A 47,411-nucleotide genomic window follows, 5' to 3' on the forward strand; every position below is an offset into this window, starting at 1 on the left:
CAAAGTAGAATTCCCCAGTTGTGCAAGGGAGAAATCCCCAAAGTTGCAAAAGGGCCATTGAAAGCACGACCGAGGCCCCGTTGCCATCAACAACGCCTCATCTTACATTTTCTCGCACGCATCAGACCACGTCCGGTTGCAGTGCTGCTAAAAAGGCCATCCTTGGCCTTTTTACTTCGAAAATGCGGTGATTTCGGCGGCTGATTTAGGCAACTTAGGCCCCGGCTTCCTTCGTTGTTTTGCAGCAAAATTACTTATTGTAGTAGAATCAAGAATCAATTTCAGGAGGTACGCTATGACATCCAAAGAACTGTTCGTGTTGCTTTCAGAAAAAAACTATTCTGTGATCAAGAATACATTTGCGGGTATGCATCCCGCTGATATCGCCGATATCTTGGAACAATTGGACGCAAAAGGCACAATTGTCGCATTCCGCTTGCTTCCAAAGAATCTAGCCGTAGATGTGTTTGCCCATTCAACTTCGGCTAAACAGGCCAGCATTTCCCTGTTGACCAATGAAAACGAACTTGCAGAAATTGTTAACGAATTGTATTTCGATGACAAAATCGACTTCCTTGAGGAAATGCCCGCCAACATTGTAAAGAGGATATTGAAAAACTCAACCGAATCCGAAAGAAAGCTTATTAACCAGTTTTTGAAATATCCTGACTTTTCTGCCGGCAGTCTTATGACTACAGAGTTTGTCGACCTCAAAGAACATATGACTGTGGCACAATCTTTGGAAACTATAAGGACCACCGCACTGAACAAGGAAACAGTGTATACATGTTACTGCATCGATTCACACCGCCAGTTGAAGGGCACAGTTTCACTAAAGGATCTGGTTTTAGCCTCCCCCGATGTAACTGTAGGTGAAATCATGCAAAAGGATGTGCTGTCGGTAGAGACTCAAGACGATCAAGAACAGGTTGCAGCGCTATTCAAGAAATATGATCTGCTTAGCCTCCCCGTAGTTGACCATGAAAAAAGGCTCGTGGGGATCATCACCGTTGACGACGTAATTGATGTGATCGAGAGGGAAAACACCGAGGACTCTTATCTTATGGCAGCCGTAAGCAAGGGTAGCTCGCCTAAGAAAGACAAATTGCTTGAAGTTTCTATTCCTTCTGCTATCCGCCTTCGCCTTCCATGGCTGATTATAACTTTATTGGGCGGAATGCTTGCCGGTGGCGTTATTGAATTCTTCGAGGAGTCTTTGGCGGCAGCTATCGTCCTTGCTGCGTTTATCCCGGTTATCATGGACATGGGAGGAGACGTAGGGATTCAATCATCCACCATCGTCATAAGGGGACTGGCAACAGGCGATATTACGCAGAATAATGTCTGGAAATGCTTGTGGAGAGAGATTCTCATAGGGACATTCATGGGAGTGATATGCGGAGTGGTCGTCGGTGCAGCAGGCCAGATATGGCAGGGTGTACCTAAACTTGGAGTAGCGGTGGGGGGGGCGATGATCACGACTATGACGGTAGCTTCTTTCTTAGGAGCGTTTTTGCCCACTTTGTTTCATCGCATAGGTATAGACCCGGCAGTTGTGTCGGGACCGCTGATTACTACAATAAAAGATATAACCGGATTGGTTATTTATTTCACGATAGCCTCAGTGGTCATGGGTATTTAACAAACTGAAACAAAATAACCGTCAGACTGTGCGAAAACGTTTTTTGCTCGCAGCAATATGTAACTATAGACTATGATTGAAAGAGAAAGGGCCTTTCAGGTGCTTGGTTGAGGGGATTTATGCGATAAGGGGAAGGGGAACTTGAGCCAGGACGACGAATGAAGGGAAACACGCGGTACGCCTTCCGTTACCAAGCGAGCTGACTCCCTTCCAACAGCAGGTCTTTAGCTTGTTGGAGGTGGCCTGCTGATCACCTGTACCCAGCAAGCCTGCATTTCGGAATCGGAAGAAAGCTATCTCCGATAATGGTTGAGCATAGTTTGTCGGTTGAAACTTCGGGATAAATTCCTACCTGTCGAAAAACACCATAAGCGTCTTGATCTCAAAAGGATGAAAGTGAAGGGTAAGCGACCGGTCCCGGACCGGTATTTCCTCCTGTTGCATTTCCAGGAGGGTACAGGACCAGGCCCGAACGGGTGGCTTCCAGAAAGCAATCGAACCGGCTACCCGTTTTCCCCGGCTTTCATAGACGCGTACAATCACGCCCTCTCCGTATTCAGACAGTTTCACTGCCGCCAGAACTATGGCCGGATTATCGAGCGTGATCCAAGAACGCTCCGGTGGCCACGAACCGGCGCCATTACCTTTGACCGCAGGAATAAGCGGTTCATTGAATTCGGCGGCGCGCTCCGTGACTGGCGCATCACCGACAGTGCCCTGATGAGGAAAAAGGGCATAGGCAAATTCGTGCTGTCCCCGGTCGGCATCCGAATCGGGATAGGATGGTGAGCGCAGGCAGGTCAAACCGATCACCCCACGAGTGATATCATGTCCGTACTTGCCATTATTGATAAGAGCAATCCCCCAATCCTTCTCCGACACGTCCACCCACCGCTGGGCACAGACTTCGAATTTGGCTTTTTCCCAGGGGGTATTGGTGTGCGTCGGACGGTATAGGTAGCCGAATTGAATTTCACAGGCGGCCTGGTCGGTGGCCAGATCCACTGGAAACAGCACTTTAAGCATGGTGTTGTTTTCCCACCAAGCGATTTTCGTCACAAAATCGATCCGGTCCATATCCCGGTATATACGGATATGTTGAGTTATGATGGAGCGCCCGAAGGGGCGCTCCATCATCATAGTCCCCCGTAATGGGCCCTCCTCGAGGATCGCGAGGGTGTTCAGCTCGGTGATCGTCCAGTATTTTCCCCGGTAAAAAGGATCAATGTTCCAGGCATCATGGTCGGGTGGGAGATCTTCAAAGGCCTGGAAGCAGTTGGCTCGGGAACCGGCTTTAACGTATTCGCGATCGATACTTTTATGATAGAGGGAAGCGATCAGCCCCCCTTCGTCGAACTCCATCCGGAAAAAGCGGTTCTCCATCACCTGCCGGGAAACTCTAAGAGACGTCTCCGGTTTTCCAGGAACCTCCCGAGCCGGGCCGGCGGAAAGACAAGTATAACCGAAACCGGGTACCCGATGACCGGACACCAGAATCCTCTCCCCCCCGGCGGACTGCCATTCGAGGGGCTGGTCTTGCTGATACAAAATGTGACCGGGGGCTAATCCCCCCGGCAGGGCCACGTCCAGGAGGTCACTGCGTGCGTGCCCCAGCGAGTTGAACACAATTATATCTCCCTTGTTTCCCGGAATTCTCTCTGCAATGTAACGAAGCGCCTCGTCTTTGATCTTTTGTCCGATTTCCGAGGCGGCCTGAAAATCCCGCCGGGCGAAGATAAGCCGGCAGGGTCTGGATCGTAAATCCCCGGCCAAAAGACCCGGCGGCCCGGCGTTTTCCAAATCATCATTCACCCTGGCCACTGGGAAAACCGAGTTGCCAAGACAATGAATCTCATGTCTTTAGGCTGCCGATGTCCGCCATTTCTCCGTCGGTCAACCGAAAATCGAAAATATCGAAATTTTTCTCCTGGTGATCACGACGGGTCGCCTTGGGAATGGCCATAACCCCCTTCTGTTGAATCAGCCAACGGAGGGTGATTTGGGCAGGGGTTTTTCCGTAACGCTCCGCGATCTCCCGCAAGAGGGGGTGGTGCAGGACCCGGCCCCGGGCCAGCGGAGAGTAAGCGGAAACAATAACCTGCGCTTTCCGGCAGTAGTCAAGAAGGGCAGCCGGGGAGTGGAAAGGATGATATTCCACCTGGTTGGTGAGGATCGGTGTCGGTGACAGGCTTTGGGCTGCCTCCAGAAGGTCGATAGAAAAGTTGCTGACCCCGATGGAACGGGTTTTCCCTTGGTGTACAAGGTCGTTCATCGCTCTTAGAGTCTCGGCGAGGGGCACCGCATCGTTCGGCCAGTGTATCAGAAAGAGATCGACATATTCGGTCCCGAGTTGTTTGAGGCTATCCTCCAAAGAACGAATACAGTCTTCCCTGCGTAAATGCGTGTGCCAGACCTTGGTGGTCAAAAACAACTCTTCACGGGAAACGAAGGACTCCCGGATGGCCTGGCCGATCTCTGCTTCATTCATGTAAAAGGCCGCTGTATCGATACTTCGATAACCCACTTCAAGGGCGGTAAGTACCGCCCGGCGACATTCAACCCCCCGCATGTCCCAGGTCCCTAAACCAAGTACCGGTAGACGCGCCCCTTCTCTTTCCAGATAATCCACGATTCCACCTCCTCCTTTTTCTTTTTACATCACCACAACCTGATATCCCTGTTCCGTATATCGACTCATTGCCGGGTGGCCGTTCAACTCGTCGAGGAACGGCAAACCCTCCTGTTTTACCGCGTCCAGGATTCCCATTTTCCGGGAACAGGCCAAACCGGCCCCCTCGATCGATGCCGATTCCTTCGCTTTGCAGTACAGACGATGAAGCGGATGGCTTTCCCCGGCCAACAGGGGAATCAGCCGGGTGGCGGCTCCCTCGAAAACCAGGACGGCTTCCCCTCCCCGCGCCTGAAAATCAAGCACGCTGAGGAGCACATGAACAAAGCAGGTTTCATCGTCACGGAAAGCAAAGAAAGCGATCTTCTGCATCCTCGCGGTGTTAGAGAGGGCGGGCATGGTATCCGGCCTTTTCAACGACCGCAACCAGGATTTCGGTCCGGACAGGGGGGGCAGTTATGAACTCGGCTACTCCCGTTTTCAGGTCAATATTCACCGATACCACACCGTCAACCTGCTCCAGTTCTTTTTTCAAACGCGTGACGCAGTGCTGACAACTCATTCCATCGATTTTTAGTTTCATGAAAAACACCTCCCAGGTAAATCCAGGATTCAAGATATAAAACTGATTTTGCTGCAAAAACTCATTTCAGCAAGGCCCCGTTGCCATCAGCCCCGCCTCATCTGGTGTTTTCTCGCACGCATCAATGACCACGTCTGGTTACGGTGATGCTGAAAAGGCCATCCTTGGCCTTTTTGCTGCGAAAACGCGGTGATTTCGGCGGCTGATTCAGGCAGCTCAGGCCCGGGCTTCCTTCGTTCTTTTGCAGCAAAATTACTTATTACAGTAGAATCAAAACTCATTTTCCTGTTCTCCCCTGATGGCGTTGACAAAGCGATTGGGGGCTTCCGGAGATAAGAGGGATCTTCTTCGGACACGGTTCCACCTCGCTATGACTGGACAGATTATCTCCGAGTTCCCGGGCCCTGAAGGCGATAAGCTATCTTTCATTCTACAACTAATTCCGGACCTCGACCTTCCCCCGGGAAGACACCACCAGTAATGGCAATTCACCGGGAATCGCAGCATTCACTCTTTACTCTTCTTTAATCCAGTGATAGACTCAATGTATACATTCTATTCCGATACTGGGGAGCTCTTGATAAGAGCTGAGATAAGGCTTGAAGCCTTGACCCGCATAACCTGATCAGGATAATGCCTGCGTAGGGAATGCCGCCTCGCTCTCTCGGGCGCACCGTAAAAGTGCGTTTTCCCCTCCTCCCCGGAACGGTTTATAAGGAGATGTGAAATGGCAGCGAAAAGCATTTTCGTCCCCCGGATTCTGGCCGAAGGCGGCGTGGTTTTAGGTCTTGCTACGGCGTTAAGCCTGATAAAACTTTTCGCCGCTCCCTTCGGCGGATCGGTCACCCCGGGAAGCATGGTTCCCATTATTCTCCTGGCCATGATCCGGGGACCGGTGGTCGGCACAACCGTTGGTGTCGTCTACGGCTTTCTCCAGTTCATACTCGGCCCCTGGTTTCTCACCCCGCTCCAGTTTCTGCTCGATTACCCGTTTGCCTTTGGAGCACTGGGCCTGGCCGGCTTTTTCTGGAGACCGGCAATGACCAAAAACACCAGCTGGACAGGCCGCTATTTCTTCTCCATCATTGCCGTCTTCTTCGCTATCGGCGGACGGTTTCTGAGTCACTTCTTCGCCGGTGTTTTTTTCTGGGGGCATTACGCCCCGGAGGGCCAGTCGGTCTGGCTCTACTCGCTGGTCTACAACGGCGGGTACTTGGGGGTAGAATTTCTTATCAGCGCCGCTCTGACTTGGTTCCTGACTCCATCGCTGGGCAGACTGATCAAACCATGAAACACGGTAACAACACCACCAGCAGGAACGCTGGCAGCACCGAAAAAGCAAGTAATCCAAGAAAGGGGCAATGAGGCGACACTAATCGCCGAACTGATCTGTCTTGGCGAGAAACGCGAGGTCCATAGGTATAAGCAGGCCTTGTGGGTTGGCCTATGCCTGGACCTCGCTTCTGGGCCCTTCAGGTATCGGTCTTTTCTATGGACAGGATTTCGACAATTCGTCCCCACATATAGATGCTGGCCCAATCGTCGAGCGGCCGAGCGGTAAAGGCGATACGAAGGCCGTCTTCCCAAAACTCTCTGGGTAGGTTGATTGGTTCATAATGCAATCCGTCGTCCCCAACAATCCCATAAAAACCGCCTGATAGCTCAACGTGCCTGATCGTTCCGGTACCGGAGACGGTCGTCTGACATCCCGTCAAAACCGTGAGCACGGCCATTATGACCACCAGGGCGGCTCCCAGACGCATGGTTTTCATCACTTCTCCCCCTTTCTGTGTATTGTCAGCGGTTACAACCTTTCACAGGCCGGCTTTAGAAAACGTAACATCACCGGGATCTTTATAAGTGTATTATACTTCAACTGGTTTTAAGCTATAATGAAAACTATTATAAGGCACAATGCACGGACATATTGCGGAAAGCGGGGATGATTCGATGAACGATACAGAATCCCTGGCCCCTCTCTTTGCCCGCGTAATTGAAGAGTTGGGCGAAGACCTGAAGCGGGATGGCCTAGCCGATACCCCGCAACGGGCCGCCCGGGCGTTCCGTTACCTGACTTCCGGTTACGGACAGGATTTGACCACGGTCATCAATGGAGCCGTTTACCGTGCCCACGGAGAAGACCTGGTAATCGTGCAGGATATTGCTTTTTACTCTCTGTGCGAACACCACCTTCTTCCGTTTTTTGGAAAATGTCATGTCGGTTATGTCCCGGACGGACTTGTTCTCGGGGTCTCGAAGGTAGCCCGGATCACCGACGTCTTCGCCCGCCGTTTGCAACTCCAGGAAAGGCTGACCAGGCAAATCGCCGAAGCGCTCCATATGCACACTGGAGCCCACGGCGTAGGCGTTGTCATCGAAGCCCAACACCTGTGTATGATGATGCGAGGCGTGGAAAAAGAAAATTCCCGCATGAAGACATCCTGCATGCTGGGATCGTTCCTGGATAACGAGGCCGTCCGATCCGAGTTCTTGAGGTCGATTCGGTGAATTCCCTGGCCGCGCTGATCACCGGCGGGGGGAGGCGGCTGGGTAAGGCGATGACCTTAGCCTTGGCCCACAAGGGATACGGAATCGCCCTCCACTACCACCAAAGGGAAGAAGAAGCAAAAGACACCGCTACTGGTGTCCATGCTCTGAGTGTGGATTGCCGACTTTACCGGGGAGATCTCACGAACGATCAGGAATCCGGAGAGCTCATGGACCAGGTGATGAACGACTTTCCCGGGCTCTCGCTGGTCGTGAACAACGCTTCCCTATTTGAGCCCGCCTCATTCCTTGAAACAGACTCCCGCCTGTTTGACCGGCAATTCGCCATCCACCTCAAAGCCCCCTTTATCTTGACCAGGAATTTTGCCCGGCGCGCCCGGGGAGGCTGTATCATCAATATCCTGGACGCAAAAATCAAAGGGCACCGGCCCACCCACATGGCTTATATCCTGGCCAAAAAAGCCTTGGCGGAGTTCACTCTGATCGCAGCCCGGGACCTAGCACCCCGTTTCCGGGTGAACGGCGTGGCTCCGGGACCGGTTGAACCTCCGCCGGGGAAAGACACATCATATCTGGACCGGGTTGCGGAAAAGATACCGTTGAAAACCCGCGGGTACCCGGAAGACATCGCCCGAGCTGTGGTGTTTCTTGCGGAAAATCCTTTTATCACCGGAGAAATATTATTCGTCGACGGGGGGGAATCCCTGTCATGAACGCGGTCGTGAAAATCACGAACCTGCGGCTACGTACGATTATCGGAGCCTATGAATGGGAACGCGTGGTCAGACAGGATGTGGTGATCAATATCACCTTGGAATACAATGCATTACGGGCAATCGAATCCGACAATTTAAACGAGGCGCTCGATTATAAAACGCTGACGAAAAAGATCATCGAAGAGGTGGAAAACTCCCGGTTTCACCTGCTCGAATCCCTCGCCGCCCGGGTGCACTCCATCGTGGCCGGCATGCCTGGTTTCCTGAGGGCGAATGTTCGGGTCGATAAGCCCGGGGCGCTTCGCTACGCAGATTCGGTTGCCGTGGAAATCTCCGATGGCTAAACAGCTCAATATCGCCATTGTCGATGTGGGATCGAACATCCAGCCGGAGAAACATCTAAAACTGGCTAAAGCGCTGATTGCCCGGCATCACCGGTTACTGGGCAAGTCGTCGGTAGTCCGAACTGCCCCGCTTGGTGATCCCAATCAGTCGGACTATCTCAACTGTGCCTGGAAAATCGCGACCGTCCTTGACCGGGAATCGTTCAAGGCCTTTCTGAAGGCAACGGAAGAACAACTGGGCCGGGAGAAGTCCTCCCCCCCGCATGCTCCCCGGACCATCGACCTGGACCTTATTGTCTGGAACAACCAAGTCGTACACCGGAATTTCTTGGAGCGGGATTTTGTCCGGCGCTATACCCTGGAGATCGCCCCGGAACTCGCCGATTCGTTACCGGCCCATCCAATACCCCGTTCTTGATGCCTCAGCAAATATCTCCCGGAGATAAACTTTCAGTACCCAAGAAGCCTTCGGTTGGCTGCCAGGTCCATCTCACCGATCCTGATCCGGTCCTGGACCAACTGCTGATAGTCGAGGGTAACAGAAGCGATGTTCTCTGTATTCCCTCCGGTCAAGAGATCGGCAATTTCCGGGGACTGATTCCAAAGTGCGTTCTGCTTGCCTGACAATTCCCGATCGTAGAACAGATCCAGCGCCTTTCTCTCCGCTAACCGGTAGGCCTCCACCGCCAGCTCGACATAATACCGGCGAAGGCTGATTGCATTCTCCGTCCCAGGCGCCGCATCGGTTCGTAACAGGTGGTTGTCGTATTCAATATATCCAGGCCAATCGAGCTTATACAAAACATATAAAATACTGATAAACTCTTTGACTCCGTCCATGCCCGTCAGGGGTGGATTGTCGTTGTCAAACTGGTTGGGTTTTTGATTTCCGACGTGAATGAAAAAGAGCTTACCCAGGGAGGCGACAAAGGCGGTTGCCGCTACGGCGGACAAGCCGGCCATTTGGTCGTGCTGAAGAACCTCGGGATTACATCCCCAGAAATCCGGTTCTTCGAGCGTGGAAATCAGGGCCAGCGCATGACCGGCGGTGGGAAGAAACATTTCCCCCCGCGGCTCGTTGGGCTTATATTCAATGGTACCGCCTCGGTACCCGAGGTTTTTTTCCACGGCATAACGCCGGGCGAAATTGAGGCCTTCCCGGATATACTGGTACGTCCGGTCCCAGGGGACGGCAAACTGCGATTCGAAGCCATCCCGGGCGACCCAATAGGTAAAGTATTCCGCCCCGAGAGTGTGTCCGATTCGCAACGCGCGCATGACCTTGCGGGCAGCCAGAAGCCGGATCCGGGGATCAGGGTTGGCCAACCCCCCATTACGAAACACTGGATCGGCATGTAAATTGCTACTGATCATTTTAAAACGGATTCCAGCCGAGTCCAGCTTGTCACGGATCGTCTTGATGGTGTGAGAGGTTTCGCTTGAAGGATCGAGGTCATCGTCCGGTTCATGCGGGTTCCAGGAGACCAAGTCACAGTCATGAGCAGCGGTATAATCGATAAGGGCCTCTTTTTTCGCTGCGCAGAGAATATCGGTTACCCCCAGGGAACCGATCCGGTCAAGCACTCCCGGACCAAAGGGGTCCCCGATCGGGTTCCCCAGGCACCAGTAGGGCATGGAGATTTTCCTTTTTTCAACTATATTTTCCTCCCATTACTGCGGATTTCCTCTTCCTTCGCCATTGTGACTCGACCTTGTCCCGCCGACATAGCGACTTAACGGAGCAAGCCCAGGCGGGTTAACGGCCAAAAAGTAAAAAACCCTCGGCCCAGAATGGTGTTCCGGGGAACGAAACCCCAAATCCGGCTATCCAGACTGTTAATGCTGTTGTCTCCCAGAACGTAATAAGTGCCTTCCGGTACGATGACTTCTCTCGACCCATAATAACCAACGGCGAGATAAACCCTTTCGGAAAACTCTTCGTTCAATGGCTGGTCATTAATCAATATCTGGCCGTTTTCAATGCGGACCCGTTCGCCAGGGAGGCCAACCACCCTTTTGACCAGCCGCTCCCTCGCCCTCCCCTGGCTGCGCTCGGCTGGTTCCCGAAAGACGATAATATCACCACGCTGCGGATCGGTGAAGCGATACCAGAATTTGGCCGCTAAAATTCTCTGCCCCGGGATAATCGTTGGTTCCATCGACGAGGTCGGGATAAAAAAACTCTGGACCACAAAATTAATCATAAACCAGGCGATCACCGCCGCCCAAAGACCGGTTTTCACCCATTCCCATACAACTTCTTTCCGCTTTGACCGGATTTTGTGCTTCGTCTTTTCTACAGATGAACTTCCCACTGTTTCGCCCCTTTCTCCCAAGATCGTTTCGATACTGAAACGATTGTGTCTGTCCATAATATATTTCGATCGGGCAGGGGAAGATCCCCGGACACCATAAAAAGGAACCCCCCTTTTTTTCCCTTGAAATTCAGAAAGCCATCATCGGTGACTACGATGTAGTCCCGCACTTCTATATCAAGGATTGCCCCGACTTGATCAACTACTCGGTAATCCGGATATCCGCTTCCGAAACGTTCATGGTCAGCGTGGGGCGGTTGCGCACCGAGCTACCCTCAAAACTTGGGTATAGCCAAATAAAAACAGCTAGCCTATCCTCAGGGGAAGTTCCGATCAAGAAATCACCTCGCTCCCCGCAGGGAGGATAGGCCGTGGGAAAAGCAAAGCACGTTACAAAGAAAATGTCAAAGGTAATAAACCCGGAAATGAGTCCAGAAACGCACCAAGCCGATGGCCTCAACCCGAAAACCCGCGCTCTCCGGAGCGAGTTCCTCCGGGAAGGAGTCCGCAGAATACCACCCATAGCCAGCGTAGTGGCAGGGGAGGAGTTGATGGCCCCACACTACGCTACCCGGGTGCGGGACCGGAGAAAGGACGGGATGGCCGGTGGATGGCCCACTGGCCGGAGGAGTTCACCATTTGGCGGAAAAGAGACCTCTCCCGGAAACGCTATGTCTACTGGTGGGGTAGGGGAGTGTCCCTGCCTACCCGCAGGAAGGAGAGAACCGGTATCTTGGTGATCAGCGGAGCCGGCAAGGACGGGATCGAGGAAGTAACATTGATTTTGCTGCAAAAACTCATTTCAGCGAGGCCGCGTTGCCCTCAGCCCCGCCTCATCTGGCATTTTCTGGCACGCATCAATGACCACGTCTGGTTGCAGTGATGCTGAAAAGGCCATCCTTGGCCTTTTTACTTCGAAGATGCGGTGATTTCGGCGGCTGATTTAGGCAACTTAGGCCCGGGCTTCCTTCGTTCTTTTGCAGCAAAATTACTTATGGCAGTAGAATCAAAATTGTGAGTCCGATACTTATGAACTGAGTTTTGGAACGGAGGGAAAATCAGAAGGTCACTTTTCGCTCTGCTGTAAAACAGATTTGGGGTGGACGAGGGGATTCGAACCCCCAGCCCCTGGAGCCACAGTCCAGTGCTCTGACCGTTGAGCTACGCCCACCAAGTTAGAAACAGCAAATATTCTAACCCTAAACCCTGTATCGCGCAAGAGGGCTGGTGACTTACTTCCCGTCAGAAATAGTGTAAATGTACCCAACAAACCTCCCCGCTAATCCTGATGCGGTTGTCGATAGTCAAGTCACTATATTTAAGCCGCTTCGGGCGAGCTTAGCTCATGACACGCCAGCCTGCCAACATCACAGCCAAGAGCAATCTGAACAATAGAGGAATATCCTCACTGATTCATGCCCACCGAAAATGCCGGGATAACACTGTGACAAAAAGATGTTGTGCCGGCATTTTCGGTATGGTCTACCTTCCGGTTTTAGGGGCAGCAGCCACTGTCCTTGCTTTCTTCTTCTTTAACCTTTTCAGTCTTCTCTTCTTCCTGGGGCAGAAAACCGGAGCTTGAACAGCAACACCCTCTGCGTAGCTTGAGGCGTTGATCCGTAGGCTTTTTGTTGTTTTCAGGCATGTGTCTACTCCTTTCTTTCCGTTTCGCGAATCATGTTTTTTGAAGCACCTTTACCTTCATTGTAACGGAAAAACTCCCGGGAGGCAAATAAAATACCCAACCGCTTGATATTATCTTAGCCAACTATATGCTAAACCAGCCGGAACAGGTTATATTCCATCTTCCCATTCCTATCAAGATTCTTTTCAAATGTCCTGTTTTTTTTATTCTGTGATCATGTCCCGCAAAGTCTTTCCGTGAAAATGTCCCCCCGTAGAATGAAGAGATGATCCTGACCATGACTAAATAAGAACGAAACAAACTCTGGTCTACCTGACGAAGATGACCAGCAGGAAGACAGATCTTCCGGGCCTTGGCATACGCCATCTAACCCCCCGGTCGTTGGAACCCCGGGCTCCTTTTGCGGCCTGCGGTCTCCCGGTAGAGGAGATGAGCGCATCTACCTTTTGTGCCGCCAGGAGACCGAAAGTGGATAACGGCTCGCTTCTCTCCTGGTCACTTGACAACTCACTGGCTCACTGGTTGCATAAAAAAGTGTTCTATGGTATAGTGCTTGGTAACATCTTTTCCCTTTTTTCTATGGGGGATCGGTCGGCAAAGACTGTGACGGGGTTCAGTACGCTTGTTTCCCGGTACCAGAGAGCCTGAAGTAATGCTGCAATCAGGCACCCGGAATAAGCGGAAACTCACCCCTGAGTCGAAGGCTGAAAGGATATACCGATTAAGCCTCTCCGGGAACTCCCGTTACAGATGACGGTATTATTATAGTACAAGTACCGGGAATCAAGTGACCCTTTTGACGGGTAAGCAGGGTGGTACCGCGGGGGTGTAAACCCCTCGTCCCTATTTATATGGACGAGGGGTTTTTTTATAACCAAGACCCCTCAACACTGATACGCAAAAATGCCTTAACGGAAAAGAGGTGAGTGACGTAAGCATGAAAGGTGCCCACATAGTGATAGAATGCCTGAAACGGGAAGGCGTGGAATATATTTTCGGTTATCCGGGAGGGACCGTGATCGATCTGTACGACGCCCTATTCGAGAATTCCGATATTACACACGTCTTAGTCCGTCACGAACAAGGCGCCATCCACGCCGCCGATGGGTATGCCCGAACGACAGGAAAGGTGGGTGTGTGCCTGGCCACCTCGGGACCGGGAGCCACTAATCTGGTCACCGGTTTGACCAACGCGTACATGGATTCGATCCCGGTCGTCGCGATCACTGGACAAGTTCCAACGCGTCTGATCGGTAAAGACGCTTTTCAGGAAGCCGATACCACCGGCATTACCATGCCGGTGACCAAACATAACTTTCTGGTGACCGATGTCAAACAGTTGGCGATGACAGTCCGCCAGGCCTTCCACATCGCCCGTACCGGAAGACCTGGGCCGGTACTCATCGATCTTCCCCGGGACATCCAGATGAGTAAAGCGGACTTCGTCTACCCGGAAACCGTTGACATCGCCGGATACAAACCAACATACCGAGGACATATCAACCAGATCAATTTGGCCCTACAAGCCCTCAAGAAATCGGAAAAACCATTGTTCTACGTGGGGGGCGGTATTCTGGCCTCCGGTGCCTCGGAGGAATTGTTGGAATTCGCCGAACGATGCGACATCCCGGTAACCTACACGTTAATGGGGAAGGGGGGGTTCCCGGAAACTCACGCTCTGTCCCTGGGCTGGCTGGGTATGCATGGAACTTATTGTGCCAACAAAGCCATCATGAACTGCGATCTTCTTCTCGCTGTGGGAACCCGCTTCGATGACCGAGTGACCGGCAACACTCAGACTTTTGCCCGTCAGGCGAAAATCATCCACGTAGATATCGACCCGGCCGAAATTGGGAAAAACGTGAAAGTCGATCTTCCCATCGTTGGAGATGCCAGGAATATTCTCCGGGAATTTCTCAAAAAAGCCGAATCGGCTAAACACCCGGCGTGGCATTCCCAGATCGAACAATGGCGAACCGAGTATATCCCCAAATGCAGCCCGTCCGATTTGCTCCTCCCACACCAAGTGGTAAAAACCGTCTATGCTTACGCCGGCAAGGACTCGATCCTGATCACTGATGTTGGACAGCACCAGATGTGGGCCGCTCAGATTTTCAAGGTGGATAAACCCCGGACCTGGGCCAGCTCAGGAGGACTGGGAACCATGGGCTTCGGGCTTCCGGCGGCTATCGGCTCCCAACTCGGTAATCCAGGTAAACGGGTGATCTTGTTCAGTGGAGACGGAAGTATCCTGATGAAAATCCAGGAATTGGTGACTGCGATCAACTACCGTCTTCCTTTGAAAATATTCGTTCTCAACAATTCATACCTCGGTATGGTCCGGCAGTGGCAAGCCTGTTTCTATGAGGGTCGGTATTCCTGTACGCATTTGGAAAACCCGGACCTGGCCAAAGTCGCCCGAGCCTTCGGAGCAGTGGGATTGACCGTCCATAGCGAGGAGGAACTCGCTGATGCGATTACCGAAGCCCTGCAAGTCTCGGACCGGCCGGCGTTGGTTGATTGCCGGGTTTCTCGGGAGGCGTGTGTCTTTCCTTTCGTTCCCCCGGGAAAATCCCTGGACGAAATGATTCTAGAGTGAAAAATGGAAGTCAACAGAAACACAGGTTGTTAGGCGGTAGGTTTTTAAGTAAAACAAAAACTTTATTGGTATTCCTAAAAGCCTAAACTGCTAAACACCTACAGCCTGTTTTTTTAAGGGAGGCGTGGTATGCAACATATCTTGTCTGTCCTGGTGGAAAATAAACCCCGGGTTCTGGCCCGGGTGGCATCATTGTTTGCCCGGCGAGGATATAATATAGAGAGCCTGGCGGTCGGACCAACCCACGATACAAGCATTTCCCGGATCACCCTGGTGGTCAGAGGCGACGAAGACATCCTGGAACAGATCAGTAAACAACTCTATAAACTGATCGACGTGATCAAGGTGGGTGATTTTACGGAGTTAAGTTATGTGGATCGTGAACTGGCGCTGATCAAGGTCAATGCTCCATCGAATCTGCGTGGAGAAATCGTCCAAACCGCGGAAATTTTCCGGGCCCGCATCGTCGACGTCGGTGAACGAAATCTGATGATCGAAGTCACCGGAACACCGGACAAGATCGATGCTTTGGAACAACTCTTGAAAAAGTATGGAATCGTGGAATTGACCCGGACGGGCCGGATTGCCTTGGCCCGCGTTGGACAGCCGCTGTAGAAAGACTTAAATCAGAAACCAGCAGTAAACATTCAGGAGGACGATGGAGGGCAGGTTTTTACCGATTCCCCTCAACTTGAACCACCAGGGAGGTCATCTAAAATGGCGACAATTTACTATGATCAGGATGCCGATATCAGCCTTCTTAAGGGAAAGAGCATAGCCATCATCGGTTTCGGCAGCCAGGGAGCCGCTCAGGCTCAAAACCTGAAAGAGAGCGGGGTGGAGGTGGTCGTGGCCGAGCTTCCAGGCACCCCCGGCTACGAAAAGGCCCGCCGGTTCGGGTTCCAGCCGGTTAGCGCAGCCGAAGCCGCCCAAAAAGGGGATGTGATCCAGATGCTCGCCCCTGACCAAGTTCAGCCGGTTATATATCGTCAGACCGTTGCAGACAGATTGCGTCCCGGAAAAGCCTTGATGTTTTCTCACGGATTTAACATTCATTACCACCAGATCGTTCCGCCGACCGATGTGGACGTGATCATGGTCGCCCCTAAGGGACCCGGGGACCTGGTTCGTAGGATGTATGAAGAGGGAAAAGGGGTGCCCTCGCTCATCGCCGTCTATCAGGATGCCACCGGGAAAGCCAGGAATCTGGCGCTTGCCTACGCCCGCGCTATCGGAGCCACTCGGGCGGGAGTTCTGGAAACGACATTCCAGGAAGAAACGGAAACCGACCTATTCGGCGAACAGGCGGTCCTGTGCGGCGGCCTCACCGCCTTGATCAAATCCGGTTTCGAAACCCTCATCGAAGCCGGATACCAGCCGGAAGTCGCTTATTTCGAGTGCCTGCATGAAATGAAGCTCATTGTCGACCTGGTCTACGAAGGCGGAATCGGGCTCATGCGGGACGTGATCAGCGATACCGCCGAATTCGGAGACCTCACTCGGGGGCCCAGAGTGGTAGGAGAGCAAGCCAAGTGCGAAATGAAAAAAATCCTTACCGAAGTCCAGGACGGAAGCTTCGCCCGGGAATGGATTCTGGAGAATCAGGCCAACCGACCAGTTTATCATGCCCTGAAAGGGAAAGACACCCGCCACCCAATAGAAACAGTGGGAGCCAAGCTGCGGGCTATGATGCCCTGGTTGAAACGGTGAACCATCATTTACGATACGAAGCCTTCTGTCCAATGATCTGGGAGGGTTTCCCATGAAACGTGTACGTATTTTCGATACGACTCTGCGGGATGGAGAGCAGTCGCCGGGGGTATCTCTCAACACGATGGAAAAGCTGGAAATCGCCCGGCAGCTGACCCGCTTGAACGTCGATGCCCTGGAAGCGGGGTTTCCCATCGCTTCTCCCGGTGACGCCGAAGCAGTGAAAACGGTCGCCCAGAACGTACGGGGACCGGCCGTGTGCGCGCTGGCCCGGGCCCGGGACCAGGATATCGATGTCGCCGCTGAGTCGCTACGAGATGCCGAACATCCGATCCTGCACACTTTTATCGCCACCTCCGATCTACATTTGAAACATAAACTCCGCCTCACCAGGGAACAGGCTCTGGAACAGGCGATCCGGGCCGTTCGGCGGGCCCGCCAGTTGGTTGCCGAAGTGGAATTTTCCGCAGAAGACGCCACTCGTTCCGACTGGGAGTTTCTCTCCAAAATCTACGCTGCGGTGATCGAGGCCGGGGCGTCCATTCTCAACGTTCCCGATACCGTCGGATACACCACGCCGGTTGAGATGCAGGAACTGATCAGCTATCTCCTGGAACATACCCGGGGAATCGAAAAGACTATCTTGAGTGTTCACTGCCACAACGATTTGGGCTTAGCTGTAACCAATACTCTGGCGGCTTTAAGCGCCGGAGCTGTCCAGGCCGAATGCACCATCAACGGAATTGGAGAGCGGGCGGGCAATGCTTCTCTCGAAGAAATCGTCATGAATTTATACGTCCGCGCTGACCTCTACCAGGCAGAAACGGGTATCAATTACCAGGAAATCTATCGCACCAGCCGGTTGGTAAGCCAGCTTACCGGAATGTTGGTGCAACCGAACAAGGCCGTCGTCGGTCAAAACGCCTTTGCCCACGAATCGGGGATCCACCAGGACGGAGTGCTAAAAGAAAAACTGACCTATGAAATAATGGATGCCGGATTGATCGGGCGGGAAGAAAAAGTCCTGGTGCTCGGCAAGCATTCCGGACGGCACGCGTTCACCCAGAAACTCAAGAGCCTGGGTTATCAGCTTACCGAGGAAGATCTGAACAAGGCTTTCGACCGTTTCAAGGGTTTAGCCGACTCGAAAAAAGAAATTACCGAAGCGGATTTGGAAACCATCGTTTCGGAAGAAATTTCCAAAACCGAAGAAACTTACCGGCTCGATTTCGTGCATGTCTGCTGTGGAAACAACATACTGCCCACCGCGACCGTCCGCCTGGTCCAGAATGACGGGAAAGTTCTGGAAGGTGTGGCGACCGGCGTCGGCCCGGTCGATGCGGCCTATAAAGCGATCGAAAGGATGCTTGGATTGTCGTCGGACCTGGTGAACTACACTCTCCAGTCCATCACCGGAGGGTCGGAAGCCCTGGGCGAAGTGATCGTCAGGATCCGTGGAGACAAGCATCCCTATGTGGGTAAAGGTTCGAGCCAGGATGTGGTGGTCGCCAGCGTCATGGCCTACCTCTCGGCAATTAACAAGATGAGTATCCACCAATCGATTGTTAATCCCCAAATAGACTATCAGGAGAATTGATATTATGGGAATGACCATAACTGAAAAAATAATCGCCGACCATGCGGATAAGGCCGTCGTCTCCCCCGGAGAACTGGTTCAGGTGAAAGTCGACTTGGCTCTGGCCAACGATATCACCGCTCCGCTGAGTATCCGGCAATTGATCGAAAACGGGATTGACTTTGTCAACGATCCGGGAAAAATTGCTCTGATAGCCGATCACAACACTCCCTCCAAGGACATCGCTTCGGCTGAAAACGTACGACTCATGAGAGACTTCGCCAGGAAACACCGGATAACCCATTTTTTCGAAGGTGGAACCGTAGGGATTGAACACGTCCTGCTGCCGGAAATAGGATTGATAGTCCCGGGAGACCTGGTCATCGGCGCGGACTCGCACACCTGCACCTATGGAGCGCTTGGTGCGTTCGCCACCGGGATGGGTTCCACCGATCTGGCCGCCGGCTGGGCGTTGGGTGAAACCTGGCTCATGGTTCCGGATTCGATCCGCTTTGTCTACCAGGGAGAGAAAAGGACCTTTGTCACTGGGAAAGACCTGATCCTTTTCACCATTGGAGAAATCGGCGTCGACGGGGCCCGGGATTGTGCCATGGAATTTTGCGGGAGCGTAATCGAAGGTCTCTCCATGGACGAGCGCTTTACCATGGCCAACATGGCCATCGAGGCCGGGGCCACCTGCGGCATTATGGAGCCCGACGAAAAAACCTTGCACTACATCACTGAAACCGGGGCAAAGCGCAAGCCGCGAATCTACCGCAACGATCCCGATGCGGAATGGACAGACGTTATTCAAATCAACGTTTCGCTGATCGACCCCCAGGTCTCCCTTCCCCATTTGCCGGAAAACAGCCGTTCGGTCTATACGCTGGGGCGCATTGAAATCAACCAGGCGGTCATCGGCTCCTGTACCAACGGGCGAATCGAAGATTTGCGCATGGCCGCTTCGGTCCTTCAGAATCGAACCGTTTCCCGGTCGGTGCGTCTTTATATCTTCCCCGGAAGCCCCCGCGTTCTCCGGCAGGCCGAACGCGAAGGCTTGGTCAATACCTTTCTGGAAGCCGGAGCGGTTCTTTGCCCCTCTTCCTGTGGACCATGTTTAGGAGGCCACCTGGGGGTCCTGGCTGAGGGAGAACGCTGCGTCTCGACCACCAACCGTAATTTCGTGGGAAGAATGGGCCACCCTCTCAGCGAGGTGTACCTGGCCAATCCTTATATAGCAGCCAGTTCGGCTGTAGCGGGCTTCATCACCACGCCCGATCAGATCTGAGGTGATAACAATGCAGATTCGTGGACGAGTCATTCGATACGGAGACAACGTGGACACGGACGTCATCATCCCCGCCCGCTATCTCACCGCTACTGACCCGCTGGAACTGGCCAAGCATTGCCTGGAGGATCTCGACCCGAATTTCATAAAAAAAGTGACCGGGCCGACCATCATGGTCGCCGGGAAAAATTTCGGCTGCGGGTCTTCGCGGGAACACGCTCCTCTGGCGATTAAAGCCTCAGGAGTCCAAGCGGTGGTTGCCGCGTCTTTTGCCCGAATTTTCTACCGGAATGCCCTGAATATCGGATTACCGATTTTTGAGTCGCAAGATGCCGCAACCGGTATCCGGGAGGGCGACGAAATGATAATTGATACCCAGGCCGGGACGATTACCGATTTGACCAGCGGAGCCATCTTCACAGCCCAACCTTTGCCGCCCTTTCTGCAGGAAATGATCTCCCGGGGGGGGCTTATGAACTACGTGAAGGACACCTTACGGGAACGGAAGCAAAAACACTGAACGCGGGATGCCGGGGTTGTCTGAGCACGCCCCGGCGGCTTCACATGCAAAAGCGATCATCGACCTCACAGTTCGATTTCGGCCACCGAATCAACCACGCAATGCGGACGGTAAGGAAAGCGGGTAACCATCTCGGCTTTGGTAACACCGGTAAGCACCAAAATCGTTTCTAACCCGGCCTCCAAGCCGACGACGATGTCGGTATCCATCCGGTCACCGACCATTACTGCGTTTTCCGAGTGTTCATCCAGATAACGTAAGGCCAACCGCATAATCAACGGATTGGGTTTCCCCACAAAGTAGGGGGCTTGACCGGTCGCCTTCTCTAAAAGGGCAGCGACCGCTCCGCAGGCAGGAATAATGCCGTAGTCGCTGGGCCCTGAGGCGTCGGGATTGGTGGCGATAAAAGGGGTTCCGCTCAATATTAATTGGGACGCCCTGATTATCTTGTCATAGGAATAGGCCTCAAGCTCGCCCAGGATAACAAAGTCCGGATTATAATCGGTCAGGACGTATCCAACTTCGTTCAGGGCCTGGTAAAGGCCGGTCCCCCCGACCACAAAAGCCGACCCGTTGGGTTTTTGAGATCGCACAAAGCTGGCGGTAGCCATGGCGCTGGAATAAAAATGCCGGGCATCGAGCGAGATGCCCACTGAACGCAGCCGGTGCTGTAAATCAAGCGGAACGTACCGGGAATTGTTGGTTAAAACCAGGTACTTATGCCCACCCTCCTCCAATCGCTGGATAAACTCGCGTGCCCCCGGTATGGCCTTCTCTCCATAAACCAGCACACCATCCATATCTATCAAATAACTCTTCTTATTCACCATGACTTCCTCCCTCATATCTTGTCCACTTCCCGGTATGACCGAAATATACCAGTTACGCGCTGGTATGTTACCTGATCACAATGCAGCCAGACCTCGCGCTGCCCTCTATCTGCATCTTATAAGCGTATATTGCGCTTATTAAAGAAAGATGAAAAAGACATTGATTTCCTCTTGTATTCCCCCAAGAGCTCAGAGGCACAATTGGTGCACTAAAAACCGGAGAGGTTTATGCCCGCCTTACTGTCCTTGTGTTCCACAAGAATTACGGATCACCAGATCCGTGGAGATCACCCGGCCGGAGATATCTTCGCGTTTTCCTTCCATCATTTTGGCTAAGAGCTGAACCGCATGATTGCCCAACTCCCGAGCTTTCCAGTCTATCCCGGACAGTGGGGGATCAAAGTCCGCGGAGCTATCGTTTTCCAGCATACTCATGATCGCCAGGCTCTCCGGTACGCGGCGATTCAGATCCCGGGCAGCCCTCAAAACACCGTTAGCCAGCCCTTGACTTTCGCAGAATGCTGCCGTAACCCCGGGGTGCTCGCGCAGAAGATCTTTGACTGCCAATGCGACCCGATAGGAATCAGGTTCCAGATTGAGCTGTAGTTTTTCCTGGAATGGAAGCCGGTTTTTCTCCAATGCCCGCTGGTAACCGCGTAAGGCCTGGAGATCGATGATTCTTCGTTCCTCAGTTCCCAGAAAAAGAATTTCCCGGTGACCACCCGTGATCAGTCTCTGAACCGCTTTGTCGACCATAGCCGTAACATCGATGAAAACCCAGCTGACTCCCCGATTATCCTGCACTTCCGGCTTGCCCAGACAGACAAAAGTCTCCAGGCCTCGGCTGAGGCGCTTCAGACGGCCATCCCGCTTGAGAAGTTCAGTCACCAGATAACCATCGCCCAAGTCGGGGTTGATCAAATCTTCACATGCCAAACTTGGATTGAAATCCTGGCCGGAAGTGGTGATAACGACCTGATAATTGAGCCGGTGAGCCGCTTCGGCGACCCCCCTCATCAACTCATGCTGGAGCGGAAAACTGAGGAGTCGAACCAGTGAGTGTGGAAAAAGGACCACTATCGTGCCGGTTTTCGCGAGTGCGAGACCTTTCCTGGCTTTTCGTGACCTATAACCCAGTTCATCAATCACTTGCAGTATTTTGGATTTTGTTTCCGGGCTGACCCGATCGTCCCGGTTGTTGAGTACATTGGACACAGTGCTCTTCGATACGTTGGCTCGTCGAGCGATTTCATCTATGGTAATCATCGAATCTTGCCCCCTTATCCTCGGATCCACTCTATGTTTTCAGCCGAACTTCTCTCAAGCTCTCCCCTTTTCCGGTGAACCCGCTTTCCGGGCCCGGAAAAATCACAAAAAAGTCGGAATACAGAGCCTTCTCCAAGCTTATGGGTTTACAGGAAAAGAATCGGAGAATATTCCCTCACGAAGCGCTGATATGAGGGATTTGTCTTATTATGATATAAAAAAATTGGAACAGCAAGAAAAAAAGAACGTTTCTGAAAATGGAAACCTGATCATTGTGAATTTTTTCAAATTCGATCACCTAATATATAAATAAAGACGCAAGACTCGGTCAATTTCAGCCGGCTGCCAACCCTTAAAAATCCAGATATAAGAGACAACCCGGCTGCCGGAAGGGAGTTCTTCGGATAGTTTTTTTTCCAGGCGGTCGTTCACGTGTTGAAAGAGAAAAAGGGTGACGATGTTGACCTGGGATAGATCCACTTGGTGAATATCCCGCAGTTCAACCCTGACCCGGTGTGAAACCCCAGAAAAAAAAATCCGCAGACGGGCCAACAGATAGAGCCAAGGATTGATTTCGTAGCCGATCGCCCGAATCCCGAAACGCCGGGCGGCTTCGATGCAGATTCGGCCATCACCGCAACCAAGGTCGACCAACAGTTCGTTGGGGTTGGGTTTAGCCATTTCCAGCATCCGCCGTACTCTTTTCATGTCGGTCGGCTGCCAGGGGATTCCATGAAAAAACAGAGGAAAAATCCACCAGAAAAAGAGAAAAAGAATTACGACGACAAGACCAAGAATCCACCACCACATGGTCAGGGCTCCTTGTTGACAAATAGGTCAGCGAGATATGAACTTCGCACCAAAGGATCACTGGCGACCCCTCTGAAGCCCAGGGAAAGGGCTTGTGCACGGTACCAGGCGAAGCGTTCCGGTGGCAGATATTCGACCACGGGAAGGTGCCTGACCGACGGCGCAAGATATTGTCCGATCGTTACGATATCACACCCAGCCTGCCGTATATCATGGAGGAGGGCGATAGTCTGCTCTTCATTTTCCCCCAGGCCGAGCATAAATCCGGATTTGGTTATGATCTTCGGCGCAGCGTCTTTCACTTGTTTCAATAAATCGAGTGAACGTTGATACGATGCCTGGGGACGGACCCGGGGATACAGAGTAGAAACTGTTTCCAAGTTGTGATTGAAAATATCCGGCCGACTTTTCACCACGAGGTCGATGGCTTTCCGGTTTCCCTGGAAATCCGGCGTGAGAATTTCCACCGTGGATTCCGGCAATGAATATCGAACAGCCGCAACGGTTGCGCTGAAATGACCGGCCCCTCCATCGGCAAGATCGTCACGGGTCACCGACGTCACCACCACGTGCTGAAGCTTTAATTGGCGGGCCGCACCAGCAACGTTTTTCGGTTCCTCCCGATCGGGTTGCTCGGGAACCCCGGTGGTCACGGCACAAAACCCACAGTTTCGGGTGCAAATGTTGCCAAGGATCAGAAAGGTAGCTGTCCCTCTGCGGAAACACTCGCCAATATTCGGACAATGCGCGCTCTCACAGACGGTATGGAGGTGAAGTGAACGAAGGAGTTTTGTCATGGTCGCCAGTTCATCGGGGGCGCGAAAACGGCGCTTGAGCCAGGGAGGTAGAGGAGTCATGTCCTCATCCTGCCGCCCATTTAGTCCAGCAGCCGGTCATACGCAGTTTCTCTCACCGAGAAACCGAACACGCTACCGAAATGATCGGCCAGACTCTCCATCATCTTCCACCGCTCGGAAAACGAAAAGGTCCGGCCGGTCAGCTGTGCCAGCGAGCTGACACCCCGGTCACGGATTCCACAGGGTACGATGTAGGTAAAGTGAGAAAGATCCGGCTCGATATTGAGGGCGAATCCATGATAGGTCACCCACCGCTTCACCGCGACACCGATGGCGGCGATTTTTTCCGGCACTTTCCCGCCAACCCATACTCCGGTATGGGGAGAAAGGCGGAAGGCCGGAATGCCCAAGTCGGCAAGAAAACGGATCAAGACCTCTTCCAGGGCCCGTAGATAGCGGTGGATATCCTTTTCCCAAGCGGCAAGATTCATCAGAGGATAGCCGACAATCTGCCCGGGACCATGATAGGTGATATCGCCTCCCCGCTCGCTCGCATGGATGGCGATGCCTTTTTCCTGAAGCCTGCTCGGAGAAGCCAGCAGGTTTCCAGCGGTCGCCCCCTTCCCTAAAGTTATGACCGGAGGGTGTTCAAGCAACAGTAAAACCCCGGGGTTATTCCGTTGGAAAAGAAGTTCGACTATTTTCAGTTGAATATCCCTGGCCGCCTGGTACTCGATCTGCCCGAGACGACAAAAGGGAACTGTCAACATCGATTTCGCTCTTCCTCTCCAAAAAAAATAAGGCCCGGAGGCCTGGAATACAACCGGAACAATCTGGCGGAGAGGGTGGGATTCGAACCCACGGGACGGGTTTAAGCCGCCCAATCGCTTAGCAGGCGATTGCCTTCAGCCACTCGGCCACCTCTCCGCACCGGTCCAAAAGTATAACACGTTCCTTACCCTTCCTCAACCCAACCACCTGACAATAATTAGAATCAGGAGTCTACAGGCTATGATGGGGTTTTTCCGCGACAATACCGGCCGCATAGAGCATGGTTTCCAGGATATCCACTTGCCACTGCTGGTTTTCAATCTCCAATCTGCTGAACACCTCGCCAATCCTGCGGGAAGTGTATTTCGGGGGAAGTCGCTGCAGGGTCAAAGCCAGCAAATCATCCCGGCATTCCCGGCAACGGCAAAGGTCCGGCTTGATCTGGTAGAGATCAGGCAAGCGCCTGACGATTTCGTCCTCGATAATATTTTTGATCATAATTCCCGGCCCCTTCGTTATTATGCCTTTACGTCGATTCTCCGTCCAGTATCCTCATCCGGAGGGACAGTAACCGGTTCGCCTTCCCATTTCTGCTGGATTCCCTGCTTGGGATCTTCGCGCTTTTTCTTTCCCTGTTCTTTTTCCTTTTCTTTGTGAATACGGTCTTTTTCCGTTTGAGGGGTTTCATTGACGTCTTCTTCGGCCCGTTTCGTTTGCTCGTCCATCGCCCGGGCAAACGCCCTGATTTGCATCTGGTTCCCATCTTCCTGGGCTTTTTGGATCCTGGCGACTTCGTGAGCGAGCAGCACCACATTCTGCATACCGATCGGATCGACCAACTTCACCAACCCCTTACCCGGTTATTTCAACCGGGGTCTTTCAAAACTACCGATGACGATTTCACCGTCTTTTACCGTGAATGAGGCATAGGTTATTTCGTCCCGCACGATATAACCGATGTCACCCAGGATGATCCTGACCTGGGAATAGATACGGTCTTTGACCAGAACTTTACCTCCGCATTGCTTAAAGAGTTCCTCCAGTTCGGCTATCCGCTCCTCACAGATTTGCTCTTTCTCCTGAGCCAATTCGTATGACTCCTTGAATTTCAAAAGCGCCTGGTTCAGGCGGTAGTCAAGGGTGATGCCGGATTGTTTGCGGCGCAAGGCAAAGGCAAAGGCTCTTTCCGCTGCGATAATGGCCTTTTTCGCTTCATCGCATTCTTGTCTCAGAAGGGCGTGTTCCTTGCGGGCCACGGGACTGATCCCCACAAAGATTTCCGTCCGGGTGCCCATTGGAGATCCGATGGTTTTCGCCCACACCAGCTCTCCAGCTTTGATCGAACCACCCACAATCATACCCTTTCCCTCATTCACTACAATGTTGCGGCCGGCAGAAACCGAGCTGTGCAACACCGCTTCTCCAATCAGAACCGAGTGTTTTGCTTCGAGACTCCCGTTTTCCACAATTTTAACCTGGATATTCCCCTGGGCGCGGATTTTGCCCTTCCCTCCGGCAAAAACACCACCCTGGATGACAATGTTCCCTTCCGCTTCCAAGTCGGCCGCCTCGACGTTTCCCCAAACTTCGATATTCCCGCCAGCTACAATGGACAGGCCGCTCCTGACCGTACCCCGGACGACCACCGATCCGACAAAATTGATGTTGCCCGTCGTCAGGTCCGCGTCACCTTGGACTTCGAAGACCAGGAACACCGAAATCGCCTTCCCGACCAGGGCCGGTCGGCCGGCGGCGGTGGCTATTGCCCGTGACCCGTCATCAGTAATTTCGACATTCTTTCCCTTGACCAGCCGGCTTTCCCGGCCGGGCGAGGCGGGGATCTCCTGATCCATAACGTCTTTCCCCGGGGTTCCGGCTCCAGGCGGGATCAACTCGGCCAGGATATCACCGGAGCGGACCTCCGGGATTTTGATGAAATTAAAATAGTCGACCCGGCCGCTCTCGTTCTCAGTCAACTCTTTCACCACGTCTCTTTGGAAAAAAATCTTGACTGAACCATCCTCTCCCCGCACCGGCTTCTCGCCCCTGGCGACCGGATAACGGCCAGGAAGCTTCAGGATCTGCGGCCAACGGCTCAGGGTTTCCTCGTTGATACCGAACACGATCCTCTTTTCACTTAGGAATTCACCGATTTCCTGATACTGATCAAGATTTTCCTCGATGGGTTTTTTCACGATCAGTTCAGCCGTCAATCCATCGCCGGAAATATAAAGCTGAACAGCGTCTTCAGCTTCCAACTTGGCTAAAGGTCTGCGATCACTCATCTCCCGGCCCTTTCCACTCGTTCATTTTTGATCGCAATTTAAGGAGGGACCGGGAAAGAATCTGGGAAACCCTCGATTCTCCGACTTCGAGTATCGATCCGATTTCCTTGAGGGTCAATCCCTCATAATAGTACAGAGCCACACAAAGCCGGTCCCGTTCTGGCAGGTCATCAATCGCCTGGCCTAAAAACTCCATGAGTTCCCGGTTTTCGAGGATTTCCTGAGGATTGAAGCGAGGGGTTTCGTCGGGAAGATCGTCACCAAGCAACCGGCCATCCTCATTATTTTCCTGTTCCAGGGAAAATAGAATGCTCGATTTGTACCTTTCGATAACCCAGCTCACTTCTTCCACGGTGATATTCATGTCTCCGGACACTTCCTCGAGGGTGGGATCCCGACCCTTTTCTTTTTGAAGCTTCTGCCAGGTCTCCATAACTTTTTTGAATGTCTTCCGCTGGCCCCGGGTCATCGGATCGAGGCTTCTGAGGTAGTCGATCACCGCCCCACGGATGCGGGACAGGGCATACGTTTCGAACTTGAGGCCCCGTTCGGGACGAAATCGTTCCAGGGCTTGCAAGAGTCCGATGATTCCATAACTTTCCAGATCCTCCCGGTCGATGTAGGAAGGCAGGGTATAAAGCAGGCGTCCTATGGCAATTTTCACCAAATAGAGGTAGTGTTCGATGAGGCGCTCCCGCTTGCGGAGATCACCGGTACTCAGAAACCCAGTCCAGCATTCCTCGACGCTTTCATTCCGTTTGGTCAGGCTCATGATTCAACACCTGGGCTTTTTTTATCCTCGGCCGGCACCCGGGAAACAATCCAGAATAAATAATAATATACCACTACATACACCACGATGGCGATGACAAAGCTTCTCCACACCACCGTAAACAAACTAATATTTCGCACCATTCCCCAGACGAAATAGAACAGTACCACGAGCCAGGTCAGGGACAATGCCAGCAGCCGAGGAGTTTTTTTTCGTCTGTCGCTGATCAAATGACAAAACACTCCTGTCCAATCGTCTTGACTTCCAGCCGGCCATTTTGGACATGAAACGTGATACTCCGTCCCCGGTTACCTCCGGTATTTTCCCCAAGCAATGGTATACCCAAATCCTGTACGACCTGTTTGACCGCTTCGACATTCCGCTTACCGATGTCAAAGAGGGAATCGGTCCCGGCAAACATTTTCGCACCACCGGCGATCTTGGCAATGACGTTTTTTTTCCGGGCTCCGACTTTGGCCATTTCCTCCAATAGTGCTTCTACGGCCGTATCGGCAAATTTAAAAATGTTCTTCTGACCCGGGATGCTCTGCGGCAAGAGGATATGAGCCATACCCGCCACACAGTTTTCCCGGTCATACAGACAGGCCCCGACACAGGAGCCCAGCCCCATGATGCACAACCGGTCTTCCGGTTTGTCGCTGACACGGAACTCCGCCATCCCAATCGAATATTTCTGTCCCATTGTCAGACAACCCCTATGGATTTGAGCATGATCTCAAGCGATCCGGAGTCCGGGATAAGCATGAAAAACCCGATAATATGGTATTTTTCTTCTACAAATTCGGTCTCGATCAAGAGTGCGTAATCTCCCCGGCGGGAGATCTCGATCAAAACCAGGTCAACAATCGCTCCGACCATATCCACTGCGATCTCGGGAACGGAATGGTTGAGGTTGAGACCGGTAAAATCAGCCAGCGCGCAAAGATACGACGAAGAAAGGATGTTTCCGATCTCGGCCATGGCCGATGAGGCGAGGTCGTCCATATCGAGCATTTGCTCTTTTGCCGGAGCCATGTCCCCCAGAAGGATCTTCATCATTTTCTGGGCATTGTCCAGATCAAGAACAAAAAGAATATGACCGCTCATTGCCCCAAACATCGACAGGTAGACACCCAGCACTTCTTTCTCGGGGCCACCCAACCACTCCGGAACGTCTTTCAGGGGAAGAATTTTAACCAGGGGCACTTCCATGCTGACCCGGTGATCCACCATTCGGGCTAGAGCCGTTGCCGCATTTCCGGCACCGATGTTCCCGATTTCCCGCAAGGCATCCAGCTGCAATTCGCTGAGATGTTCAAATGAAAAGACCATCCGCTGTCTCCTATTCGTATTTTAGATAGAAAAAAGGCAACGAATAACGAAGATGAAACATTCCCGGATTGGGAATCCGCTCCGTGCTCCCAATCCAAAGGTATCCACCCTTTTTCAGGGAATCGCTCAATTTCCGGAAGGCGGTTTTTTTCGCTTCTTCCTCGAAATAGATCACAACGTTCCGGCAGACCACCAGGTCGAAGGTTTCCTTGACCGGTTCCCGCAAGAGATCGTGTTTTTGGAAGCGAACATTTTTTTGAAGGACCGGTTTGATCCGGAACCCGCCGTCCGTTTGGGGGTAAAAAGAGCTGGATAATACATGATCTGGAACGTTTTTCAGGTGCAGCTCTTTGAAAACGGCTTCCTGAGCTTTTTCAAGGATCTCTTCGTCAATATCGGTCGCCCAGATCCAAAACGGTTTGGTGACTTTCATTTCGGTAAGGAGAATAGCGATCGAGTATGCTTCGCTGCCGATCGAACATCCGGCGCTCCAGACGTTCAATCTCGAGCCGGCGCCGGACAACAGTTCTGGAATCACTCTCTTCTCCAGATCATCGAAGCGTTCCGGATTCCGGAAAAATTCAGATACATTAATGGTGAACCGGTTTTTGAAATCCTCGAGCACCCGGGGATCGGTTTCGAGCTTTTCCAGGTATTCCGCAACGCACGTTGCTCCGGAGCGCATGAGAATGAAGGAAAGTCTCCGGCGGAGCTGATTTTCCTTGTACAGCGAAAGATCGATGCCGGTTTTTCGCAAAATGGTCTCACGCATGGATTGAACTTCAACAGCCGAGAGCATTTAAGTGGCTCCTTTCTATGTCGATGGGGGTCAAGGACATCGGGGCTCCGCCCCCCCTCACTCATGCTTTGTCCCATTCTTCGATGGCCTCCGGCATTCTTTCCAGAGCCAGCACTCGATCGGCCAATCCATTCTCGATGACTGCCTTGGGCATGCCAAAGATCAATGAGGTTTTCTCGTCCTGAGCGAGAATCTGTCCGCCCTTCTGCTTGAGGACCCGGCAACCTTCAAGGGCGTCTTTACCCATCCCGGTGAGTACCACACAACAAATACGGTCTTCAAACACCTGGACCAGCGAGAGCAAGGTCAGGTCTGCACAGGGCCTCAATCCCTTCAGCGGCGGGTCGTCGTTTAGGAGGATCCTCCGGTCCGGACTCATCAAGAGGTGTTTTCCGCCGGGAGCCAGGATAGCCTGATTCACTGATAAGCAACCACCCTGTCTTCCTTCATTCACCGTTATCACCGTGACTTCGTTCAGTCGCCGGGAGAGGCTGAGGGTAAATCCAGCGGGCATGTGCTGAACGATAATCATGCCGGCGTGTTTCAGGGGCGGGCAACCGGCCAACAAGGTATGCAAAGCCCGCGGGCCGCCGGTCGAAGAAGCGATGAATACTATCTTACGGCATTCTTCGATACCGTCCTGGACCGGGATTACCGGATGACGAGGAACAGGAGAGGCCAAAACGGAGCCGAGTCGTCCAGTGGGAATGGCTGCCGCTGCCTTAACCTTGCTGATGATTTCCCCGGTCTTGTTCTCAATGTCCAGAGAAATGCTCCCGGAGGGTTTTTGAATGAAATCAAGCGCCCCTTCCGCCAAGGCCTGAATGGTCGTCACGCTCCCTTCCCCGGTCAAGGCACTCAACATGATGATTCTATGGGCTTTTCGGGATAACACTTTTCCCAAAAATGTCAGTCCATCCATGCGGGGCATCTCGACATCAAGCAAAATAACGTCCGGCTCAAGACTTTGCAGTTTTTCCAGAGCGTCAATACCATCCCGGGCTGTAGCGATCACTGCGATATCCGAATCCTGCGCGAGAATATCGGAAACCACTTTGCGCATGAAGGCGGAATCGTCTACCACCATCACCGTAATCGGCTTCATCGCTGGAGCAATCCTTTTCGTTTCAGCTCGATCTGCCTACGAAAAATGAATTTGATGACTTTTTCCCGGTCGCCTTCCATGATCTCGGTAAACCGGAAAGCCCGGAGGTTTGTATCATCTTCACGTAGCGTTACGCCCTTGCCCATGAGCTTTTCTTCATTGAATTCCAAGCAAAAGAACACTTCATCACCCTTTTCGGGATATGATCCCTTTTCGGTAAAAACCACGAGCATCCCGCCTCCGCTTAGGTTTTTGGTCATCCCTTTCCAAGTAAGAAGTCCCTTTTTCAGAGAAACCGGCAGGGACACATCGAGGCGGACATAATCACGGCGTTGCATGCGGACTACAGACGCAGGCATCCCGATGATCAGAAAGGCCATGTTGCCCCGCTTGACCCGATCTTTCACTTCACTGTTGAACACATAGATCTCGTTTTTGGAGATCAGGAAAACCTCAATTGTCTCTCCCGGGCTCACCGGAACAAGCTCACCTTGTTCTTGGGGCGCGGCAATCCAAAGATTGTCTTTCACGATATTCTCCAGGCGGCTGGAGTGGTAATGAATGATTGTTTCTCCTTTTTCATCCCGGCCTAGGATACCCAGGCTGAGCAAGCGGTTCGGTGCGAAGATCGCCTCCGGGTTCATTCACTGCCTCCCTCAGCCGATCCCGGTACGACGAGACCTTCTACCTTGATTTCGAAATCCCGGGGTATCTCTTCATAGGAGAGGGTAACCAGTTGAGGTATGTAACCACTCAAGATATTTCGTAAACCCCGTCTCATTTTACCAGTCGTCACCAGGATTGGGAAATGACCCAAGCTCACCATCCGTTCGATATTCCGGCTGATAGATTCCAAGATCCGGCGGAACGTGGCTGGCTCCAGTATTTCACCGCCTTCGATCACCTTGGCTAGAAATCCTTCCAACTTGGCATCAAGGGTGAGAACATGCATGATATTATTTTCCCCGAGATAAGGTGAACAGAGCGCTCTTCCCAGCTTACGGCGAACCATCTCCGTAAGCTCTTCGACATTTTTGATGTGCGGGGCATAATCGGCCAGTGTTTCCATAATCAGGGACAAATCACGAATTGATACCTGTTCCATCAATAAAAATTGGATCACTTTCTGCACTTCCCCAACTGACATCAGGTTGGGAATGAGCTCTTCCACCACGCTGGGATTGACTTTTTTGACCTGGTCCACCAGGGTTTGCATATCCTTACGGCTCAAGAGCTCATGGGAATGGTTCTTGACCAGTTCGGACAAATGGGTGATCAGGACCGATCCGGAATCAACGAGGGTATAGCCGGCCAACTCCGCATCGTCTTTCTGTATCTCATTAACCCAATAGGCGGGGAGATTGAAGGCCGGCTCCCGGGTGGGAACGCCTTCAATCGGCAGACTGTCCCCCTGGGGATTCATCGCCAGATAATGATTGGGCAGCACCTCCCCCCGGGTTATTGTCATGCCGCGGATTTTCAGAAGGTACTCATTCGGGCGCAACCTCAAATTATCTCGAACTCGGATGGGAGGAACGATAAATCCTTTCTCCCGGGCCATGTTGATACGCATCTGAGTAATCCGGTCCAGGAGGTCTCCACCACTACTGCGGTCTATCAGGGGAATCAGCCCGTACCCGATTTCCAGTTCGACCGGATCCACTTCGATGAGTCGGGCGATCTCTTCCGGACTGCGGGGCAGCACTTCTTTTTCGGCTACCTGCTGTTCTTCCTGTTTAACCACTTTCGCACGATCGGTTTTTATTCTGAAATAGCCATATCCTCCAACGGCAAAGGCCAGCAAAAAGAAAGGAATTTTGGGTAAACCGGGGACAAGGCCCAATACTACGAGGAAAATCGCGGTGAGAATGGCCACCCGGGGAAGGCGGGAAAATTCTTGGAACATCTCTTTACCCAGGTTTTCATCACTCGCTGTCCGGGTGACGATCAGCCCGCTGGCGGTAGAAATCAGCAAGGCTGGGATCTGGGCGACCAACCCATCCCCGACTGTGAGCAGAGCATAGGTCTGGAGGGATTCGACCAGGGGCAGACCACGCTGCACGCTTCCCACGATAAAGCCACCCAGGAAGTTGATCAGGGTGATGATCAATCCGGCAATCGCGTCCCCCTTGACAAACTTACTGGCTCCGTCCATGGCTCCGTAAAAGTCGGCCTGCCTCTCAATATCTCGGCGCCTTTTACGAGCTTCCTTTTCATCGATCATGCCCGCATTCAGGTCGGCATCGATGCTCATCTGTTTGCCGGGCATGGCATCCAAGGTAAAACGGGCAGCCACTTCTGAGATGCGTCCGGCGCCATTGGTGATGACCACGAATTGGATGATGATCAGGATGAGAAAAATAATGAATCCGACCACATAATTGCCGCTGACCACGAAGTGGCCGAAAGCGGCGATAATCCGACCGGCATAACCATCGAGGAGTATCAGACGGGTGGTCGAAACGTTGAGGGCCAGTCGGAACAACGTCGTAAAGAGGAGAAGGGAGGGAAACACGGAAAATTGGAGGGGATTTCCGATATAAGTCGTGGTCAGAAGGGTCATCACCGCGAAACTGATATTACAGACCAGCAGAAAGTCGATCAAAAGAGGAGGGAGGGGGACCACCATCATCAATATAATCAGAATGAAAAGAAAGGCAAAAAGAAAGTCGATGTTCTTCTTACCTCTCTCCAGGCCCCTCACCAGGATATCGATCATGTCCGCGTTCTCCCCGTCTGACTCATTCGGTAAACAAAAGCGAGAATTTCCGCTACCGCGCGGTAGAGAAACCCGGGTATTTCTTTACCGACGTCGACATAACGGTAAAGATCCCAGGCGGTTTTTTTATTCTCCACCACCGGAATTTGGCACTCCCGGGCGATTTCCTTGATTTTTTCAGCAATCAACCGTTTCCCCTTGGCCACCAGGACCGGCGCCTTCCCGGAGTTCCGCTCGTAGTGGAGAGCGCAGGCCACATGAACCGGATTGGTGACCACTACCGAAGCGGAGGGGACCGCCTGCATCATCCGACTGCGGGCGAGCTCCCGCTGTTTCGCGCGGATACGGGAACGAATGATTGGATCACCTTCCGTTTTTTTATATTCTTCTTTAACCTCTTCTTTAGTCATCCGGGCTTTCCGTTCGAATTCGTACCGCTGGTAAAAAAAATCAAGAAATCCGATACCCAGAAACAAACCTCCGAGATACAAGCCCAAGCGCCTGGCGATCGTCCCGCCCGATCTCAGCAATTCCCCAAGCTCCATAGCCATCAGGTCCGCCAGCTGTGGGAGAGAACCCCGCACAATCAGGTAGGTTATGGCGATCCCGACAAAAACCTTGAGCGATACTTTAAGGCTTTCTATAACGGTACGCATGGAAAAAATCTTTTCCAGGCCCTTGATCGGGTTGATATATTCGAATTTTGGCTTGATAGCTTCAAAAGAAACGACGAACCCGGTCTGCAAAAATCCGATAAACAAACCTATACCAAGAGCGATCAAGGCAACCGGTGCGACCATGCGCAGAAAATATCCTCCGCAGATCCTCAGCAGGTTGAACAGCCACTGGTAATCTTCTCCCCCGTAGGGAATATCGCCCCGCCAAATTTTCTGCGAAAAAAGCATGGCCTGTTGACCGATATAGGGAAAAAGAAAGGAAACCACCAGAAACATGGAAAGAAACCCGACTCCGCCGGCAAAATCGGTACTCTGGGCCGTTTGGCCCTTTTTTCTCAATTCATCCCGTTTCCGTGGGGTTGGTGCCTCGGTCTTTTCCTGCGAAGGCACATTCCCACCTCTCTTTCAGCAAGGGTATTATGGGTGCAGGGTAATTAGGTGCAACCCGACTGGTTTTAGATAAATTCATTTGCCAAAACGGGCCAAACAGGAAGGACGCTTTTCTTCACCGGGTCGCCAGCAGGCTGAAGAACGACCGCAGGAAGAAGCCGACCAAACGGTCAACCAGCGGAAAAAAGTAGGGCAAGGTCAACAGGGTCAAAAGAAAACAGATGCCGATATTCAACGGTAAACCGACGATAAAGACATCCATTTGAGGGATCGCCCGGGAAAGGATGGCCAGCGTAAGGTTGGCCAAAAACAGGGCGATGATCACCGGAGCCCCGAGTTGCAGGGCCAGGATCATGACTTGTTGAATCAGATCCAGGATTGATGCTTCCATAGCCGGTGTGAGCATAAAGGTCCCGAGTGGTACCAACTCGAAAGTCCGATAGAGACCCTCCAGCGTCAAAAGATGGCCCCCAATACCCAGATAATAGACAATCGCCAGGAGGAGGTAGAATTGTCCCATCACCGAGGAGACCTCACGGGTAAAGGGGTCGATGACATTGGCAATGAGAAAGCCCGCCTGGAAATCGATAATTTCTCCGGCGATTTGAATACAGGAAAAGACCAGACCGGCTATAAAACCGAGGGCCAGTCCCAGCATGATTTCGGATAAGAGGGCTAGAAAAAAATCACCGTCAAAAACAAAAAACCGGGGAACTCCCGGTCCCGTTTTCTGAGGCAGAAGAATGACGGCCATCAGGAAAGCCAGGCCAATCTTGGGGGGAAGAGGAATGATCCGGCTGTTGAAAACCGGAGCGATCATGAAAAACCCCAACATTCTCATAAAGATCAGTAGAAAAGCTAGGAAATGATAGGCCAGGTAAGCAATAAGGTCCATCCCTCATCTCACAAGCAAAGGGATATTGATGAACAGGTCGCCGGTGAAATCGAGAATCGTCTGGAGCATCCAGGGTCCGAGAAAAAAAGCGATGACGATAACCGCTAAAATCTTGGGAACAAAGGTCAGAGTCATTTCGTGAATCTGGGTCACCGCCTGGAAAATACTCACCAGGATGCCTATTAACAGCGCCCCTACCAGGATCGGCAGAGAAAGTTTAATGATCACCAACATAGCCTGATTTCCAATTTCCATGACCAATTCTTCGGTCAATTCACTCACCACCTTATTTCATCGAATGCTCAACATGATTCCCCGGGTAATCAGATTCCACCCATCGACCAGAACGAAGAGAAGGATTTTGAAGGGAAGGGAGATGATGATCGGCGGAAGCATCATCATCCCCATAGACATGAGAATGCTGGCCACGACCATATCGATGATCAAAAAGGGGACATACACCAGAAAGCCCAGAGTAAATGCAATGCGGAGTTCACTGAGAATAAAGGCCGGTATCAATACCTGGGTAGGGATGTCCTCCCGAGTGTCGGGCCGAGGAAGTCCGGACATGCCGACCATGAGCGCCAGCTCTCTTTCGCTGGTCTGGCGGAACATGAATTCCCTGAGGATACCCACTCCGTCTTCCAGAGCCTGTTCCTGAGAAATCGTTCCATTCAGATAGGGCTGAAGCGCTTCCTCGTTGATCTGGGTGAAGATCGGGGTCATAACAAAAAAAGTCAGAAATAAAGCCATGCCGACAAGGACCGGGGTCGGCGGAATCTGTTGTGAACCGATGGCCTGACGGACAAAGGCCAGCGCGACGATGATCCTGGTAAATGAAGTGACCATGACCAGGATCGCCGGGGCCAGACTCAGGATCGTGAGCAGGACCAGAATCTGCAAAGAGAGGGTCAGCTCTCCGGGCTCCTCTACTTCGCCGGCTTCCAGGGTGATGCGGGGGACAAACAACGGAAAATCCTGAGAAAAGGCCTCCGGAATAACGGAAATAAGAATAACAATCCAAAAAACTATCCAGACCCATCGTATCCATCGGGACTTTTTCACCGTTCTTTTTTCCTCTTGAACCAACTGTCTAGATAGCTTGTAAAGGGTTCTTTCCGCTCGAGTTCGATCAACTCATCCGCCGCAAACTCAGCGATTTCCCGCATCGCGTTTCCACTCTGCCCTATGAGGATAACTCTTTCCCCAGCCCGAACCAGATACAGGGTACAGTTGTTTCGGACCGTAAAGGTATCCAGAAGAGTCATATAGCGGGATGACGCCGCCCGATTCCCCTGGCCGGAGAGCTTTTTCATCAGATAAAAAAACCCGTACAGCGCGGCGACCACCACCAAAAAGGCAAGGATAAAGCGAAAAGTGCTCGCCGTGACTGTTCCGGTTTCCGGCAACGTATACTCGGGGAGTTCAAGGGTGTCCTGGGCATAGGCTGCCCCGGACACCCACAGGAGGCCGGGGACAAGAAATAAAAGCAATCGCATAGCTGTCAAGCGCATACTCATGAGCGCACTTCCCGCAGGGAGCGAATCCGATCTTCCGTACTGACGATCTCGGATATCCGCACCCCGAAATTCTCTTCGATGACCACAACTTCCCCCCGGGCAAAAAGGATGTCGTGCACATAGAGGTCGGCCGGTTCTCCGGCCAGTTTATCGAGTTCGATGATGGAACCCGGTCCCAAGTCGAGGATCTCCCGGATTGAAAGCCTTGATTTCCCCAGTTCAACCACCAGGGGTAACGAAACATCCATAATCAACTCGAGATTGCCCCGGGATCCTTCGGCTCGCTCATCGGGAACGAACTCGGCAAATTCAACCGGTTGAGCCTTTATGCGGGATTTTTCCCGCCGCGGGGCAGAAGACGAACGAGGGGGAGCTTGCGGCTGGGTAGCTATTGGTGATTTGTCCGGAGAGGAAAGAGGGACAGCCTCCTCAAGGAAAATCTCCTGCTCGAAAGTTTCCTCCTGATTTTCGGCTTCGCTTTCCACTGCTCGGTTCGATAATAGCCCTCCGGCCATCTCCCGGGCAAAGCTGAGGGGCACCAACTGAAGCATGGAACTGTCGATGACGTCTTCTACCACCAGACGAAAGGTAGTCATAACTATAAAAGCGTCGCCTTGTTTATTCAGCCAAGACTCTTCCTCCGTCCTGACATTCTGCCAAATGACTTCCGGGGGAGAGATGTTGACCCGCCGGGCAAAAAAATCGGACATGGCGGTCGCGGCTGAACCCATCATCTGGTTCATCGCCTCGCCAAGCGCACTGATTTCCATTTCTCCAAACACTTCGGGCAGGCCATCCTTCCCATCTCCACCCATCATCAGGCCAATTATCACTCGGATATCGTTTTCCTGCACCAAGAGGACGTTGCTCCCGGTTAGACCGGACTGGTACTGCACCTTCACCAGGATATGGTTTTCATCCAGAATTTTCTTCACGTCATCCAGACTCATGACCATCACGCTGGGAATGGTGATATCCACCTTTTTCGTCAACAGACCGCTTAGAGCCGTCGCAGCGGCTCCCATAGAGATATTGCCGACTTCTCCCAGAACGTCAACTTCTTCCGAACTCAGCGTATATCCAGAATCCATTGTTTTGACCGCCATGTTACTCACCCTCCCCGACATCGATGATTTTCACGGTCATCTGATTCCCCATCCGTCCGGGATAACCGCGCATCTTGGTCTTCTTGCCCACCAGGATATCCAATGGGCGGTCTTTTTTCTTTTCCAGACTGACGACGTCTCCCACCTCGAGATCAAGAAGATCCCGCAGCCGGATACCCGTCCGCCCCAGTTCGACCCGCAAGGGAAGCTTTACCTTCTCGATCTGCTGCTTAAGCCGCTCCTGGTTCTTCGGATCATAGGCTTTCCGTCCGGAAAACCACAAGGAGGCACTAAGATTCTGAGTAATCGGCTCGACCACGACATAGGGGATAGCGATAGTGATCATGCCGGTACGCTCCCCCATTTCCGCATCGAAGCTCAAAAGAATCACCATATCGTTGCCCGGGACCACCTGGATAAATTCAAGGCCCGATTCCAAAGCATCCACCCGGGGCTCGATCTGCTTGATATTCATCCAAGCTTCCCTGAGCGCCCTCATCGAGCGCTCGATCACTCCTCCCATAATCCGGTTCTCGATTTCGGTAAGCGCCCGTAAATTTTTCGGAACGCTCCCCGCCCCCCCCAGCAGGCGATCGAGCATGGGAAAAACGATATCCAGGCTCATCTGCATGACGCTGCGCCCTTCCAGGGGAAGCATCGAATAAATACAAACAAAGGTGGGATGCGGAACCGAACGGACGAACTCATCATAGGTAAGCTGGTCGATCGAAACCAGTTCGAGCTGGAAACGAGTCCGAAAAAAGCCGGCCAGGTTCGTCGAACACAGGCGGGCAAAGGCCGAGAAGATCATGTGAAAGGTCCGGATCTGGTCTTTGGAAAATTTCTCCGGACGGCGAAAATCGTAGATCTTCAGCCGGTTTTGTTCTTTTTTGCCTTCCTCTTTGATCGCTTCCGCTTCTACTGCGCCGGAGTCAATTGCATTCAGCAGAGCGTCGATTTCTTCCTGGGAAAGAATCTCACTCATGATTTCCCCCCGTTATTGCATGACCAGGTCCAGAAAATACACATTCATTACCTGCCCAGTCTGGAGAATCTCGTTCAGGCGTTCTGACAATTCATGCTTGAGGGCTTCAATGCCCTCGGGAGCTGTCAGGTCTTCTGAGCCCTTCGCGCTCATAACCATGATGATCGCATCCCGCATCACCACTTCATTTTGTTGAAGTTCGACAACGGTACCTTGAGAGGTCACCCCAACTGCAAGTATTACCTTTAGATAGCGGAGGATGTCCCGGTCAGCCATATTCACCAGGAAGGGTTGTTCGAACCGGTGAATCACTTCTCTGATCGGCCGGTCGGCTTGTTCTTCCGGTTCGCTGGCACCCAACAATTGGTTCAAGATTCCGCTTTGCTGGATATAGACAAACGCCATGAACCCGATCAGGGCGAAAGCGGTCAGCATCATGATTTTTTTGAAACCGGATCCACTGGATTTTTTGATCTCTTCCGGTGGCTTTTCTTCTCCAGGCATAATAACCTCCTTATAAATAACGTGAGAGATGAGAGGTATTGCGCGTCTCACCTCTTACTGGTCTCTTGATTCAGATTCGCAAAATAACGATCTCCACCCGGCGGTTGCGCTGGCGGCTTGTTTCGTTGTCATTGGGAACCAGAGGTCGCTGTTCCCCGTACCCGACAGCGATCATTTTTTCGGGAGAAACACCCTTCTGTTCGACGAAATAACGCAACACGGCTATCGCTCGCGCGGCGGACAGCTCCCAGTTGGAGGGAAACTGTTCAGTCTGGATAGGAAGGTTGCAGGTATGTCCTTCGATCCGAATGGGATTTTCCATATCCAGAAAAACATCTGAGAGAATCCCGAGGACGGGAAGTTTCTCCGGTCTTAAACCGGCCCGGCCGATATCGAAAAAGACATCGTCCAAAAAAGTGATCACTAGGCCCCGCTCATCAATTTTGATGGTCATGTCCTCTCGGTCTATCTGGTCTTCCTGAATCACCTTGTGCTCGATTTCCCGCATCAGTCCGGCCAATTTCAATTCCACCATTCCCGAAGGATTGATCTGGGTGGGGGGACGGGGAACCGGTATTTCCGCCGGATGCAAAACCCGCGGGCCGCCCTCGAGCACTCCCAACGCACCCTGGATGGAGGAAACCACCTCTTTGAACCGGGCGACATCGATGGTCGAGAGGGCGAAAAGCAAAATAAAGAAACAGAGCAAAAGGGACATGAAATCCCCGTATGTCTGCATCCACATCGGCGCTCCCATGGGTGGGTCATCAGGCATCTTTCTTCTGGCCATATTACCCTCTTATGCTCCCTGGTTCTCCTGTTTGAGTGGAATTACCCGGTCGGAATTGTTCCGCGTTTTTTCAAATTCCTGCCGGATGCTGGGCGAGAAAAACGACTTGAGTTTCTCCTCCACAATCCGGGGGTTATCTCCAGCCTGGATGGATAAGATCCCTTCGATGATCACTTCCCGCAACAGGATCTCTTCGTTACTGCGAAGCTTCAGCTTGTTGGCCACCGGTAGGCAGATGAGATTGGCAACGACAGCTCCATACAAGGTGGTCAGAAGCGCTACGGCCATACCCGGTCCGATGGCCGCAGGATCGTCCAGCCTAACCAACATGGCCACCAGGCCGATAAGGGTTCCGATCAGGCCGAAGGCGGGGGCGAAATTTCCCATGGTCTCAAAGATGGAGCGGCCGGTTTTATGCCGCTCCTGGAGGAACAGAAGTTCAGTTTCCAGTATGTTCTTGACCAATTGCGGATCGGTCCCGTCCACCACCAACTGGATGCCTTTGCGGAAAAAAGGGTCGTCAAGCGACCGTGATTCCTCTTCCAGAGCCAGCAGTCCTTCTTTGCGGGCTTTTTCGGCCAAGGACACCAGCGCGGTGATCACCATGCTGGCGCTGGGAAGCTTGGTCAACAACGCGATCTGGAAAAGCTTGAAAGCGCCCAGGGTCTGCTCAAAACGGTAACTGATCATAGTTCCCGCCAGCGTTCCCCCTCCGGTAATCAGTATGGAATTGACATCAAAATAAGGTGCAAAGCCTGCCGCTCCGATCATGCCCCACATGAGAAGTAAGATCCCGATACCCAGCCCGATGATCGTCGCCTTGTCCATGAATCACTCCTCCGCCTGCTTGCCCGAATCCAGAGTTTTAAACAGAATATTGCTGGTCCCGGTCAATTTCCGGAACTGAACAATTTTATCGATGACCTCTTTCACCCCTTCCAAAACGATGTATTTCCTCCCGGTTAAAAGTGAAACCACCGTGTCCGGAGTAGCTTCGACCGTTTCAATCAAATCCGAATTCACGGTAAACGTACTTCCGTTGAAGCGGGTCAATTCAATCATTTTTCATTTTCCTCTCAGCGAAATGATGTAGAAGGGTAGATGAGTGATGAGTTTATTGTTCTTTTGCTCTTTAACCCATCTACCCTATCATGAATTGCCACATCAAGGTAATTATCGCTTTAACGTCAGAAGTTCCTGGAGCATTTCATCCGACGTGGTGATCACCCGGGAGTTGGCCTGAAATCCCCGCTGGGTGGTAATCATGCTGGTAAACTCCTGGGCAAGGTCCACGTTGGACATCTCGAGTGCCCCTACCGCGATGGAGCCCCGGCCTCCCGAGTTGGCGGTCCCGACGTTGGCCGTTCCGGAGTTGTTGGAGATCTGGTAGAGATTGCCACCCGCCTTAAGGAGCCCGCCCGGATTGACGAAGTTGGCCATGGCCAACTGGGCCAGAGCACTGGATTGGCCGTTGGTGAAGATTCCGGTGATCATCCCGGCTGAATCGGTGGTCACCATGTCGAGATCACCGGCCGGATAACCGTCCTGGAAAGAGACATGGGCGGTTGGCGCCCCGGAAAATTGGGTAAGATTTTCAAAGTTCAATAATACCTCAAGAGGTTCCGCAGCGCCTCCCCCCGGATTAAAGCTGATCTGGGCACCGGTAACGCTGTCGAATATCCCGTTGGTTGCAAAGGTTGTACTGCCGCTTCCAATAGAGGTTACATTGTCAGCCGGATCGAAGGCTTCCCAGTGCCACGTGTTGTTGGCGGATTTGGTAAAAATTACTGGTATATCATGAAGATTACCCAATGAGTCGAAAATTTCCGCCCGGGTGTTCCAGGAGTCTCCCATCGCGAAATTCGCGTCCAGGTTACCGTCAAACTGTAAATCCCCCGTGGCCTGCGGTTCCATCTGGGTGGTGAGGGGCAGGACGATATTGGAAAGTCCCCCGGTGACGTCGATGTTTCCGCCATCACCCGCCATCCAACCCTGTACCCGCAAGCCATTGGCATTGACCAGCGCTCCGTCGGCGGATAACTTAAAGGCGCCGTCCCGGGTGTAGAACTGTTGGGTGCCATCCCCAACAATGAAAAATCCGTCACCTTCAATGGCGAAATCAGTGGGGTTATCAGTGGTCTGGAGCCCACCCGGGGTGAATATAGTATCAATGGCCCCGATGGTCATCCCCAGGCCCACCTGTTTGGGGTTAACCCCACCCCGGCCTCCGGCCTGCGGCGTGCGAGCCCCGGATATAGTCTGGTTTAGAATGTCCTGGAAATTCACCCGGCCGGCCTTGAAAGCCACAGTATTCACGTTGGCGATATTGTTTCCGATCACGTCCATCCGAGTCTGATGGTTTTTCAAACCCGACACAGCAGTAAACATAGAACGCATCATGGTAGATCTTGCCTCCTCGGCAGAGCCTCCGCCTGGCGGTCCAGCTCCTGGTTCTATTCTACAATTACAACGCTGTCGATATTGGTGAAGACGTTCCCCCGCCGACTTTCCGAATCGATACAGGTGACGACCGTCCGGCGTGGAACGTTGACGACAAAAGCCAAATCCTGCATCATCAAAAGCGCGTCACGTCCGCCTTTTTCCTCCAGGCAACGCATCCCCTGGTGAAGACCCTCGAGTATCGCGGGATTCATGGAGATCCCCCGCTGTTCCAGGCGTTTTCGGGCGTGGGAAGAAAAAACGATCTCTTCCTGCTCGAGAATATTCCGGAATTCCTCACGCTGGGTCAGGGGACCTTCCCCCAAACGTCTGAGGGGCTGAACCGGCGGTATTGTGGGGATCGCCGGACGAAAACGGCTTAACTTGTCGACCATGTCAACCCTCCACTCCGACAATGTCTCGCATCGGGTACCTCTTTCCGTTCACCTCAAGGAACGCTTCCTGGTCCCGGAGAATCACCCCGTTGACTTTTCCGGCATTCCCATCTCTCAAGTGCACGGTTTTCCCAATCATTCCCCCCGCTTCCAGAAAGAGCAGCATGGAGAGGGTTTTATTGGTATTCTGCATCTCTTCCAGCGTCGAATACTGGGCGAGTTGCGCGCCGAATTCCCTTTCGTTCATCGGTTCCAGAGGATTCTGATGCCGGAGCTGCAATACGAGCAGCTGGAGAAAATCATGCCGATCCAAGGTGTTCTTCCCTCTGCTTTCGGAGGGCGATATTTCCTGCCAGCCACTGACCGGAAGAGTCGATACAAACATTTCCTCACCTCCTCAAACCACCAGATTCACATTGCCCGGCTCGCCAAGAAAACCAAAACGGCTATCTTCCGGAAAACCGGTATCATTAACTCGCTGGTCCACAATAAATGCCGGGGAAGTCCACTGCCGGGAAAACCGGCCGGAGCGATCTTCGCCCAAAAAGTTAGCGAAGGTCATTCCCTGTTCGTTCAGCCTGGCTTCCAGAATCGGTAATTGCCGTTCGATCAGTTCTCGGGTACGGGGATCGCTGATCTGCCACAGGCAGGACACCCGGTTTCCATCTTCGGTCAGACGGACGGTAATCGAACCCAACGTCTCGGGCTCCATCTTGATGACTACTTCTTTGGTGCCTCGCTCCCGGGATAGCGCATCGAAAATCCGGTTGAAAAATTCTGCGGTTTCTTCTGACCCGCTTCCGGCCGAGACCTGAAAGGCAAGATCCTTGACAATTCCGTCATTGGATTTGACTGATCCCGATACTTCTGAAGACAGATTCCGGAACAGTTCGCCAACCGGTTGCTTTTCTCCCGAACTGTTGCTCCGTTCCTGAAATGGGATTAGCGTTTCTGCGGCCCGTTCACCCACGAAGGTTGCTACAATCGGAGTGCCGGCCTGTCCCGGTCCAGGTTCAGGAAACCAAGAGGCTGGCTGGACGTTCGGGAGATTGTCTGGTTGGGTATTTACGCCGGACAAGACCGGATTATCCGGTTTGTTGGTGTGTTTTTCCAACTGGATGGTTTTCCCGTTCTCCGGTACCTCGCCCTCAGTGAAGATTTGATCGATACCCAGTTCAAACGACGGCTCCCCGGAATTTGCTCCGTCTACGTCCGACGCCGCCTGATTATCCACTGAACCATCTTCATCCTGCTCCGCGAGGATGCAAGCGACGAATTCGGGGTCCTGTCTCAAGCCTGGCATACCCAGTCCGGATACACATCCGGCGGCGTTTCCCATGCCGGGAATTCCAAGCCCTGTCAATAGACCGGCCAGATTTCCCAAAAAACCGATGATCGCCTCTTGGTTTCCCTGGAACGTGAACCGAAACTCACCGTTTTCCAGCTTCCCTCCGGTGAACTCCACGTTTCCTTTTTCCCCAAGGTCCAGGGTAAAGTGGATACTTTCCACTTCATCGAGAAATGCGGCGATGCCCTGCTTCCAGCGCTCCAGGTTTTCGAGCTGCCCCAGGCTATTGTTAACGAGGGCTGAGCCGACTGCTGTTTCAGACTGGTGACACGATGGCTGTATCGGGCAATTTCCTGCTCTGGAAGACAATGCGCCAGAGCCATTTCCCATCGTGTTACCGCAGGGCGTCAAGCGGGTTTCCCGCCGGGGTATCGGGCAGTTACCGACTCCGGAGGAGAGATTGTTCAATCCGTTACCCGGGATCCCGCACTCCAGGCTTTGGGCCGTGGTCAACTCCTCGCCCTCCCAAGAAATGTTCGAAAAAAGAGTCTCCTGTGCCGGATCACCCTCCCGTTGTAAATCCCGCTCGAGCAGGGCGGCGAAATTCTCCCCGGACAGCACGAAAGGGGATGATTTTTCCACTTTCCGGGAATTGTTCTCCGGCGGACTTATCAAGACAAATGGAATGTGCATGATTTTCACCTCCTTCCTATCATCGCTTTAGATATCTCCGTTGCCTGTTCCACATCCATGGCACTTAGAATGCGGGCCACTTCCCGTTCTTTCATCGTCGAAAGAATAGCCACCACCTCCTGTTGGCCAATATTTTCGAGTATTCTGGCGGCTTCGGCGGGCTCCATCGCCGCATAAATCCGGCTCAACCGCCATATCCCCTCCGGATCGATAGCCGGTTCCTCATTCTCTTCCATCAATCCCCGCTCGTCTTCCGGTCCTGCGATCAGTTCTTCCCTTGCTTCCGTCACCGGTTCACCTATGACCTCCGGATCCTGTCCGATCAACGGCGTTGCCTCTACAACCAGCGGTGGATTGGATGTAATTTCCGTGGCGGCAGTACTATCTACCGATGCTTCTTCATCTTTTACACCCCTGATTTGTTCCAGGTCCGGACCGGGAAAGAGCGGCTCGGCAACCGGTTCTTCCGGCGGAAGATCCGTCGAAAGTGAGTTCTGCGGGGCGGGAACCGCCTCCGGTGTTGCGGTTCTAAGGAAATCCAAAAAGGGAATTTCGATGATCCCGGTAAAATTCAAAAAGACCATTATGGTAATCCCGAAAAGCAAAAAAGGCAAAAAGTAATCGCCAATTGCTATCCTGGCCCGCGGCTTGGCCGACTGATCCTGCAATTTCCGGTCCTTCCCTGGTGTGTGGGAAGAACGCTTGTTTCCCTGCCTATTTCCTATGCCCGATTCCGGCTTGCGTGGGCGGCGAGCCGGCGGTTTTTTCTCCGGAGACATTTATTCACTCTCCCAGGATTTTACGCACATAATTCTGTGTTTCCTCAAAGGGGGGCACCCCCCCATATTCAACCACCCGCCCGGATCCGGCATTGTATGCGGCAAGCGCCAGACGGATATCTCCGAACCGATTGACCAGTCCCCTGAGGTAACGCATGCCCCCCTCGAGGTTCTGGCGGACATCGAAGGGGTCGTCCACCCCCAACATTCGTGCGGTCCCGGGCATAAGTTGCATGAGCCCCATGGCCCCTTTCGGAGAAACAACATCCGGATTGAAACCCGACTCTGCAGCAATGACCCGGTTGATAAATTCTTTCTCGAAGCCGTATTTCCGGGCGTATTTTTCGACCAGATGGTCGAATTCCTCCGGAGAGGAGGCATTCGGTATCCTTTTGATTTCCGGTTCGTGAAACTCTCTCCCTGACTGACCCACCGGATTGGTGGTCGGAGAAAATCCCCAAGGGGGATGGAAGCGGGATGCGATTTCGGAAATCCGGCTCATGACCCGATGTAGATTTTCCGGATAAGTTCTCATGGCTTACCTTCGAACATGAGCCTGGATAGCGATTTCGTCAAGGTTTTTCCGGTCATTGCGTTCCATTTCCAGGACGAAAGTCCCATAATCCTTTTCCCGGATCTTTTCGACCATTTTCCGTTCGGTCGCCGCTTCACACAAGGCTCGCCGGGTTTCCCGAATTTGTTCTTCCAACTGCCGCAATATGAGGCGGGTTTCCTGGATTCGTCGTTCCAGCTTCAGAAGATACTCCTCGTACATCAGTTCTTCAGGAAGGCCGTTCTCCCCATTGCGCCGCCTGACCGAAAGCTCCCGGAGCGTCCGCTCCTGATTACCGCTTATCATGTGCAGGAACTGTTCCTGGCTCTCAGCCAGCCTCTTCAGCTCCACCAGGCGTACGACGATAAGGTCTTCCCTTATTTTTTTTGTGTCCAGAACCTTCTGTAGCTTAAACTGATACCTCCTCATCCTTTGACCTCCCCAAAGAGCTTGCATAACTCGTCAAGACTCGCTTCAAATGGAATCTGCTCCGTGATCTCCTGCCGCAGGAACTCTTTAACCTGATGGATCATCCGCACGGCGTAATCGATCCGGGGATTGGTACCGGCCACATATGCTCCAATGTTGATCAGATCTTCGGCGTCCCGGTAGACGGCCAACACGTCACGGACCTTTTGGGCGAGAGCTTGCTGTTTGGCCGAAGTAACTTCCGGCATGAGCCGGCTCACACTTTGCAGCACGTCGATGGCCGGATAATGGCCCTCGTGCGCGAGCTTGCGGGACAACACGATATGGCCATCCAGGATACCGCGCACCGCGTCGGCGATCGGATCGTTCATGTCATCGCCTTCGACCAGTACCGCGTACAAGGCAGT

55 protein-coding genes, 2 tRNA genes, 1 riboswitch and 1 other annotated feature are annotated in these 47,411 nt (G+C 52.7%); of the genes, 13 read left to right on the forward strand and 44 right to left on the reverse strand.

The features are described 5' to 3' along the window. Window positions 1-295: 295 nt before the first annotated feature. Window positions 296-1,642: a magnesium transporter gene (gene mgtE, locus VLH40_09195; GenBank protein ID HSV32178.1), complete on the forward strand. Its 1,347-nt coding sequence runs from the start codon at window positions 296-298 to the stop codon at window positions 1,640-1,642. Window positions 1,643-1,990: 348 nt separating this feature from the next. Here the strand turns inward: mgtE and VLH40_09200 are convergent, their stop codons facing one another. Genes VLH40_09200 through VLH40_09215 form a run of 4 tightly spaced genes read right to left on the reverse strand, consistent with a single transcriptional unit; the run spans window position 1,991 to window position 4,854 of the window. Then, the gene (locus VLH40_09200) at window positions 1,991-3,454 is read right to left on the reverse strand and encodes a glycoside hydrolase family 38 C-terminal domain-containing protein (protein HSV32179.1); all 1,464 of its coding nucleotides are present in this window, start codon (window positions 3,452-3,454) and stop codon (window positions 1,991-1,993) included. Window positions 3,455-3,494: 40 nt separating this feature from the next. Beyond that, the gene (locus VLH40_09205; protein HSV32180.1) at window positions 3,495-4,271 is read right to left on the reverse strand and encodes an aldo/keto reductase; all 777 of its coding nucleotides are present in this window, start codon (window positions 4,269-4,271) and stop codon (window positions 3,495-3,497) included. A 24-nt stretch (window positions 4,272-4,295) separates the two neighbouring features. Continuing rightward, on the reverse strand, window positions 4,296-4,643 hold the full coding sequence (locus VLH40_09210) for a hypothetical protein (GenBank protein HSV32181.1): 348 nt from the start codon (window positions 4,641-4,643) through the stop codon (window positions 4,296-4,298). A 10-nt stretch (window positions 4,644-4,653) separates the two neighbouring features. Beyond that, entirely contained in the window at window positions 4,654-4,854 is a 201-nt protein-coding gene (locus tag VLH40_09215; protein HSV32182.1) for a heavy metal-associated domain-containing protein, read from the reverse strand. 557 nt (window positions 4,855-5,411) lie between these two features. Continuing rightward, a riboswitch (TPP riboswitch) is annotated at window positions 5,412-5,519 on the forward strand. A 62-nt stretch (window positions 5,520-5,581) separates the two neighbouring features. Between VLH40_09215 and thiT the strand changes: the two genes are divergently transcribed. Further along, window positions 5,582-6,145: an energy-coupled thiamine transporter ThiT gene (thiT, locus tag VLH40_09220; protein ID HSV32183.1), complete on the forward strand. Its 564-nt coding sequence runs from the start codon at window positions 5,582-5,584 to the stop codon at window positions 6,143-6,145. A 181-nt stretch (window positions 6,146-6,326) separates the two neighbouring features. On the opposite strand, the gene VLH40_09225 is transcribed toward thiT, so the two are convergent. After that, window positions 6,327-6,626 (reverse strand): hypothetical protein, encoded by a 300-nt coding sequence (locus tag VLH40_09225; GenBank protein HSV32184.1) that lies wholly within the window; start codon window positions 6,624-6,626, stop codon window positions 6,327-6,329. A gap of 178 nt (window positions 6,627-6,804) precedes the next feature. Between VLH40_09225 and folE the strand changes: the two genes are divergently transcribed. Genes folE through folK form a run of 4 tightly spaced genes read left to right on the forward strand, consistent with a single transcriptional unit; the run spans window position 6,805 to window position 8,840 of the window. Beyond that, entirely contained in the window at window positions 6,805-7,362 is a 558-nt protein-coding gene (gene folE, locus VLH40_09230; protein ID HSV32185.1) for a GTP cyclohydrolase I FolE, read from the forward strand. Continuing rightward, window positions 7,359-8,075: an SDR family oxidoreductase gene (locus tag VLH40_09235; protein ID HSV32186.1), complete on the forward strand. Its 717-nt coding sequence runs from the start codon at window positions 7,359-7,361 to the stop codon at window positions 8,073-8,075. Before folE ends, VLH40_09235 begins: the two co-directional genes overlap by 4 nt. Continuing rightward, entirely contained in the window at window positions 8,072-8,422 is a 351-nt protein-coding gene (locus VLH40_09240) for a dihydroneopterin aldolase (protein HSV32187.1), read from the forward strand. The genes VLH40_09235 and VLH40_09240 overlap by 4 nt, the downstream gene beginning before the upstream one ends. Further along, on the forward strand, window positions 8,415-8,840 hold the full coding sequence (gene folK, locus VLH40_09245) for a 2-amino-4-hydroxy-6-hydroxymethyldihydropteridine diphosphokinase (GenBank protein ID HSV32188.1): 426 nt from the start codon (window positions 8,415-8,417) through the stop codon (window positions 8,838-8,840). Before VLH40_09240 ends, folK begins: the two co-directional genes overlap by 8 nt. Window positions 8,841-8,872: 32 nt before the next feature. On the opposite strand, the gene VLH40_09250 is transcribed toward folK, so the two are convergent. After that, window positions 8,873-10,057 carry a TIM barrel protein gene (locus tag VLH40_09250; GenBank protein HSV32189.1) on the reverse strand — a complete coding sequence of 395 codons (1,185 nt, stop codon included), beginning with the start codon at window positions 10,055-10,057 and terminating at the stop codon, window positions 8,873-8,875. Window positions 10,058-10,155: 98 nt separating this feature from the next. Beyond that, window positions 10,156-10,794 (reverse strand): signal peptidase I, encoded by a 639-nt coding sequence (gene lepB, locus VLH40_09255; GenBank protein ID HSV32190.1) that lies wholly within the window; start codon window positions 10,792-10,794, stop codon window positions 10,156-10,158. 553 nt (window positions 10,795-11,347) lie between these two features. Between lepB and VLH40_09260 the strand changes: the two genes are divergently transcribed. Further along, the gene (locus VLH40_09260) at window positions 11,348-11,620 is read left to right on the forward strand and encodes a hypothetical protein (GenBank protein ID HSV32191.1); all 273 of its coding nucleotides are present in this window, start codon (window positions 11,348-11,350) and stop codon (window positions 11,618-11,620) included. A 212-nt stretch (window positions 11,621-11,832) separates the two neighbouring features. Here VLH40_09260 and VLH40_09265 read toward each other — a convergent pair. Then, window positions 11,833-11,908: transfer RNA gene (locus tag VLH40_09265), tRNA-His, on the reverse strand. A gap of 1,068 nt (window positions 11,909-12,976) precedes the next feature. Next, window positions 12,977-13,230: a binding site (T-box leader), on the forward strand. A gap of 89 nt (window positions 13,231-13,319) precedes the next feature. Between VLH40_09265 and ilvB the strand changes: the two genes are divergently transcribed. The 6 genes from ilvB to VLH40_09295 all read left to right on the forward strand — a co-directional run bounded on the left by ilvB (window position 13,320) and on the right by VLH40_09295 (window position 20,075). Then, window positions 13,320-14,981: a biosynthetic-type acetolactate synthase large subunit gene (gene ilvB / locus VLH40_09270; GenBank protein ID HSV32192.1), complete on the forward strand. Its 1,662-nt coding sequence runs from the start codon at window positions 13,320-13,322 to the stop codon at window positions 14,979-14,981. Between the two features lie 129 nt (window positions 14,982-15,110). After that, the gene (ilvN, locus tag VLH40_09275) at window positions 15,111-15,596 is read left to right on the forward strand and encodes an acetolactate synthase small subunit (GenBank protein HSV32193.1); all 486 of its coding nucleotides are present in this window, start codon (window positions 15,111-15,113) and stop codon (window positions 15,594-15,596) included. Window positions 15,597-15,698: 102 nt separating this feature from the next. After that, window positions 15,699-16,691, forward strand: a complete 993-nt coding sequence (gene ilvC / locus VLH40_09280; GenBank protein ID HSV32194.1) for a ketol-acid reductoisomerase — start codon at window positions 15,699-15,701, stop codon at window positions 16,689-16,691. 52 nt (window positions 16,692-16,743) lie between these two features. After that, window positions 16,744-18,288 carry a 2-isopropylmalate synthase gene (locus VLH40_09285; GenBank protein ID HSV32195.1) on the forward strand — a complete coding sequence of 515 codons (1,545 nt, stop codon included), beginning with the start codon at window positions 16,744-16,746 and terminating at the stop codon, window positions 18,286-18,288. A gap of 4 nt (window positions 18,289-18,292) precedes the next feature. Next, the gene (locus VLH40_09290) at window positions 18,293-19,555 is read left to right on the forward strand and encodes a 3-isopropylmalate dehydratase large subunit (GenBank protein HSV32196.1); all 1,263 of its coding nucleotides are present in this window, start codon (window positions 18,293-18,295) and stop codon (window positions 19,553-19,555) included. Between the two features lie 10 nt (window positions 19,556-19,565). Then, a complete protein-coding gene (locus VLH40_09295; GenBank protein HSV32197.1) occupies window positions 19,566-20,075 on the forward strand; it encodes a 3-isopropylmalate dehydratase small subunit in 510 nt (169 codons plus the stop codon). A 65-nt stretch (window positions 20,076-20,140) separates the two neighbouring features. On the opposite strand, the gene VLH40_09300 is transcribed toward VLH40_09295, so the two are convergent. The 36 genes from VLH40_09300 to fliI all read right to left on the reverse strand — a co-directional run. Then, window positions 20,141-20,905: an HAD-IIA family hydrolase gene (locus VLH40_09300; protein ID HSV32198.1), complete on the reverse strand. Its 765-nt coding sequence runs from the start codon at window positions 20,903-20,905 to the stop codon at window positions 20,141-20,143. Window positions 20,906-21,142: 237 nt separating this feature from the next. Continuing rightward, on the reverse strand, window positions 21,143-22,171 hold the full coding sequence (locus VLH40_09305) for a LacI family DNA-binding transcriptional regulator (protein HSV32199.1): 1,029 nt from the start codon (window positions 22,169-22,171) through the stop codon (window positions 21,143-21,145). Window positions 22,172-22,465: 294 nt separating this feature from the next. After that, window positions 22,466-22,981 carry a class I SAM-dependent methyltransferase gene (locus VLH40_09310; protein HSV32200.1) on the reverse strand — a complete coding sequence of 172 codons (516 nt, stop codon included), beginning with the start codon at window positions 22,979-22,981 and terminating at the stop codon, window positions 22,466-22,468. Window positions 22,982-22,983: 2 nt separating this feature from the next. Further along, a complete protein-coding gene (lipA, locus tag VLH40_09315) occupies window positions 22,984-23,838 on the reverse strand; it encodes a lipoyl synthase (GenBank protein ID HSV32201.1) in 855 nt (284 codons plus the stop codon). A gap of 20 nt (window positions 23,839-23,858) precedes the next feature. Then, window positions 23,859-24,548: a lipoyl(octanoyl) transferase LipB gene (gene lipB, locus VLH40_09320; GenBank protein ID HSV32202.1), complete on the reverse strand. Its 690-nt coding sequence runs from the start codon at window positions 24,546-24,548 to the stop codon at window positions 23,859-23,861. 64 nt (window positions 24,549-24,612) lie between these two features. Continuing rightward, window positions 24,613-24,705: transfer RNA gene (locus VLH40_09325), tRNA-Ser, on the reverse strand. Between the two features lie 75 nt (window positions 24,706-24,780). Then, complete coding sequence (locus VLH40_09330) at window positions 24,781-25,047, reverse strand: late competence development ComFB family protein (protein ID HSV32203.1); 267 nt, start codon at window positions 25,045-25,047, stop codon at window positions 24,781-24,783. Window positions 25,048-25,067: 20 nt separating this feature from the next. Further along, on the reverse strand, window positions 25,068-25,388 hold the full coding sequence (locus VLH40_09335; protein ID HSV32204.1) for a hypothetical protein: 321 nt from the start codon (window positions 25,386-25,388) through the stop codon (window positions 25,068-25,070). Window positions 25,389-25,409: 21 nt separating this feature from the next. After that, window positions 25,410-26,834 carry a FapA family protein gene (locus tag VLH40_09340; GenBank protein HSV32205.1) on the reverse strand — a complete coding sequence of 475 codons (1,425 nt, stop codon included), beginning with the start codon at window positions 26,832-26,834 and terminating at the stop codon, window positions 25,410-25,412. Further along, on the reverse strand, window positions 26,827-27,606 hold the full coding sequence (locus VLH40_09345) for a FliA/WhiG family RNA polymerase sigma factor (protein HSV32206.1): 780 nt from the start codon (window positions 27,604-27,606) through the stop codon (window positions 26,827-26,829). The genes VLH40_09340 and VLH40_09345 overlap by 8 nt, the downstream gene beginning before the upstream one ends. Then, entirely contained in the window at window positions 27,603-27,836 is a 234-nt protein-coding gene (locus tag VLH40_09350; GenBank protein ID HSV32207.1) for a hypothetical protein, read from the reverse strand. Before VLH40_09350 ends, VLH40_09345 begins: the two co-directional genes overlap by 4 nt. Continuing rightward, window positions 27,833-28,309 carry a chemotaxis protein CheD gene (locus VLH40_09355; protein ID HSV32208.1) on the reverse strand — a complete coding sequence of 159 codons (477 nt, stop codon included), beginning with the start codon at window positions 28,307-28,309 and terminating at the stop codon, window positions 27,833-27,835. The genes VLH40_09350 and VLH40_09355 overlap by 4 nt, the downstream gene beginning before the upstream one ends. Before the next feature lie 2 nt (window positions 28,310-28,311). Further along, window positions 28,312-28,938 carry a chemotaxis protein CheC gene (locus tag VLH40_09360; GenBank protein ID HSV32209.1) on the reverse strand — a complete coding sequence of 209 codons (627 nt, stop codon included), beginning with the start codon at window positions 28,936-28,938 and terminating at the stop codon, window positions 28,312-28,314. Between the two features lie 10 nt (window positions 28,939-28,948). After that, entirely contained in the window at window positions 28,949-29,737 is a 789-nt protein-coding gene (locus VLH40_09365) for a protein-glutamate O-methyltransferase CheR (protein HSV32210.1), read from the reverse strand. Between the two features lie 61 nt (window positions 29,738-29,798). Then, entirely contained in the window at window positions 29,799-30,842 is a 1,044-nt protein-coding gene (locus tag VLH40_09370; GenBank protein ID HSV32211.1) for a chemotaxis response regulator protein-glutamate methylesterase, read from the reverse strand. Then, window positions 30,839-31,486: a flagellar brake domain-containing protein gene (locus VLH40_09375; GenBank protein HSV32212.1), complete on the reverse strand. Its 648-nt coding sequence runs from the start codon at window positions 31,484-31,486 to the stop codon at window positions 30,839-30,841. Before VLH40_09375 ends, VLH40_09370 begins: the two co-directional genes overlap by 4 nt. Further along, window positions 31,483-33,561, reverse strand: coding sequence for a flagellar biosynthesis protein FlhA (gene flhA, locus VLH40_09380; GenBank protein HSV32213.1), 2,079 nt, complete (start codon window positions 33,559-33,561; stop codon window positions 31,483-31,485). Before flhA ends, VLH40_09375 begins: the two co-directional genes overlap by 4 nt. After that, window positions 33,558-34,628 (reverse strand): EscU/YscU/HrcU family type III secretion system export apparatus switch protein, encoded by a 1,071-nt coding sequence (locus tag VLH40_09385; GenBank protein HSV32214.1) that lies wholly within the window; start codon window positions 34,626-34,628, stop codon window positions 33,558-33,560. Before VLH40_09385 ends, flhA begins: the two co-directional genes overlap by 4 nt. A gap of 115 nt (window positions 34,629-34,743) precedes the next feature. Then, window positions 34,744-35,523: a flagellar biosynthetic protein FliR gene (fliR, locus tag VLH40_09390; GenBank protein HSV32215.1), complete on the reverse strand. Its 780-nt coding sequence runs from the start codon at window positions 35,521-35,523 to the stop codon at window positions 34,744-34,746. 3 nt (window positions 35,524-35,526) lie between these two features. Further along, window positions 35,527-35,805 (reverse strand): flagellar biosynthesis protein FliQ, encoded by a 279-nt coding sequence (gene fliQ / locus VLH40_09395; protein HSV32216.1) that lies wholly within the window; start codon window positions 35,803-35,805, stop codon window positions 35,527-35,529. Between the two features lie 9 nt (window positions 35,806-35,814). Beyond that, window positions 35,815-36,588 carry a flagellar type III secretion system pore protein FliP gene (gene fliP, locus VLH40_09400; protein ID HSV32217.1) on the reverse strand — a complete coding sequence of 258 codons (774 nt, stop codon included), beginning with the start codon at window positions 36,586-36,588 and terminating at the stop codon, window positions 35,815-35,817. Then, window positions 36,585-37,043, reverse strand: coding sequence for a flagellar biosynthetic protein FliO (locus tag VLH40_09405; protein ID HSV32218.1), 459 nt, complete (start codon window positions 37,041-37,043; stop codon window positions 36,585-36,587). The genes fliP and VLH40_09405 overlap by 4 nt, the downstream gene beginning before the upstream one ends. Then, the gene (gene fliY, locus VLH40_09410) at window positions 37,040-38,149 is read right to left on the reverse strand and encodes a flagellar motor switch phosphatase FliY (GenBank protein HSV32219.1); all 1,110 of its coding nucleotides are present in this window, start codon (window positions 38,147-38,149) and stop codon (window positions 37,040-37,042) included. Before fliY ends, VLH40_09405 begins: the two co-directional genes overlap by 4 nt. Window position 38,150: 1 nt before the next feature. After that, the gene (fliM, locus tag VLH40_09415; protein ID HSV32220.1) at window positions 38,151-39,134 is read right to left on the reverse strand and encodes a flagellar motor switch protein FliM; all 984 of its coding nucleotides are present in this window, start codon (window positions 39,132-39,134) and stop codon (window positions 38,151-38,153) included. A 12-nt stretch (window positions 39,135-39,146) separates the two neighbouring features. Beyond that, window positions 39,147-39,638 carry a flagellar basal body-associated FliL family protein gene (locus VLH40_09420; protein ID HSV32221.1) on the reverse strand — a complete coding sequence of 164 codons (492 nt, stop codon included), beginning with the start codon at window positions 39,636-39,638 and terminating at the stop codon, window positions 39,147-39,149. A gap of 70 nt (window positions 39,639-39,708) precedes the next feature. Beyond that, a complete protein-coding gene (locus VLH40_09425) occupies window positions 39,709-40,428 on the reverse strand; it encodes an OmpA family protein (GenBank protein HSV32222.1) in 720 nt (239 codons plus the stop codon). 9 nt (window positions 40,429-40,437) lie between these two features. Next, entirely contained in the window at window positions 40,438-41,256 is an 819-nt protein-coding gene (locus VLH40_09430; protein ID HSV32223.1) for a MotA/TolQ/ExbB proton channel family protein, read from the reverse strand. Window positions 41,257-41,259: 3 nt separating this feature from the next. Further along, window positions 41,260-41,490 (reverse strand): flagellar FlbD family protein, encoded by a 231-nt coding sequence (locus tag VLH40_09435; protein HSV32224.1) that lies wholly within the window; start codon window positions 41,488-41,490, stop codon window positions 41,260-41,262. A gap of 111 nt (window positions 41,491-41,601) precedes the next feature. Further along, window positions 41,602-42,828 carry a flagellar hook protein FlgE gene (locus VLH40_09440; protein ID HSV32225.1) on the reverse strand — a complete coding sequence of 409 codons (1,227 nt, stop codon included), beginning with the start codon at window positions 42,826-42,828 and terminating at the stop codon, window positions 41,602-41,604. Between the two features lie 53 nt (window positions 42,829-42,881). Beyond that, window positions 42,882-43,262, reverse strand: coding sequence for a TIGR02530 family flagellar biosynthesis protein (locus VLH40_09445; GenBank protein HSV32226.1), 381 nt, complete (start codon window positions 43,260-43,262; stop codon window positions 42,882-42,884). A 1-nt stretch (window position 43,263) separates the two neighbouring features. After that, the gene (locus VLH40_09450; GenBank protein ID HSV32227.1) at window positions 43,264-43,647 is read right to left on the reverse strand and encodes a flagellar hook capping FlgD N-terminal domain-containing protein; all 384 of its coding nucleotides are present in this window, start codon (window positions 43,645-43,647) and stop codon (window positions 43,264-43,266) included. A 12-nt stretch (window positions 43,648-43,659) separates the two neighbouring features. Then, a complete protein-coding gene (locus tag VLH40_09455; GenBank protein ID HSV32228.1) occupies window positions 43,660-45,243 on the reverse strand; it encodes a flagellar hook-length control protein FliK in 1,584 nt (527 codons plus the stop codon). 5 nt (window positions 45,244-45,248) lie between these two features. Next, window positions 45,249-46,022 carry a hypothetical protein gene (locus tag VLH40_09460; protein ID HSV32229.1) on the reverse strand — a complete coding sequence of 258 codons (774 nt, stop codon included), beginning with the start codon at window positions 46,020-46,022 and terminating at the stop codon, window positions 45,249-45,251. A gap of 4 nt (window positions 46,023-46,026) precedes the next feature. Continuing rightward, window positions 46,027-46,557, reverse strand: a complete 531-nt coding sequence (locus VLH40_09465) for a lytic transglycosylase domain-containing protein (GenBank protein HSV32230.1) — start codon at window positions 46,555-46,557, stop codon at window positions 46,027-46,029. Between the two features lie 3 nt (window positions 46,558-46,560). Beyond that, window positions 46,561-47,004 carry a flagellar export protein FliJ gene (gene fliJ / locus VLH40_09470; GenBank protein ID HSV32231.1) on the reverse strand — a complete coding sequence of 148 codons (444 nt, stop codon included), beginning with the start codon at window positions 47,002-47,004 and terminating at the stop codon, window positions 46,561-46,563. Next, on the reverse strand, window positions 47,001-47,411 hold a 411-nt coding region (fliI, locus tag VLH40_09475), incomplete at its 5' end, for a flagellum-specific ATP synthase FliI (GenBank protein ID HSV32232.1). The genes fliJ and fliI, both read right to left, overlap by 4 nt.

The sequence above is a fragment of the Atribacteraceae bacterium genome (assembly GCA_035477455.1).
Taxonomy (GTDB): domain Bacteria; phylum Atribacterota; class Atribacteria; order Atribacterales; family Atribacteraceae; genus DATIKP01.

Coding starts and splice junctions, on each gene's coding strand:
- mgtE (HSV32178.1), top strand. CDS start 296: ATGACATCCAAAGAACTGTTCGTGTTGCTTTCAGAAAAAAACTATTCT.
- VLH40_09210 (HSV32181.1), bottom strand. CDS start 4,643: ATGCAGAAGATCGCTTTCTTTGCTTTCCGTGACGATGAAACCTGCTTT.
- VLH40_09215 (HSV32182.1), bottom strand. CDS start 4,854: ATGAAACTAAAAATCGATGGAATGAGTTGTCAGCACTGCGTCACGCGT.
- thiT (HSV32183.1), top strand. CDS start 5,582: ATGGCAGCGAAAAGCATTTTCGTCCCCCGGATTCTGGCCGAAGGCGGC.
- VLH40_09225 (HSV32184.1), bottom strand. CDS start 6,626: ATGAAAACCATGCGTCTGGGAGCCGCCCTGGTGGTCATAATGGCCGTG.
- folE (HSV32185.1), top strand. CDS start 6,805: ATGAACGATACAGAATCCCTGGCCCCTCTCTTTGCCCGCGTAATTGAA.
- VLH40_09240 (HSV32187.1), top strand. CDS start 8,072: ATGAACGCGGTCGTGAAAATCACGAACCTGCGGCTACGTACGATTATC.
- folK (HSV32188.1), top strand. CDS start 8,415: ATGGCTAAACAGCTCAATATCGCCATTGTCGATGTGGGATCGAACATC.
- VLH40_09250 (HSV32189.1), bottom strand. CDS start 10,057: ATGCCCTACTGGTGCCTGGGGAACCCGATCGGGGACCCCTTTGGTCCG.
- lepB (HSV32190.1), bottom strand. CDS start 10,794: ATGGACAGACACAATCGTTTCAGTATCGAAACGATCTTGGGAGAAAGG.
- VLH40_09260 (HSV32191.1), top strand. CDS start 11,348: ATGGCCCACTGGCCGGAGGAGTTCACCATTTGGCGGAAAAGAGACCTC.
- ilvB (HSV32192.1), top strand. CDS start 13,320: ATGAAAGGTGCCCACATAGTGATAGAATGCCTGAAACGGGAAGGCGTG.
- ilvN (HSV32193.1), top strand. CDS start 15,111: ATGCAACATATCTTGTCTGTCCTGGTGGAAAATAAACCCCGGGTTCTG.
- ilvC (HSV32194.1), top strand. CDS start 15,699: ATGGCGACAATTTACTATGATCAGGATGCCGATATCAGCCTTCTTAAG.
- VLH40_09285 (HSV32195.1), top strand. CDS start 16,744: ATGAAACGTGTACGTATTTTCGATACGACTCTGCGGGATGGAGAGCAG.
- VLH40_09290 (HSV32196.1), top strand. CDS start 18,293: ATGGGAATGACCATAACTGAAAAAATAATCGCCGACCATGCGGATAAG.
- VLH40_09295 (HSV32197.1), top strand. CDS start 19,566: ATGCAGATTCGTGGACGAGTCATTCGATACGGAGACAACGTGGACACG.
- VLH40_09300 (HSV32198.1), bottom strand. CDS start 20,905: ATGGTGAATAAGAAGAGTTATTTGATAGATATGGATGGTGTGCTGGTT.
- VLH40_09305 (HSV32199.1), bottom strand. CDS start 22,171: ATGATTACCATAGATGAAATCGCTCGACGAGCCAACGTATCGAAGAGC.
- VLH40_09310 (HSV32200.1), bottom strand. CDS start 22,981: ATGTGGTGGTGGATTCTTGGTCTTGTCGTCGTAATTCTTTTTCTCTTT.
- lipA (HSV32201.1), bottom strand. CDS start 23,838: ATGACTCCTCTACCTCCCTGGCTCAAGCGCCGTTTTCGCGCCCCCGAT.
- lipB (HSV32202.1), bottom strand. CDS start 24,548: ATGTTGACAGTTCCCTTTTGTCGTCTCGGGCAGATCGAGTACCAGGCG.
- VLH40_09330 (HSV32203.1), bottom strand. CDS start 25,047: ATGATCAAAAATATTATCGAGGACGAAATCGTCAGGCGCTTGCCTGAT.
- VLH40_09340 (HSV32205.1), bottom strand. CDS start 26,834: ATGAGTGATCGCAGACCTTTAGCCAAGTTGGAAGCTGAAGACGCTGTT.
- VLH40_09345 (HSV32206.1), bottom strand. CDS start 27,606: ATGAGCCTGACCAAACGGAATGAAAGCGTCGAGGAATGCTGGACTGGG.
- VLH40_09355 (HSV32208.1), bottom strand. CDS start 28,309: ATGGGACAGAAATATTCGATTGGGATGGCGGAGTTCCGTGTCAGCGAC.
- VLH40_09360 (HSV32209.1), bottom strand. CDS start 28,938: ATGGTCTTTTCATTTGAACATCTCAGCGAATTGCAGCTGGATGCCTTG.
- VLH40_09365 (HSV32210.1), bottom strand. CDS start 29,737: ATGCTCTCGGCTGTTGAAGTTCAATCCATGCGTGAGACCATTTTGCGA.
- VLH40_09370 (HSV32211.1), bottom strand. CDS start 30,842: ATGAAGCCGATTACGGTGATGGTGGTAGACGATTCCGCCTTCATGCGC.
- VLH40_09375 (HSV32212.1), bottom strand. CDS start 31,486: ATGAACCCGGAGGCGATCTTCGCACCGAACCGCTTGCTCAGCCTGGGT.
- flhA (HSV32213.1), bottom strand. CDS start 33,561: ATGATCGATATCCTGGTGAGGGGCCTGGAGAGAGGTAAGAAGAACATC.
- fliR (HSV32215.1), bottom strand. CDS start 35,523: ATGGACCTTATTGCTTACCTGGCCTATCATTTCCTAGCTTTTCTACTG.
- VLH40_09405 (HSV32218.1), bottom strand. CDS start 37,043: ATGAGTATGCGCTTGACAGCTATGCGATTGCTTTTATTTCTTGTCCCC.
- fliY (HSV32219.1), bottom strand. CDS start 38,149: ATGGCGGTCAAAACAATGGATTCTGGATATACGCTGAGTTCGGAAGAA.
- fliM (HSV32220.1), bottom strand. CDS start 39,134: ATGAGTGAGATTCTTTCCCAGGAAGAAATCGACGCTCTGCTGAATGCA.
- VLH40_09420 (HSV32221.1), bottom strand. CDS start 39,638: ATGCCTGGAGAAGAAAAGCCACCGGAAGAGATCAAAAAATCCAGTGGA.
- VLH40_09425 (HSV32222.1), bottom strand. CDS start 40,428: ATGGCCAGAAGAAAGATGCCTGATGACCCACCCATGGGAGCGCCGATG.
- VLH40_09430 (HSV32223.1), bottom strand. CDS start 41,256: ATGGACAAGGCGACGATCATCGGGCTGGGTATCGGGATCTTACTTCTC.
- VLH40_09435 (HSV32224.1), bottom strand. CDS start 41,490: ATGATTGAATTGACCCGCTTCAACGGAAGTACGTTTACCGTGAATTCG.
- VLH40_09440 (HSV32225.1), bottom strand. CDS start 42,828: ATGATGCGTTCTATGTTTACTGCTGTGTCGGGTTTGAAAAACCATCAG.
- VLH40_09445 (HSV32226.1), bottom strand. CDS start 43,262: ATGGTCGACAAGTTAAGCCGTTTTCGTCCGGCGATCCCCACAATACCG.
- VLH40_09450 (HSV32227.1), bottom strand. CDS start 43,647: ATGTTTGTATCGACTCTTCCGGTCAGTGGCTGGCAGGAAATATCGCCC.
- VLH40_09455 (HSV32228.1), bottom strand. CDS start 45,243: ATGCACATTCCATTTGTCTTGATAAGTCCGCCGGAGAACAATTCCCGG.
- VLH40_09460 (HSV32229.1), bottom strand. CDS start 46,022: ATGTCTCCGGAGAAAAAACCGCCGGCTCGCCGCCCACGCAAGCCGGAA.
- VLH40_09465 (HSV32230.1), bottom strand. CDS start 46,557: ATGAGAACTTATCCGGAAAATCTACATCGGGTCATGAGCCGGATTTCC.
- fliJ (HSV32231.1), bottom strand. CDS start 47,004: ATGAGGAGGTATCAGTTTAAGCTACAGAAGGTTCTGGACACAAAAAAA.